The sequence below is a fragment of the Ruegeria denitrificans genome (assembly GCF_001458295.1).
In the GTDB taxonomy this organism is placed as follows: Bacteria; Pseudomonadota; Alphaproteobacteria; order Rhodobacterales; family Rhodobacteraceae; genus Ruegeria; species Ruegeria denitrificans.
Map to the genome: position 1 here is coordinate 113,591 of NZ_CYUD01000004.1, position 56,181 is coordinate 169,771.

A 56,181-nucleotide genomic window follows, 5' to 3' on the forward strand; every position below is an offset into this window, starting at 1 on the left:
GCCCGCAAGATCGTTGAGCGCGCCGCTGACTTCGGCATTCCGGCGCATGACATCGTCGTTGACCCGCTTGTCATGCCCATCGGTGCGATGGCAACTGCCGGTCAGCAGGTGTTTGCTCTGGTTCGTCGCCTGCGCGAGGAACTGGGCGTGAACACAACGTGCGGCGCGTCCAACGTCTCGTTCGGTCTGCCGAACCGTCACGGCATCAACAACGCGTTCCTGCCGATGGCGATGGGTGCTGGTATGACCTCGGCGATCATGAACCCGGTGGCTCTACCGACCACCCAAAAGAAGATTGCTGAGAAGAAAGAACAAGTTGCCGCTGCTGGCATCATCTTGCCCGAAGGTATGGATGATGAAGCCTTCGTTCAGATGTTTGGTCTGGGTTCCACCAAGCCGCGCGCTGGTAAGGAAATGGAGGCCATCCGCGCCGCCAACTTGCTGACGAACAATGACCCGCATGGCGGTGAATGGATTCGATTCAACAAAGCTCCAGAAGAAGCCGGTGCTGCTGGCGCTGCTGGTGGCCGTCGCGGCGGTGGCCGTCGTCGCCGCGCTTCTTGAGCCGGAACCCCAATAAATGATAAGGCCGGGCCTTGTGCCCGGCCTTTTTCGTTCTTGATACCGATCAAAGCCCAAGCTGGGATGATGGATCAGACTGTCTGGAACCGTTGACCAAGGACCAGCGCATTCATGACCAAACATCACCCTCCTAAACTTGCAGATGCGGATCTGAGCCTGAAACTGGGCAAACAGAGCTATTTCAAGAAACTGGCGGAGTTGCAGGCCCAATTGGCCCTGATTCAACAAGCCTTTCTGTTTCATGGAACCAAGGGCGTGTTGGTTTTTGAAGGATGGGACGCGGCAGGCAAGGGCGGCACGATCCGACGGATCAGCCAAGCACTGGACCCGCGCAGTTTCAAGGTGTGGCCAATCGGGGTGCCTCGGAACTACTATCTGAACCGTCACTACCTGTTGCGGTTCTGGGAGAGGTTGCCGCCCCAAGGCGCAATCTCGGCCTTTGACCGCAGCTGGTATGGCAGGGTGCTGGTTGAACGGATCGAGAAGTTCACCCCAGAAGAGCGCTGGCGCGCTGCCTACCGCGAGATTAACGATTTCGAGCGTTTGTTGGTGGATGACGGCACCCGCATCGTGAAGCTATTTTTTCACATCTCACAGGAAGAGCAGATGGCTCGGTTCACCGAACGCCTGCGCAACCCGATGAAGCGGTGGAAACTGACCTATGAGGACTTTCGCAATCGTGAGCGATGGGCCGATGCTGAAGTCGCCGTGGATGAGATGCTGGCCCGCACCTCAACTGAGATTGCGCCGTGGCATGTAGTTCCGGCGAACAACAAGAAACTTGCAAGAATCAGTGCGATGCAGGCGATCGTTGATGCGTTTTCAGAGGATATCGACCTTAACCCGCAGCATCTGGACGAACGAACGCTGGATGCTGCTTGCGAGGTGCTGGATGTGGATCAGTCCCTGATCGACAGCTTGCGCGCCCGGACCGAGTAAACGGCCTCTGAGGCGGAAAGGCGCTTGCGGTCGATCAACCGGCGGTGCTATCCAGAGCCGCGCGGCGGGTATGATGTAATGGTAGCCTGTCAGCTTCCCAAGCTGAACGCGCGGGTTCGATTCCCGCTACCCGCTCCAATCACTTAGATTTTCGTGCCTGAAACAAGTTGATCAAAGCCGGAATTTCGACCGTGTTTGCGGACACATACTGTTGAAACGCCTCGGCGATGGCCGCTTGGATGGCCAAAACGTCCTCGGCATCTCCTTCGAAATGGGTGATCAGGCGGGCCGCTGGGCCGATACGTGTGCACAGGGTCGCGCAATCCTCTATGGTTCCCCGAATGCGCAATGAGACTGGCACCTGTTCGACGCGAATGTCGGTCAGACCAGCTTGCTCTAGCAGGCCGGAGACTCGTTCGTGGTCATGAAAAGCCAGTGGACCGGGGGCATTTCGGTCCATCGGAGGCGGGTTGCCCAGTCGGGCGCAGGCCAAAATATGCGGCGTCTTGAACCACGGGTTCCCGTTTAGTGGACCCCAGGCGGCAAAGGTCATCTGGCCGCCCGGCTTCAACGCCCGCGTCATGTTGGCAAAGGCAGCTACCGTGTCCTCGAAGAACATAACCCCAAAGCGCGAGATCATCGCATCGCGGTCAACCGCAACAAAGGAGTGGGTCTGCACATCGGCATGTTGGAGGTCGATGTTGGCCAGTCCTTTCTCGGCAGCCCGTTGCCCAGCGCGGTCCAGAAACGGCTGCGAGAAATCCGCCGCCAGGACGTGCCCGGTTTCACCCACGATTTCCGCAGCCCTGACTGTGCTTGCGCCAGTGCCGCAGCCGATATCCAGCACACGCATGCCGGGTTGCAGCCCGGCGCGGTCGAAGACCAGGTCAAGGACCGGGGCAAGCAACTCATCCATCTGGTCCTCAAAGGTCAACCATTTGGCACCAGAAGGGGAGTTGCTCCAGAATTCGGCCTGTTCTTCGTTTGCAGCTTGCATGATCGGCTCCTATCGGTGGCGCGACTATGACCGGCGACGGCGACGGCGACCAGACCCTTCCTCGGCCCCGCCGCCGGAGTTGAACGAGGGTGAGGGCAGCGTAACCACTTGCGCCAGTTCCGGGAACGGATCGGTTTTGTGCGGGATGGCGTTTGCGGCGACGAAATGGTCCTGAAACTTGGGTTCAATCGCGGTTTCGACCTTGGTAATTTCGCGCACGACGCGCTCGATTTCGGAGCGTGAACTGATATTGCAAAGTGCAATCCGAGCGCCAGTGCCTGCCGCGTTGCCCGCGCTTGAGACCTTATCCAGCGGTGCGTCAGGGATCATGCCCAGAACCATCGCGTGTTTGGTCGAAATATGCGCACCGAACGCCCCGGCCAGAACAACACGATCCACCCTGTCGACTTCCATGACATCCATCAGAAGGCGTGCACCGGCATACAGCGCGGATTTTGCCAGTTGGATGGCGCGGATATCGCCTTGGGTCACGGTGATACGCGGGCCGCCTTCGGCGCTGGCGTCGTGGATCAGGTAGGCATGGGTGCGGCCTTCGGGCACACAACGCGCGGTGCCGGTTTGCTCGGCCGATCCGATCAGACCGCTTTCATCCAGCAAACCAGCAATACGCATCTCGGCGACGGCCTCGATAATGCCCGAACCGCAGATGCCGGTGATGCCGGTGGTGGAGATATCCAGTTCAAAGCCGTCCTCATCGGACCATTTTTCGGACCCAATCACCCGGAAACGAGGCTCTTTGGTGACGGGATCAATCTCGATCCGTTCAATGGCGCCGGGGGCTGCACGTTGACCGGAACTGATCTGAGCCCCCTCGAACGCCGGGCCGGTGGGTGAGGAACACGCCAGAACGCGGCTGGTGTTACCCAACAGAATCTCGGCGTTGGTGCCGACGTCGACGATCAGCACGAGGTCTTCGGATTTGCCCGGCTCTTCCGACAGGGCAACGGCGGCGCAGTCGGCACCGACATGGCCCGCGATGCAGGGCAGGATATAGACTTGCGCGCGGCGGTTCATATTCGTCAGGTCCATTTCACGCGCGGGCAGGGACATGCTTTCGGATGTGGCCAGCGCAAACGGAGCCTGACCCAACTCGACCGGGTCCAGGCCCAGCAGTAGGTGGTGCATAACGGGGTTGCAGACGAACACGGTTTCGACGATCAGGTCGCCATCAATCCCGGCTTCATCCGCGATCGAGGTGGTCAGGTCATTGATCGCCTCGCGCACTGCTTTGGTCATTTCCTTATCGCCGTCGGGGTTCATCATCGAATATGACACGCGGCTCATCAGGTCTTCGCCAAAGCGGATTTGCGGATTCATCAGGCCCGAGGACGCTTTGACTTCACCGGTTTCCAGATCGGTCAGGTGGGCCGCAATCGTGGTCGAACCAAGGTCGATGGCTAGGCCATACAGCCCGCTTTCATGCAGGCCGGGCCAGATTTCGACGACCTGCGCCACCGAGTCCTTGTGGCCCTTGTGAACGGCAACCGTGACCTCCCATTTGCCTTTGCGCAGCACCGGTTGCAGCTTGGACATCAGCGACAAATCAGCGGTGACCGCGTCGATATGCCATTGCTCACGCAGGGCGCGCTCCAGCCGTTCCAGATCACCGGTGGGTGAGTGCATGTCGGGTTCCTCAACCACCACGAAATACAGCCGGGTTGCCGGGTCCATGGTTATGGCGCGCGCGGTGGCAGCCTTGCGAACGACCTGACGGTGCACCTGGCTTTCCGGCGGAACGTCAATCACGATGTCGCCCTGAACGGTGGCCTGACAGCCCAGACGGCGACCGGTTTTCAGCCCTCGCTTATCGTCATAGCGTTGCTCGACGGCATTCCATTCGCTCAGCGCGTTTTCGGATACGGTCACGCCATGCTTGGGAAACTCACCATAGCTGGGCGTAATCTGGCATTTCGAACAGATCCCACGCCCGCCACAGACTGAATCCAGATCTACGCCCAACTGCCGGGCGGCGGTCAGAACCGGGGTGCCTACGGGGAAATGCCCACGTTTGCCCGAGGGGGTAAAGACAACAAGGGGGTCGGTGGTCATATCTGGCCTGCCTTTTTGTATTCGCGCGTATGCCGGGCAAGATATGAGTTTGTGCGCAAAGGGAAAGGGCAATCCGCGGCAGGTTTTGGGCAAGGAACGTCGTTTTTTACCGCGGCAACGGCCCGCAGGGGAAAACTAGTTTAGGTCAGGGGCTTTTCCTTAGCACAAATCCATGTAATAGGGTCACCGCCAAACGGGCTTTTGCATGAGGTTAGCAGATGCAGATTCGTGAGGCACTCACCTTTGACGACGTACTCTTGGTTCCGGGGGCATCGACGGTGCTGCCTGCGACTGCGGACACGACCACGCGCGTGACGCGTGAGATTACCATGAACATACCGCTGCTCAGCTCGGCCATGGATACGGTAACCGAGGCGCGGATGGCTATTGCCATGGCGCAAGCCGGTGGCATTGGCGTTGTTCATAAAAACCTGACGGTCGAAGAACAGGCCCGCGAAATACGCCGGGTCAAGCGCTTTGAATCGGGCATCGTGTACAACCCCGTTACACTGCGGGTTGATCAAACGTTGGCGGATGCACAAGCACTGGTTGATCGTTACAATTTCACCGGCTTCCCTGTTGTTGATGAATCGGGCCGTGTGGTTGGTATCCTGACGAACCGGGATATGCGGTTCGCCAATTCGGATGACACTCCGGTCAAGGCAATGATGACATCTGACAATTTGGCCATGTTGCAGGAACCGGCTGATCTGGAAGAGGCTAAAAGCCTGATGCGGGCCCGGCGGATCGAAAAGTTGCTGGTGGTTGATGGCGCGGGCAAGCTAACCGGCCTTCTGACCCTGAAAGACACCGAGCAGGCCGTGCTGAACCCAACGGCCTGCAAAGACCCGCTGGGTCGGTTGCGGGTTGCGGCGGCAACCTCGGTAGGGGATGCCGGTTTTGAACGGTCCGAGCAATTGGTGGATTCCGGAGTCGATATCATTGTAGTCGATACTGCCCATGGCCACTCGCAAGGGGTGCTGGACGCGGTGAAACGGGCTAAGATGCTGTCGAACGAAGTTCAGATCATTGCCGGCAACGTCGCAACGAGCGAAGCGACCAAAGCGTTGATTGATGCGGGAGCGGATGCGATCAAGGTCGGTATTGGGCCGGGTTCGATCTGTACAACGCGGATGGTTGCAGGCGTCGGGGTGCCTCAGCTGACTGCAATCATGGACTGTGCCACAGCCGCCGGAGATGTTCCGGTGATTGCTGATGGTGGCATCAAATTCTCGGGCGATTTCGCCAAGGCGATTGCGGCGGGCGCATCCTGTGCGATGGTTGGTTCGATGATTGCCGGCACCGACGAAAGCCCAGGCGAGGTGATCCTGTATCAGGGCCGTTCGTTCAAATCCTATCGCGGTATGGGCAGCCTCGGCGCAATGGCGCGCGGTTCCGCAGATCGTTATTTTCAGAAAGACGCGGCAAACGACAAGCTGGTGCCCGAAGGGATTGAAGGGCAGGTGCCTTACAAAGGGTCGGCCAGCGCAGTGGTGCACCAACTGGTTGGCGGTTTGCGCGCGGCGATGGGGTATACTGGTTGCGCCACTGTCGAAGAGATGCGTAAGAACTGCAATTTCGTCAAAATCACTGGCGCGGGGCTGAAAGAAAGCCATGTGCATGATGTACAGATCACCCGCGAAAGCCCGAACTATCGGGTGATGTAATTGCAGCCGTTGTGTAATGCGGCGCCCGGATCAGGGCGCCGTTTTGCGTTCGTGGCGCGCCTGTCCGGGCCACGCCAACAGTATCGGAAAACGCCATGACCCCGGCCGCTCGAATTCAGGCTTCGATAGAAATTCTTGAACAGATTCTCTCTGGCACACCCGTCGAAAAATCGCTGACCAATTGGGCGCGCCGCAGCCGGTTTGCCGGGTCCAAGGATCGAGCAGCGGTTCGGGATCATGTGTTTGAAGCGTTACGGTGCAAGCGGTCTTTTGCGGCGCTTGGTGGCGCGGAAACCGGACGCGGCTTGATGATCGGAGCGGTGCGTGGGTCGGGCGAAGAATTGGCGGATCTGTTTTCGGGTGCACGCCATGCGCCTGCGGTATTGTCCCAGGATGAGAACGGACGAGAATTCCTAACGGATGCCGAGCGCTATGACATTCCAGAATGGCTTTGGCCAAGATTCCAGTCTTCGCTGGGGGATCAGACTGTTGCGGTCGCACGGGCATTGCAACACCGCGCGCCAGTGCATCTGCGGGTCAATTTGATCAAAACGGACGTACCAGACGCGATTGCCGCGTTGGCGGTGGAAGATATCAAAGCGGTCGCGCATCCGGCCTGCGAAACTGCCCTGGAAGTGGCAGAAGGGGCTCGTAAGATCGCGCAAAGCCGAGCTTACACAGAAGGATTGGTCGAGCTTCAGGATGCCGCCAGCCAGGCCGTTGTGGCCGCCTTGGAATTGCGCCCAGAGATGCGAGTTCTGGATTTTTGCGCGGGTGGCGGTGGCAAATCGCTGGCTCTGGCCGCGCATCAGGGGGTGAAGGTGATTGCCCATGACGTGAACGCATCTCGGATGCGCGATCTGCCAGCGCGAGCGGAACGGGCGGGGGTGCAAGTTCAGATCGTGTCGACGGATGAGCTCCCACAACAGGACCCTTTCGACGTGGTTCTGGCCGACGCTCCATGTTCGGGCAGCGGGTCATGGCGGCGAGCACCGGCAGGTAAGTGGGCACTGACCGAAGACCGGTTACAAGAACTAACGGGGATTCAATCTTGCATATTGGATCAGTTGAAGACTTTGGTCGCGCCGGGCGGAGTTCTGGCTTATGCGACGTGTTCCATGCTGGATGATGAAAACGGTAATATCGTCGATGCATTCCTGCGCGCGAACCCTCAATGGTCCGAGACTTTTCGCAAAACGTGGCTGGTTTCGCACGGTGCTGACGGTTTCTTTACTGCACACTTGACGCGGTAGTGCGTCAAGGCATAGCAACTTTAGGAAGAGTGTCCGCCTTCGCTTAAGCGGACATTAACCTTATTTGGGCTGACTACCCGAAAGCCCATCGACTTGAGTTGTTTATGACTGACATTACAGACGTTTTTTCTGATCCGTCTTCACAGAAAACCCCCTCTGGCTTGCGACTTGTCGCTTTGGTTGTCATGGGCGCGCTGATAAGCCTAACGCCCGTTGTGGGGGTGTTACCCAAGATCTGGAATACCGGTTTCTTTGTGGCCGGTGTATCACTGCTGGCCGCATCGGCTTTGGTGGTGCTGCGAGGTAAGATCGTCGATTACACGGCGCGGCAATCGGTGAAAGCTATGGCCGTGTTTGCCGAGCAGGATCTTTTCCCCTGCGTGATTGCGAATGCTCAGGGTGATATTCTGACCTCCAATCCTGAAGCACGCTCTCACTTTCAGGCTTTTCCCGGCAAACGGTTGGAGCAATGCCTGAAATCCGTGTTCGCGAACCCTCCGGCCATACTGCTGAGGTTGCAATCCTCGGCTGAAATCTATGGTAAAGCGCGCGAAGATGTTGTGACCGTTGGATCGACGATCCCTGTTTCCGTGTTCAATGTCGGCCAAGGTCGGTTTTGCTGGCGATTTCATCTGGAAACGCCTGGGCAGTGGGATGACGTCAACATTCCGGTTCTGACCGAAGGGCGAAACGGCACATTGTTGCGTATGAATGACGCGGCCGCGCACCTGTTGGGGCAGAGACCGGATATGTTGCATGAGGTCTTGACCAGCGAACCGCGAGGGCAGGGCGATATCGTGCAGGTTCAGACGTCAGGCGGCGCTATTCCCGCGGTTGTATGTGAACTCGGTCGGTCAGGCACCGTTCGGAACTTGCTTGTTTTGCCGATGGAAGATGCAGGGCAGGCAAGTAGCGGCGCGTCCTTTGCCGAACTGCCAGTTCCGATCATGCGTCTTGCGCCAGATGGTCGTATTCTCGAGGCCAACCGGCTGGCCGTGAAGCTGATCGGAGACGTTGAGCCCGGTGAAACCAATGTCGATCAAATCATGAAAGGATTGGGGCATCCGATTCTGGATTGGCTGGGCAGAATGGCAGCTCAGGAGCCGACCATGCGATCCGAGTTTCTGCGCCTGACCAGACAGGATAAAGAAATCTTTCTCCAGGTCACCCTAAACCGTGTGGTGAGTAACGGTCAGGTCTGTCTGATAGCGGTTCTGAATGATGCTACCGAACTCAAAACGCTTGAAGCGCAGTTCGTGCAAGGACAAAAAATGCAGGCAGTAGGGCAGTTGGCTGGTGGTGTTGCCCATGATTTCAATAACCTTCTAACCGCCATATCCGGGCATTGCGACCTGTTGTTGTTGCGACACGATCAGAATGACCCGAACTACGGAGATCTTGTGCAGATTAACCAGAATGCCAATCGGGCAGCTGCTTTGGTCAGCCAGCTGTTGGCGTTTTCACGCAAGCAAACATTGCAACCCGAAGTGCTGGACCTGAGGGATACGATCTCGGACCTGATCCATTTGCTGAACCGGTTGGTGGGTGAAAAAGTGCGGCTGATCCTCAGCCATGATCCTGTTCTCAAACCCGTTCGGGCGGATAAACGTCAGCTGGAACAGGTGTTCATGAACCTTGTTGTAAACGCGCGCGATGCGATGCCGGATGGCGGCGAGATTCGGATTGAGACCGAGGTGATCGTGCTGAACCAGCCTTTCACGCGTGACCGTGCAACGGTTCAACCGGGTGAATACGTGACCGTCAAGGTGATCGACAGTGGGACGGGTATACCCGCCGACAAGCTGCAAAAGGTATTTGAACCGTTCTATACAACGAAACGCACCGGCGAAGGCACGGGATTGGGCTTGTCCACTGTGTATGGGATCGTCAAGCAAACCGGCGGTTTCATCTTTGTCGATAGTCTTCCGGGCCATGGTACGGAGTTCATTGTCTATCTTCCGGTCTCTACTGCTCTGCAGGTGGTACAGGAAGAGACGATGCCAGCCGCCGACACTCAAAACACCCGACAGGGTGAAGGCGTGGTGCTGCTGGTCGAGGACGAAGCCCCGGTACGTGCCTTTGCAACCCGCGCGCTGCGGTTGAAGGGCTATACCGTGCTCGAGGCAGACTCAGCCGAGGAGGCGCTGCGCTTGCTCGAGGACGGAGCGTTGAATGTCGATGTTTTCGTTACGGATGTGGTCATGCCAGGAATGGACGGGCCAACCTGGGTATGCCAGGCAATGGAGACGCGTCCGGATGTTCGGGTGATCTTTATGTCCGGCTATACCGAAGGGGCATTCGGCGACTCTGGCCCGAAAATCGCGAATTCGACTTTCCTGCCGAAACCATTCTCATTGAATCAGCTGACCGAAGCGGTGTTTCAACAGATTAACTGACCACATCAATGTGCGGCGTCGTGACAGATGAACTCGGCGTCGTGGCGTTTCCGAAATTTTCGCTCGGTTTCTGGTGACAAGGCAAGCTCACGTTGGGGGGAGACGTTTTCCCGCTGCAGGTTTATCTGCATGTTCAGACGATCCTGAAGGAAGTTCAAAATCTTATCCTGATTTTCATACTTGAAGACATGGCTTGCGCCAAATCCGTTGCTTCGGGTGCGAAAAAATTGGCTTTGACTGCCCACATCCGCGAAATCGGGGCGCGGAGATTTCATATAGGCCTGCACGAACTCGTCAAAGGTCATGTCTCGGGTCGAGTGTGGGTGTCCGATACGATCATCACGGCTGCGGAATCGATACCAACTGCCCAGCCAATCAATCGGTTCGCGCACGACTGCCATGATCTCCATCTCGGTGCCGTACATTTTTCGAAAAATGTTCTGGAAAAAGCGGTCATAGCGCCGAACTGGGGCATGTTTCAGATCTGGCGGGCCGGTCACGATAAAATCGGCGCGGTCGTGCAGGGCTGAGTGGTAGGCCGTGCTTCCGGTTTTGGGAACAGCCAGAAACGCAAGGCGTTCCTTATAGAAAACAAGCATTTATTTGCCCTGTGCCGATCTTTGTTACGAACGCAGATTGGCGTAAACGACTCTTTAACACAATTGCCCAACAGTAAGTATTGTAAGTTTTAGTTGAAATGTTCTCTTTTTGGTCCCATAAGGAACAAGAGGCGAACAAAGCAGCGATTGCCGCCCGTTCAAGGGTGTGACAAAAGGGAAGGTGACAGGACAATGGCGGATCTTCTGACAATGAGCGACAAGAAAAACGCAGACAAGCAAAAGGCGCTCGACAGCGCGCTGGCCCAGATTGAACGCCAGTTTGGCAAGGGCTCGATCATGAAGCTGGGCGAGGATGCCAAGCAGGACATCGACGCAAGCTCAACCGGTTCTTTGGGTCTGGATATCGCGCTGGGTATCGGTGGTTTGCCGATGGGTCGGATCGTTGAAATTTACGGGCCGGAAAGCTCGGGTAAGACAACGCTGACGCTGCACTGCATTGCCGAACAGCAAAAACGCGGCGGGGTATGTGCATTCGTGGATGCGGAACATGCGCTGGACCCGCAATACGCGCGCAAGCTGGGTGTTGATCTGGATGAGTTGCTGATCTCGCAGCCAGACACAGGCGAGCAAGCGCTTGAGATCACCGATACATTGGTACGCTCAGGCGCGGTGAACATGGTCGTTGTCGACTCGGTTGCGGCGCTGACGCCAAAATCCGAGTTGGAAGGCGATATGGGTGATAGCAGTGTCGGCGTTCAGGCGCGTCTGATGAGCCAGGCAATGCGCAAACTGACCGGTTCTATCAGCCGTTCGAACTGCATGGTGATCTTCATCAACCAGATTCGGATGAAGATCGGCGTTATGTTCGGCAGCCCCGAAACCACGACCGGTGGCAATGCACTGAAATTTTACAGCTCGGTCCGTCTGGATATTCGCCGCATCGGTGCGATCAAGGACCGTGATGAGGTTGTTGGCAACCAAACCCGCGTCAAAGTCGTCAAAAACAAGGTGGCGCCGCCGTTCAAGCAAGTGGAATTCGACATCATGTATGGCGAAGGCATCAGCAAAATGGGCGAACTGCTGGATCTGGGCGTCAAGGCCGGCGTGGTCGAAAAGTCCGGTTCGTGGTTCAGTTATGGCGACGAACGGATCGGGCAGGGGCGTGAGAACGCCAAGCAATACCTGCGCGACAACAGCCGTGCCGCGCTTGAGATCGAAGACAAGATTCGCGCGGCGCATGGTCTGGACTTCGACATGCCAGCCGGCGCCACCGAGGATGATGACATCCTCGAGGCTTAAACGGTCGCTGACTGGAACAGCAGAACACCCGGCACCCTAAAGGTGCTGATGATATCAAAAACAGGGCGGTCCATCGGGGCCGCCTTGGTTCGTTCTGCGGGTCCAATGCTGTGGACTATCCGCAGGGACAGGGATAAACCCGTTTTAAGACAATATGATTGCGCGCCGAGAGAGCCTTATGCCTACGTTAAACGATATCCGATCGACCTTTCTGAACTACTTTGACAAACAGGGGCACGAAGTTGTGGCGTCCAGCCCTCTGGTCCCGCGCAACGACCCGACCCTGATGTTCGTGAACTCGGGGATGGTGCAGTTCAAGAACCTGTTTACCGGCGTCGAAACCCGCGACTATCAGCGTGCGACGACCGCGCAGAAATGTGTGCGCGCAGGCGGTAAACACAACGATCTGGACAATGTTGGCTATACCGCGCGGCATCATACTTTCTTTGAAATGCTGGGCAATTTCTCGTTCGGTGATTATTTCAAACCCGAGGCGATCCCGTTTGCCTGGGAACTGATCACCAAGGAGTTCGGCGTCGACAAAAACCGACTGCTGACCACAGTTTATCACACGGATGATGAGGCATTTGAGATTTGGAAAAAGGTTGGCGTGCCCGAAGATCGGATCATCCGCATCGCCACCAATGATAACTTCTGGCAAATGGGCCCGACCGGTCCGTGCGGCCCGTGTACCGAAATTTTCTATGACCACGGCGATCACATTTGGGGCGGCCCTCCGGGTTCGGCCGAGGAAGATGGCGACCGGTTCATCGAAATCTGGAACATCGTTTTCATGCAGAACGAGCAGTTTGAAGATGGCTCGATGGTTGAGCTCGACATGCAGTCGATCGACACGGGCATGGGTCTGGAGCGGATTGGGGCGCTGCTTCAAGGAAGTCATGACAACTACGACACGGACCTGTTCAAGACTTTGATCGAGGCATCGGCGGATGCCACGGGCGTTGATCCCTACGGTGATCAGAACGTACACCACCGGGTAATCGCGGATCACCTGCGCTCGACCTCGTTCCTGATTGCGGATGGCGTGATGCCGTCGAATGACGGGCGTGGATACGTTCTGCGGCGGATCATGCGCCGCGCGATGCGTCACGCGCATCTGCTGGGCGCGAAAGACCCGGTCATGCACCGTCTTGTACCGTCACTGGTGCAACTGATGGGCGCGCAATATACTGAGCTGGGTCAGGCGCAGGCGTTGATTGAAGAGACGCTTCTTTTGGAAGAAACCCGTTTTAAGCAAACGCTGGATCGCGGCCTGAAGCTGCTGGATGATGAGGTCTCTGGCCTATCCGAAGGCGCGGCATTGCCCGGTGATGCGGCGTTTAAGCTTTATGACACTTACGGATTCCCACTGGACCTGACACAAGACGCGCTGCGTGAGAAGGGCCGGACCGTGGACACTGACGGGTTCGATGAAGCCATGGCCGAGCAAAAAGCCAAGGCCCGCGCAGCTTGGGCCGGTTCAGGTGAGTCTGCGGATCAGGCCGTTTGGTTTGATGTGTTGGATTCAGCCGGACCTACGGATTTCCTGGGCTACGATACCGAAAAGGCCGAAGGTCAGGTTGCGGTGCTGATTGTCGACGGTGCTTTGGTGGACAAGATCGAAAAAGGCGGATCGGGATGGGTGGTCGTGAACCAGACGCCATTCTACGGCGAAGCCGGTGGTCAGATTGGTGACACCGGGGAAATTCGGCGTCTTGAGAACCTGCAGGATGTTGCGCATGTTGAAGACACGCGCAAATTTGCCGAAGGTAAGGTGTATGCACATCGGGTAACGGTAAGCCAGGGCGCGTTGTCAAAAGGGGATGCGGTTGAGCTTGAGGTTGATCATGCCCGCCGTACAGCGATCCGGGCCAACCATTCGGCCACGCACTTGTTGCACGAAGCACTGCGCGAAACACTGGGTGATCACGTGGCGCAACGCGGCTCGCTGAATGCCTCAGACCGGCTGCGGTTCGATTTCAGCCATTCCAAGGCACTCAGCCCTGAGCAGATTCAAAGGGTCGAACGTGAGGTGAATGAGTTCATCCGCCAGAACTCAACTGTTGAGACCCGGATCATGACGCCGGACGACGCGCGCGAACTGGGTGCTCAGGCGCTGTTTGGCGAGAAATACGGTGACGAAGTCCGTGTTGTGTCGATGGGTAAGGCTGAGACAGGCAAGGGCCATGATGGTGATACATGGTCGATCGAGCTGTGCGGTGGCACCCATGTGCGTCAGACCGGGGATATCGGCACCTTTGTTGTTTTGGGCGACAGCGCCAGCAGTGCCGGTGTACGCAGGATCGAAGCTCTTACTGGGGATGAGGCATTCCGGCATCTCTCTGCGCAGGATCAGCGGCTGGGCCAAATTGCCACGGAACTGAAGGCACAGCCTGATGATGTGGTCAGCCGGGTCAAATCTCTGCTGGACGAACGCAAGGCATTGCAAAATGAAGTCTCTCAACTGCGCCGTGATCTGGCGATGGCCGGTGGTGCAGGGCAAGGTGGCGGCGCTGAAGCCCGCGACGTGAACGGCGTGCCTTTTTTGGCGCAGGCGCTGAGTGGTGTTTCGGGTAGGGATCTGCCGGCCCTGATCGACGAGCACAAAAGCCGTCTGGGCTCGGGTGCGGTGCTTTTGATTGCAGATGCCGGTGGCAAGGCCGCAGTGGCTGCCGGTGTGACATCAGACTTAACCGACAAAGTATCGGCCGTCGATCTGGTCCGGGCGGCAGTTGTTGAACTGGGCGGCAAAGGCGGCGGCGGACGTCCCGATATGGCGCAGGGCGGTGGCCGCGATGCTTCGAATTCAGAAGCGGCGATCAAAGCCGCAGAACAAGTCTTGGGAGGATAAGATGCCTGCACTCTGGATTGCTCATGTCACCGTGACGGACGAAGAGGCTTATGGCAAATATGCTGAGTTGGCGGGCCCTGCGATTGCCAAACATGGGGGCACTTTTATCGCGCGCGCCGCGCGGTATGTTCAGCTGGAAGGGAAAGAGCGGCCGCGAAACGTAGTGGCCCGTTTTCCGTCGGTCGAGACCGCGGTGGGTTGTTATAATTCGCCCGAATATCAGCGGGCGTTGGATCATGCGCGTGGGGCCAGTGAACGTGAATTGCTGGTCGTTGAGACAACAGAATAGAATCAGATTGCCACAGTTTGGCCAACTTCTGGTTGTGTGAGCGGAAATCGGCCAATAGCAACGTCAGGTAGCTTGATCAACTGCCTGACTTTTTATTTTTTGAAATGTAGCGTTATTTTACAAGTGTTTGCCGCAACTTTCGAACGTGGAGTTTACGTAGCGTAAACCATAGATTGTGGCCAAGCCCTCTCAATTATTGCCTGAAATGGTCAAATTGCGGAACGAATTTCCGCCTCTTTTTGCTTGCAACTTCACCTCTGATTGCACAAACAGCCGCATCACCGATAGTTAAGCTTAACGATCTAAGGTCCTGTTTGTCCGCAATTTTGAGGATGAATTTAGGTCGAGGAGTCGGCATGAAGCTGTTGAGCATTGAACTAGGAGCCATATCTGCACGGTTGACTTCAACAATGGGTCGACTGGTTGTCTTTTCCGTTTTGTCTGTCGGACCAATGATCGGAGGCTCTGCCCTAGAGGCTTCGGAAGGGCGATTTATCAAGGTTGTTGCCGTTTCACCGCCACCATCAGGTGCGCGGCAATTGTGCCGCCAATACGATTGGGCTTGTTCCACCAAAGTGTCTGTTTCCCTGTCAAACAAGAAAGAGATGCAGATCATTCAGCGCGTCAATCGACAGGTAAATACGACAACACGCGCGGTGACGGATCAATCGCAGTACAGGACTGCGGAAAGATGGGCATTGCCCACCTCTCGTGGGGGGGATTGTGAAGACTTCGCTCTGCTCAAGAAGAGAGATTTAATTAGGGCTGGAATCGATCCAAGCAAATTGCTTATTGCGACGGTTTTGGATGCACGGCGTAATTCGCATGCAGTACTGGTCTACCGTTCTGCGGCTGGAGATCTGGTTTTGGATAACCTGACCAATCAGATCAAGCCTTGGTCAGACACACATTATTTGTTCTTGCGAATGCAGAACCCAAGGAAACCCAGCAGTTGGGTTGGCGTGTACGCCCGAAGCTGACGTTGGATAACACCATTCGACACTCTGAGGCTGAGTAAGACGTTGAAGAAAGGGCGACACGGTGGTCGCCCTTTTTACGTTCTTAGAACCAATTGGTTGCTAGTGGCTTTCAGCTTAACGCACTGACCTACTACGCATTATTTAAAGGTGCCGCCGCTGCCAGGTCCACCGGCATTGCCGCCGGAGCCGCCGCCGTTGCTGCCACCGTTACCGGAACCGCCACCGCCGTTGCCACTACCGCCGCCTTGACCATTGTTGCCACCGCCGTTGCCGGTGCCGGGGCCCGAGCCACCGTTATTACCGCCACCGTTTCCGGAGTTTCCGGCGTTCCCGTTACCGTTGCCGGGACCACCGTTATTGTTTCCTCCGTTACCGCTGCCGCCGCTGGTACCGCCGCCATTGTTGCCGCCGTTCCCGGAACCGCCACCGCCGTTGCCACTACCGCCGCCATTGTTGCCACCGTTACCATAGCCGCCCCCGGAGCCGCCGCCGTTGCTGCCACCATTACCGGAACCGCCGCCGCCGTTGCCGCTACCGCCGCCTTGACCATTGTTTCCACCGCCGTTGCCGGTGCCAGGGCCCGAACCGCCGTTGTTGCCGCCACCGTTACCGGAGTTTCCACCGTTTCCATTGCCATTGCCGGGGCCGCCGTTACCGCCGCCGCCGCCATTGCCGCCGCCGCCGCCGCCATTGCCGCCGCCGCCGCCATTGCCGCCGCCACCGCCGCCGCCGTTACCGCCGCCACCGCCGCCGTTACCGCCGCCGTTACCGCCGCCGCCGCCGCCATTGCCGCCGCCACCGCCGCCATTGCCGCCGCCGCCATTGCCGCCGCCGCCGCCATTGCCGCCGCCGCCGCCGCCATTGCCGCCGCCACCGCCGCCATTGCCGCCGCCGCCGCCGCCATTACCGCCGCCGCCGCCGCCGCCGCCGCCGCCATTACCGCCGCCGCCGCCATTGCCGCCGCCACCGCCGCCGCCGCCATTGCCGCCGCCACCGCCGCCGTTACCGCCGCCACCGCCGCCGTTACCGCCGCCGCCATTACCGCCGCCGCCATTACCGCCGCCATTGCCGCCGCCGCCATTGCCGCCGCCACCGCCATTGCCGCCGCCGCCATTGCCGCCGCCACCGCCATTGCCGCCGTCGCCACCGCCATTGCCGCCGTCGCCACCGCCGTTATCGCCAGAACTGCTTGCGTCGTTCGACCCAAACTCGTCGCCTTGACCTGAGCGTGATGACGCTGTTGTTGACGCAGTAGGTACGTCAGTCAGTACCGCCGCGAAAGCTGGGCAGCTATCAAGCGTGCGGGCTAGAATGTCCTCGAAATCCGCTCGACGCTGTATGTAACGCAACATACGGGTATCTACGACCGTGCAATCGCAAAGTGTTTCGGTCGATACGGATTGTCGGGCTGTTTTGATGTTGCATTTTTCCGCCTGGGCTGTGCCGGCGGTGATTAAAGGTAATGTTGCTGAGACAAATACAAAAGATAATAAATGAGATTTCACGCGCATGGCGTTGCTCCTTTAGAACTCGTTACTAACACTGGCGCACTACAATTTGTGCTTCCCATGCGGCCTCAATAATAGTGCCATATTTCAACCATAATTACACCCATTTTGGATCACACTTTCAAGAGGTGTTTAATTTGAATTAACGTTCGAAAAATTTTTCAAGGTCAGAAAATTTAGCGAAAACAATACAAAAGCCCGCCGAAGCGGCGGGCTCTTCACATTTTCTTAATCTACAAGTGTGTGCAAATTTGCCAAAAGTGTGGCATTGTTGCCATTGCAGCAACTATTACTTGGGGTTGTTTATGCAGATTTGGCCATACGCTTGCGTTCGTGCGGGTCCAGGAACCGTTTGCGCAGGCGTACAGCGTTCGGAGTCACCTCGACCAACTCGTCATCATCAATGTAGGCAATCGCCTCTTCCAGCGAGAACTGAACGTGGGGTGTCAGCCGGACGGCATCGTCAGATCCGCTTGCGCGCACATTGGTTAGTTTCTTACCCTTGAGCGGGTTCACTTCCAGATCGTTGTCACGTGAATGCTCGCCGATCACCATACCCTGATAAACGTCGGTTTGAGGCGCAACGAACATGCGGCCACGCTCTTCCAAGTTCCACAGGGCATAGGCGACGGCCTGACCTTTCTCCATCGAAATCAGAACACCTGCGCGGCGACCTGGGATCGGCCCTTTATGCGCGGCCCAGCCGTGGAACACCCGGTTCAGAACGCCGGTACCGCGTGTATCGGTCAGGAATTCGCCATGATATCCGATCAGCCCGCGCGAAGGGACATGCGCGATGATCCGGGTTTTGCCTGCACCAGCAGGGCGCATTTCGGCCAGTTCGCCTTTGCGTGCGCCAGTGATCTTTTCGATCACCGAGCCCGAGTATTCGTCATCCACGTCGATGGTGACTTCTTCGATGGGCTCAAGACGCTGTCCGTCTTCTTCACGGAACAGAACTTGCGGACGCGAAATGCTGAGTTCGAATCCTTCACGACGCATGTTCTCAATCAGAACGCCCATCTGCAATTCGCCACGACCAGCAACCTCGAAAGCTTCACCACCCGGGGTGTCAGTGATGCGGATGGCGACGTTGGATTCGGCCTCTTTCATCAGGCGGTCACGAATGACGCGGGACTGTACTTTTTTGCCGTCGCGACCTGCCAGCGGTGAGTCGTTGATGCCAAAGGTCACGGTGATAGTGGGCGGATCAATGGGCTGTGCCGGCAGGGCCTCTTCAACTTGCGGTGACACCAGCGAGTCCGCCACGGTGGCCTTGCTCATACCGGCAATGGTGACGATGTCTCCGGCTTCGGCCACGTCGATGGGCTGTTGCGCCAGGCCCCGGAAGGCCAGGATTTTCGAAGCCCGGAAGTTTTCGATCAGGGTGCCGTCGCGGGACAGCGCTTTGAGGCTATCGCCCGCCTTGAGCGTGCCGCTTTCCACGCGACCGGTCAGGATGCGGCCGATGAATGGGTCGCTGCCCAGCGTGGTGGCCAGCATGGTGAACGGTTCGTCTTTACGCTCGGCTTGTTGCGGGGCAGGGACGTGTTCGACGACCAGATCGAACAAGGCTGTCAGGTCCTTGCGCGGACCGTCGAGTTCCATATCCGCCCAACCGGAACGGCCCGAGGCGTACATAGCCGGGAAATCCAGCTGATCATCATCAGCGCCAAGGTTGGCGAACAGGTCGAAGCATTCGTCCAGCGCGCGGTCAGGTTCAGCGTCGGGCTTGTCGACCTTGTTCAGAACGACGATCGGGCGCAGGCCCAGCGCTAGAGCTTTGGAAGTCACGAACTTGGTCTGAGGCATCGGACCCTCGGCTGCGTCAACCAGCAGCACAACGCCGTCGACCATGCTGAGAATCCGCTCGACCTCGCCACCGAAATCAGCGTGGCCGGGGGTGTCGACGATATTGATGCGGGTGCCTTTCCACTCGACCGATGTGGCTTTGGCCAGAATGGTGATACCGCGCTCACGTTCCAGATCATTGCTGTCCATGGCGCGCTCGGCCACAGCCTGATTTTCCCGGAACGCACCGGATTGTTTGAGCAGCTCATCCACCAGGGTCGTCTTGCCGTGGTCCACGTGAGCGATGATTGCGATATTGCGCAGGTCCATGAGAGGTCAGCCTTTGAACGGGAAGTTGCCGCGCGCATAGCGCGGTTTGACCGAATAGACCAGCCCTAACCGGCGATCAGTGACCTGCAGTCTTGGAAAACAGGTGAATGATAAGGATACCGGCCAAAATCATCGTAAGGCCCGTCACGGCGGGCCAATCCAGCCGTTGCCCGAAAACAATGAAACCGATGATCGCGATCAAAACGATCCCCAGTCCGGACCAAATGGCATACACGATGCCGACAGGCATGAATTTCAGGGTCAGCCCCAGCAAATAAAAGGCAATGCCATAACCGACAACGACCAGAACAGATGGCCAAAACCGGCTGAACTGCTGGCTGGCCTGCAAGGCTGTGGTGCCAATCGTTTCGGCAATGACCGCTAGCAACAAGATCAGATAAGCTTTGGGCACTGTGGTTTTCTCGACAAATGTTTTGCGAGGTTGAGCACGAAAACGTCGAGGCGAGCAAGCAAAATCTGGAGGTCTTTTTTTGCGTTGATGACGTAGCGGCAGATGTATCAGTCTTTTGAAGAGTATGGATAACCTGACTATTTCCTCAGCATGGATTGTGATAGAAACGTATTGTTTTTTAATGATTTTTAGTTTTCGAGTTAGCTAAACATGACGAAGTTTGCAGGATTGATAGTTTTTGTTTCGGCTTTGATAGTGGCGCTTGGGTGGCTTGCTGACGGGGGGTCCGTCGACAAAAATGCGGCCAAGTTTGTTGAACGGTTAGAAAGTATTCAGGTTTGAGCGCCTGCCGAAACACGGAAAAAAGAGGCCTTTGAGCCTCTTTTTTCTTTTTCTACGATGCGGTTGAGGTCGCAAAAAATGCGTCGAGCTGGGGTTGAAGCCATTCCCACAGGCCGGGTGCGCCACGCTTTATTGGCGTTCCAACGCGCTGTTCGATCTGAGCATACGTGACGTCATAATCCACCCATGACCCGCCTCCTGTTGCAAGGTTGCCGACCGGTGCTTGGAACCGGTCAACAGCCTTGGCGAAGCGGGCGTCCGGGCTATCGGCTGCCTCGAACTCGTGCCACAGGGATAGAAACGCCGCCCTTTGATCACCCGGCAGCAGGCCGAACAGACGTTTTGCGGCGGCTTGTTCCTCGGCTTCCTGAACTGCGTGATCGACTTGACCATGGATCGGGTTATCCCCGGCGTCGATTTCAACGATATCGTGCAGCAAGAGCATTTGCAGAACGCGGTCGATTGAAACATCAGGGGCCGCGTGTTCGGACAATATCCACGCATAGAGCATAATATGCCACGAATGTTCGGCGGAATTTTCGAACCGTTCGTTACTAAGCAAGCGTGAGGCTCGGTAGACGGATTTCAACTTGTCGCTTTCGGCCAGAAAACCAAGACGAGTCGAAAAGGCAGTTTCCGCTGGGACTTTGCCGTCCAGCAGGCTTTGGGCAGCAAGGTAAGCGTTGGGGAACTCGGACTTTAGATAAGCGGCGCGGCCACCGTTCAGGTTTTCCTTAACGATCGCTCTGTGATCGTCGCTTGGCGAAGGTGCGCAGAGAACCTGAAACATCGGCTGGCAGCGATCAAGGCACTTGGCAAATCTAGCATCCGGAGTCTGATCGGCTTCGAACTCTTGCCAAAGTGTCAGGCACGTCTCGGCCTGATCCGCAGGCAACAAACCGAACAACTCGGATGCTGCGGCTTGTTCGGCCCGTTCGACGGCCAGCCAGTCGGTTTGCAGATGGATCGGATGGTCGCCGACGATGATCTCGACCAGATCATGCAGCAACAGCATGCGGATCACACGGTTGATGTTGACACTCGTATCTGCCAATGGCTGCATCACCAGCGCCCACAGCGCGAGTTGCCAGCTGTGTTCGGCCGCGTTTTCGGCGCGAGACTGATTCAGAAGAAAATTGGCGCGATCAACCGATTTCAGGCTGTCCACGCGTTTCAGAAATTCGATTTGCGCGGACAGTCTGGTGCTCATTGTTTTTCGATTGCTTTCAGTTTCGAGCGGTGTTCCGAGAGCCGTTGAATCACGAACTTACGAGCTTTGCGTTCCGCCAGCCGCACGCGAATCTCCGTCAGGAACGCTTCTTCCAAAGTCTGAGAGGACGCCCCCAGTTCTTCGCCCACCTCAACAAAGAAACGGTCGTCCCCGGTTTCGTCCATCACTTTCATTGTGTCCTCGGCCAGTTTGGCGGCAAGGGTGGTGATGGTGTCGGACATTAGCGCGTGTTCTCGGTCAGGCGGCGTTTCACATAGTCGCTGACATCGGTGATCAGCGTGTCCATGTGACGTTCCTGGAAGAAGTGGTCGGCGCCATCAACTTCGTTATGAGTGATGGTGATTCCCTTTTGCTCGTGCAGTTTGTTCACCAACGAGGTGGTGTCTGCCGGCGGTGCTACGCGGTCCGCTGATCCATTGATGATCAGGCCAGAGGACGGGCAGGGTGCCAGGAACGAAAAGTCATACATGTTCGCCGGGGGCGACACGCTGATAAAGCCGGTGATTTCAGGGCGACGCATCAGCAATTGCATACCGATCCACGCACCAAACGAGAAACCTGCAACCCAGCAATGCTTAGAGTTGTTGTTCATCGACTGCAGGTAGTCGAGCGCTGACGCGGCATCGCTCAGCTCTCCAACACCCTGATCATATTCACCCTGACTGCGGCCAACTCCGCGAAAATTAAAGCGCAACACGGTAAAGCCCATATTGTAGAACGCATAATGCAGGTTGTAGACCACCTTGTTGTTCATGGTCCCGCCAAATTGTGGATGCGGATGAAGCACGATGGCGATCGGTGCGTCTTTTTCCTTTTGCGGGTGGTAGCGGCCTTCCAGGCGGCCTTCGGGTCCGGGAAAAATCACCTCGGGCATGTGTGCTTTGGTCCTGTCTTTTTCTTCTTGGTGCCAGGATATACTTGACGGTTATGGTCAGGCACCTTAGAACGGTTCTAATAATGTTGCATTGCACAAGGCGCTGCCCGTCGGAGATACGCACTGGCAGCGGCGGCGTCAATGTTTTCGCGCGGTACCAGCCAAAAGGGGAAGGGAATGAAGCTTTCGACCAAGGGTCGTTATGCAATGGTTGCAATGGCCGATATCGCCCTACAACCGGCCGATAGACTTGTTACGCTGAGTGAAATATCCGAAAGGCAGGATATTTCATTGCCGTATCTCGAACAACTGTTCGTAAAATTGCGCCGCGCTGAATTGGTGTCATCGGTTCGCGGGCCGGGTGGCGGATACCGTTTGTCGCGATCGCCTTCTGAAATCCGAGTGGTCGAGATTCTGTCAGCCGTGGACGAAACGGTGGATGCGTTGCAAAAGGGCGCGGGGGCGTCTGGGGCGTCATCGGGCAGCCGTGCCCAATCGCTGAGTAACCGTTTGTGGGAAGGGCTAAGTGCCCATGTCTATGTTTTCCTGCATCAAACGCGCCTTTCGGATGTAGTAAAAAACGATCTGGCCCCGTGTCCTGCGGTGCCGAGCCTGTTTGCTGTGGTGGATGAATGAGGCGTTGTACTTGGATATTGAATACGAAAAACCTCTTCGCATTCGTAAAAAGATGAATCTATGAGTCGTGTTTACCTGGATCATAACGCAACGACCACTTTGCGCCCCGAAGCCCGAGAAGCAATGATCGCGGCAATGGAAGTGTGCGGCAACCCATCCTCGGTGCATGCCGAAGGACGTGCTGCCAAAGCTCTGGTCGAGCGAGCGCGGGCGCAAATCGCGTCGGCCTTCGGTGCTGATGGAGCGGATATTGTGTTCACTTCAGGTTCGACCGAAGGGGCGGCGCTGACGTTAGGAGGGCGGAAGCTACATGGATCCGCCGTTGAGCATGATGCAGTAAGAGCTTGGATTGATGAGGATTTGGCGACCGATGCGTCTGGCAGGGTTCATATAGTTGATCCTGCGAATTCAACTCTGCAGTTGGCGAATTCGGAAACCGGGATCGTTCAAACGCTGCCTTCCGGGCTTGCAGTAACCGATGCGACGCAGGCATTTGGCAAGTTACCGGTGGCGTTCAACTGGCTGGACACGCAGATGGCGCTGATCTCGGCCCATAAACTGGGTGGTCCAAAAGGTGTTGGCGCTATTGTCATGAAACGCGGCACGGATTTGCCTGCCCAGATCAAAGGCGGCGGCCAAGAAATGGGCCGCAGGTCTGGTACGGAAAATGTCATTGGAATCGCGGGGTTCGGTGCCGCAGCCGAAGCGGCGGCCCGGGACCTTGCCAATGGCGTTTGGGAGCAAGTGAAAGAAATTAGAAATATTCTAGAAAATGCTCTTGAGGCCGGGTCTAAATTTACTATTTTTGTCGGGAAGGATCAGGACCGACTGCCCAACACGCTGTGCTTTGCCACCCCGGGATGGAAAGGTGAAACACAGGTTATGCAGATGGACCTGGCGGGGTTTGCCATAAGCGCGGGTTCTGCCTGTTCCAGTGGCAAGGTGCGCGCCAGCGCGGTCCTCACGGCAATGGGGTATGATGAAGTCACGGCGGCCAGCGCGATACGCGTTTCGCTGGGACCTTTGACGAAAAAAGAAGATGTGCTGCGTTTCGCCGAAATGTGGCTTGAAAAAGAGAAAAAGCATCGCGCGCGTGCCGCGTGATCTGACGGAGTGAAGGAAATGGCCGCTTTGGACCAGACCCAGGTAAAAGAAGGCGTCGATCAGGAGACCGTGGATGCGGTGCGCGAGGCTGGCACCTATAAGTACGGCTGGGAAACTGATATCGAGATGGAGTACGCACCCAAGGGTGTGAACCCGGATATCGTCCGACTGATCTCTGAGAAAAACGAAGAGCCCGAATGGATGACCGAATGGCGTCTGGCGGCTTTCGAACGCTGGACCAAAAAGGAAGAGCCGACCTGGGCGATGGTGCATTATCCGCCAATCGACTTTCAGGACCAGTATTACTATGCCCGTCCCAAGTCGATGGAGGAAAAGCCGAAGTCACTAGACGAGGTCGACCCCAAGTTGCTGGCCACCTACGAAAAACTGGGTATCCCGCTGAAAGAACAGATGATTCTGGCCGGTGTCGAAGGGGCCGAGAATATGCCCGCCGAAGGCCGCAAGGTCGCTGTGGACGCGGTGTTTGACTCTGTCTCTGTTGGCACGACGTTCCAGGCTGAGTTGAAAGAGGCCGGCGTGATTTTCTGTTCGATTTCCGAGGCGATCAAAGAACACCCCGAACTGGTCAAAAAGTATTTGGGAACCGTGGTTCCGGTATCGGACAACTTCTACGCCACGTTGAACTCGGCCGTGTTCTCGGACGGTTCGTTCGTTTACATCCCACCGGGCGTCCGGTGCCCGATGGAACTGAGCACCTATTTCCGCATCAATGCGGAGAACACCGGTCAGTTCGAGCGCACGCTGATCATCGCTGACAAAGGATCGTATGTCTCCTATCTGGAAGGTTGTACCGCGCCTCAGCGTGATACGGCGCAGCTGCACGCGGCTGTGGTCGAGATCATTGTCGAGGAAGATGCTGAGGTAAAATACTCGACCGTTCAGAACTGGTACCCCGGGGATGAGAACGGCAAGGGCGGTATCTACAACTTTGTGACCAAGCGCGCCGATTGTCGGGGTGACCGGTCCAAGGTGATGTGGACGCAGGTTGAAACCGGCTCGGCCGTGACGTGGAAATACCCGTCCTGCATCCTGCGCGGCAATGAAAGCCAGGGTGAGTTTTATTCGATCGCGATTGCCAACAATTATCAGCAGGCCGACACCGGTACCAAGATGGTTCATCTGGGCAAGAACACCAAGTCGCGCATCGTGTCCAAAGGCATCAGCGCTGGCAAGGCGCAAAACACTTATCGCGGGCTGGTTTCGATGCATCCCAAAGCCAAGGATTCGCGCAACTATACGCAGTGCGACAGTTTGCTGATTGGTGACAAATGTGGCGCGCATACCGTGCCTTACATCGAAGTCCGCAACAACTCCTCACGTGTGGAACACGAAGCGACGACGTCCAAGGTGGATGACGATCAGCTGTTCTACTGCCGTCAGCGCGGAATGGACGAGGAAGAGGCCGTGGCCCTTGTGGTCAATGGGTTCTGCAAGGACGTGCTGCAAGCTCTGCCGATGGAGTTCGCGATGGAAGCGCAGCAGCTTGTTGCGATCTCACTAGAGGGCTCCGTCGGCTGATGACCCACCTTCGGAAAGATGATGTGATGACCTGGCTTGGGTATGCGCTGCCGGTTTTGGGTGGTCTGATTGGCGTCGCCTACGTGAACATCAACCATATGGAATTCATCAACCCGGTCTGGGCTGTCGGCGGTGGAGCAATCCTGGGATGGATTGCTGCGCGGCTTATCCGCAAAGCGCTGGGATAGAAAATTATCGGGGATTTAATGCCCCTTGCGATACGCAAAAGGAAAAATCATGCTGGAAATCAAGAACCTGCACGTACAGCTTGAAGACGAAGACAAGCAAATCCTCAAGGGTGTGGACCTGACGGTCGAGCCGGGCAAGGTCCACGCGATCATGGGTCCCAATGGCTCGGGCAAGTCGACGCTCAGCTATGTGTTGTCCGGGCGGGACGGCTATGAAGTTACCGAAGGCACGGCCACTCTGGAAGGAGAGGACTTGCTGGACATGGAGCCCGAAGAGCGCGCCGCTGCCGGTGTCTTTCTGGCGTTCCAGTATCCGGTCGAAATTCCAGGCGTTGGCAACATGACATTCCTGCGCACTGCCGTGAATGCACAGCGTAAGGCGCGCGGGCAAGAGGAGCTGTCGGCTGCAGACTTCCTGAAAGAGGTGCGTGCCAAGGCCAAGACGCTGAAAATCGACGCGGATATGCTCAAGCGTCCGGTCAATGTCGGGTTTTCGGGCGGTGAGAAAAAGCGCAACGAAATCCTACAGATGGCGATGCTGGAGCCCAAGATGTGCATCATGGATGAGACCGACTCGGGCCTTGACGTGGATGCGATGAAACTGGTGTCCGAAGGCGTGAACGCGCTGCGCGATGAAGGCCGGAGCTTTCTGGTCATCACTCACTATCAGCGCCTGCTGGACCACATCAAACCGGATGTCGTTCACATCATGGCCAATGGTCGTATCGTGAAAACTGGCGGGCCCGAGCTGGCGCTTGAAGTAGAACATAACGGCTATGCCGACATTCTGGCCGAGGTGAACTGATGGCTTTGCCGCAAGCAAAACAGACAGCAACCGAAGACCGTCTGGCAGTGTTGACCATGCCGGATGCCGGATGCACCCGCAAAGCGCGTGAGGCTGCCCTTTCCCGTCTGCGCGAGATGGGACTGCCGAGTCGTCGCGACGAATATTGGAAATATACCCGACCCGATACGCTAACAACGGCACAGGCGCCTCATGCGGCATTGTTCGTGTCAGACGAGCAGATGATGTTTCATGAATTCGATCGCCTGAAGATCGTGTTCATCGACGGCGTTTTCAGCCCGGAAGAGTCGGATGAACTGTCGCTCGAAGGTGTCAGTATCGATCGGCTGGAGGATATCTGTTGCAAAGATATTCATTGGGCCAAAGAGTTATACGGCGTTCTTGAAGAAGCCGGGCAGACACCTGTGCAGCGACCTCTGGCGACGCTCAACACCGCATTTGCAACGGATGGCGTTGCGATTCACGTCAAAGGCAAGCCTTCGAAACCGATCAGCCTGATCTATCGTCACGCTTCGGAAACGTCGGACGCGATTCTGCATCACGTGATCCGCGTCGAAAGCGGGGCCGAGGTGACAATCCTCGAAAATGGCCCGGCGGCATCGCGGTTCAACAAATGCATGGAAATCGACATCGCCGATGGCGGCAAGCTGCATCATATCCGCGCGCAGGGCCGTGATCACCAGCGCCGTGCGGCAACCCATATGTTCACGCGTTTGGGCCGTGAATCAGTGTACAAATCCTTCACTCTGACGGTGAACGGCGTTCTGACCCGGAACGAACAGGTTATCGAGCTGACCGGAGACGATGCGATTGCTCATGTGGCTGGCGCTTGTGTCGGCGACGGGGACTTCCATCACGACGATACGGTGTTCGTGACCCACGATGCAGTGAACTGCGAAAGCCGCCAGGTTTTCAAAAAGGTTCTGCGCAACGGTGCAACCGGCGTGTTCCAAGGCAAAATCCTTGTGAAGGAAGGCGCGCAGAAGACAGATGGTTATCAGATCAGCCAGTCATTGTTGTTGGATGAGGACAGCCAATTCCTCGCCAAGCCCGAACTTGAGATCTATGCGGATGACGTGGCCTGTTCGCACGGCTCGACCTCGGGCGCGATTGATGAGACGGCTTTGTTCTATTTGCGGTCGCGTGGCGTTCCGGTCAAGGAAGCAACCAACATGCTGACGCTGGCCTTTTTGGCCGAAGCAGTGGTCGAGATCGAAGACAGCGAAGTCGCCGAAAAGATCGTGAATCGTCTGGAAGATTGGCTGGCACGGCGCAGCTGATGCCTGTCACATCGGATATCGTGGCTACATATCGGGGGCCGGGGCGCGTGGTGCGCCGGCTTCTGGACTTAGGGCAGCGGGAAGACAGAGCGCTGATATTCGTCATGGGATTTTGTGTGGTGGCCTTCATTGCACAGCTTCCAAGTCTGGCGCGCCGGGCTCATTTTGAGGGCGTTGAACTGAATGCACTGATGGGTGCAAGTTTGTTCGGAACGGTCTTTATTCTGCCTCTGTTCTTTTATCTGCTGGCATTTGTTTCTTATGGAGCGGCGCGGCTGGTTGGAGGGCGCGGCACGTCATACGGCGCGCGATTGGCTTTGTTTTGGGCGCTTTTGTCATCAACTCCGGTGTTGTTGTTGCACGGGCTTGTTGCAGGATTCATCGGGTCCGGCCCAGCTTTGACGATTGTTGGAGCTGTCTGGTTTATTATTTTCCTCTGGTTCTGGATAGCAGGTCTGAGACAATCGCAAAGGCACGAGGAATGAAGACCACGACCCTTGGCAATCTTGCTGTTCTAACCCTAACCAACCCCGCAGAAGCTGCCCGGCAATTGCTGGCTTTTCGCATCGGGCGCGAGGTTCTGTGGCTGGCGTTCTTTCTGGCCGTAGTTCTGAACGGGCTTGTGCAGTTCGGGTTCGAACATATGTTGCCCACTCCAGACGGTCTGAGCCTTCCCGAGCGTGAGCCGATTTTCATGAGCTTGATCCGATCGTCCGTCTATATGTTGTTCAGCATTGTGGCATTCTTGGCCGTCGGACGTTTGCTGGGCGGTCAGGGGACATTTGTCGAGATCATGACGCTGACAGTCTGGTTGCAGTACCTACAAACTGCGGCAAGTGTCGCCGCCCTGATTTTGGCGATTATCGCACCGATGCTGATGGTGCTGTTTTTGTTCGTAATAGCGCTGGTGAGCCTTTACGTCACGCTTCATTTCCTCAATGAAGCGCATAAGTTCGGGACGCTTTGGAAGTCCTTCGGGGTCATCGTGTTGTCTGCTTTGGTAGCGGCACCTTTTGTCCTCGCTCTCACTCCCAACGCCCCGGTATAGGAAAAGAAGATGATGTACGACGTAGAAAAAATCCGCGCGGACTTTCCAATACTGTCTCGCGAGGTGAACGGTAAGCCTCTGACATATCTTGATAATGGAGCTTCGGCACAGAAACCCCAGGTTGTGATTGATGCTGTAACGCGGGCCTATGCCGAGGAATATGCAAACGTACATCGCGGTCTGCACTACCTGTCCAATCTGGCGACTGAGAAATATGAATCTGTTCGCGGAACCATCGCCCGCTTCCTTGGTGCGGCGGATGAGGATGAAATCGTCCTGAACTCGGGCACGACCGAAGGGATAAACCTGGTGGCTTATGGGTGGGCGATGCCACGACTGCAGGCCGGGGATGAGATCGTCCTGAGCGTCATGGAACACCACGCCAACATCGTACCCTGGCATTTCCTACGTGAACGTCAGGGGGTGATCCTGAAATGGGTCGATGTGGATGCAGATGGCGGGTTGAATCCGCAGGCCGTGATCGACGCCATTGGTCCCAAGACCAAGCTGGTCGCGGTTACTCAGTGCTCGAACGTACTGGGGACTGCGGTGGACGTGAAAGCCATCACCCAAGGGGCTCATGCCAAAGGCGTTCCCGTCTTGGTCGATGGCAGCCAGGGTGCCGTACATATGCCGGTCAACGTATCTGACATCGGCTGTGACTTCTATGCGATCACCGGACACAAGTTGTATGGACCGTCCGGATCCGGCGCGATCTATATCAAATCCGAACGCATGGCCGAGATGCGCCCCTTTATCGGTGGCGGCGACATGATCAAAGAAGTCAGCAAGGATCAGGTGATCTACAACGACCCGCCCATGAAGTTCGAAGCCGGAACACCTGGCATCGTCCAGACCATCGGGCTGGGCGTCGCGCTGGACTACATGATGGATCTGGGTATGGAGAACATCGCCACCCATGAAGGTGCGCTGCGTGACTATGCGATGCAGCGGCTGACCGGGTTGAACTGGCTTCAGGTACAAGGCACGCGCGCGGACAAGGCCGCCATTTTCAGCTTTACGTTGGATGGGGCAGGGCATGCGCATGACGTGTCGACGATCCTCGACAAGAAAGGCGTTGCTGTACGCGCGGGTCATCATTGCGCCGGTCCGCTGATGGATTTCTACGGCGTCACCGCAACCTGCCGCGCCAGCTTCGGCCTGTATAACACCAAAGATGAGGTCGACACACTGATCGATGCGCTTGAATTGGCGCATGATTTGTTTGCGTGAAACCTGTCTGATCTGGGTAGATTTTCAGTTGCACCCGGATCGGAACAAGGATAGCTAACGGCCAAGGCACCTGTAGCTCAGCTGGATAGAGCGCTGCCCTCCGAAGGCAGAGGCCAGAGGTTCGAATCCTCTCAGGTGCGCCATTATTCTTTCTCAGAAAAGTACTTCAGCCTGGTTCATTGGCATTTTGATCTTATGGAAGAAATCGTATTTTGACAGGATGTCTCGCCAAAGGTGAGAGGTGTTTAAGTGATGACTTAGGCCAAAGGATTATGCGGATGGTAAAAAAAAAGAGCGCCCAAAGGCGCTCGTTGCTTTACGGTCTGAGGGTGGTTTAACCGCCCCAGCTGCGGACTTCACCGCAATCCATGTGGACGAAGTTTGAGCGCGAGTATTTTCCAACTCCACCAGCCCGGCAGGACATGGCGGCCTTGGCCATCTGTGATACCGAACGAGACGACAGTCGCAGGTCAGCTGCCTGACCTTTCATATGCAGTGAGTTCTTGGCAACCCGACGGGAACGGGAACGAAGCATCGCATTGGTTTGCGGGGAACGATAGCCGGAAAGCAGCATATAGGGTTCATTGACATCCAGCAGGTTATGCGAGGCGGCCATAATGTCGATGGTGCGCAGGTCCATATCTTTGGCCTGATCAGTCCGCCAGTCACGCATGAAGTGGTTCACTTCTTTGACCGCATCCTTGATGTATTTTCCATCGACCCAATATATCATATCAATCCGTTCGCCCGTGCGACCGGAATACATACGAATACGACGAATATCACCGCCGCCCCGAAGGAAACCTGCTGCATTGGAATAGGTCGGTGCTGCCACAACTGCCGTAGCTGCAAATGCGCCCAGAAGGGCACGCCGGGTTATACCCGAAGTACTGCTCATCGTCATTTCAGTTTCGTCCCGTACTGTTCCTGCCTGCACACGATGTTACGCGCGCGTTCTTAATTTTTTCCCATCCCAGATGCGGGATTTATGACACAGACGCAAAAGTCAGCCAAGAAGTCTTTCAAATTCACCTTTTCAAGGGGGAATTTTCGGCAGTTTTTTGCGCAGGTGATGCGAATTTGTATAATATTGAGACATTTGGTGGCGCATTTTCGCCGGGCGATGCAAACACGCATCACGCATCAAAAGATGCGCCAGGTTGATACGTTTGTGAATAGACAACGCGCCGAGGGCGCAATCATAGTTGATCGGCGCGCAGTTTTGCGGCGTAGAATTAAGAATAGTCAAGGCCATCTCATGTTCTCAGGTTTTCAGACGCGTACCGGTATTTTTGCCACTGCATTTTTTCTGGCTTCGGCTTCGTTAGTGAATGCAGACACCCGGCCAGCGACGGCGTTTCAGATGGCGATGGCCGAGTTTGCGCCTTCGGGATCTGATATCGCCGAATTTTATCGCGAGCGCGGCTTTGACCCGATATGGGTGGGCGAAACAGCACAACACACGGCGCGTCGCGCACGTTTGATCCGTGCTTTGTCGTCAACCGATATGCATGGATTGCCGCAGGGATCTGACAGCGCTCAATCGCTTGTGGAACAGATGAAAGACGCGCAGACAACGCGTGATCTGGGTGCCGTTGAAATCAAGCTCAGCCGGGCATTCGTGGAATATGCACGCAATGTTCAGTCCGGTGCCCTGCGCCCGTCCCAGATTGACGACGGGTTGGTTCGGAAGGTTGAAAGGGCATCGGCAAAACAGCACCTGGAAGGGCTGATTTCTGCAGAAAGCGACTCGTATTTTGATCAACTGGCCCCACAGACGACCCAATACCGGGCCCTGATGAAGCAGAAGCTGGTGCTGCAAAACCTCATTCGCCAAGGGGGGTGGGGCGCGACAGTTCCGGTGGCTAAGCTGGAATTTGGCGATACCGGACCTGACGTAATTAAGCTTCGGAACCGTCTGATTTATATGAATTATATGCGGCCAACGGCAAGTCCGAAATTTGATGCGACCTTGTTGGCTGCGGTCCAGGCATTCCAGGCAGATCACGGGCTTGCGCCAGATGGCGTTGCGGGACAGGGCACGATAACCGAGTTGAACCGCAGCGCTTCAGATCGTCTCAAAGCCGTGTATGTTGCACTAGAGCGCGAGCGTTGGTTGCCCCGCGAACGTGGCGAGCGGCACATTCTGGTGAATCAGGCCGATTTTTCCGCCAAGATCGTGGATGATGGCCTGGTCACGTTTGAAACCCGTGCGGTGATCGGCAAGAACACACATGACCGGCGCAGCCCCGAATTCTCGGACGAGATGGAGCATATGGTCATCAACCCCAGTTGGTATGTGCCACGCTCGATTATCACCAAGGAATACCTACCCAAGCTGCAATCAAATCCCAACGCTGTTGGTCATATCCAGATCACCGACCGTAGCGGTCGGCAGGTCAATCGCGGGGCGGTGGATTTCACCCAGTTCAACGCCCGGAACTTCCCGTTCGCGATGCGCCAACCGCCTAGCAAAAGCAACGCGCTGGGGTTGGTGAAGTTCATGTTCCCCAACAAGTACAACATCTATCTGCATGATACACCTCAGAAAAGTCTGTTCGCGCGTGAGGTTCGGGCGTTCTCACACGGGTGTATTCGCCTGGCGGACCCGTTTGATTTCGCTTATGCGCTGTTGTCCAAGCAAGAGGAAAATCCCAAGGCATTTTTCCAGCGCGTTCTGGCCACCGGCAAGGAAACCACGGTGCAGCTTGAGACGCACGTTCCGGTTCACCTGATCTATCGCACGGCCTATATCGGCCCGAAGGGGCAGGTACAGTACCGCCGCGATGTCTATGACCGCGATCGGAAAATCTGGGAGGCCCTGCAGAAAGCAGGGGTGGCCCTGCCGGACGTTCAGGGGTAATCAGCAGGGCAAGTCCTTAAACCGGGAAGCCCGATATGCACTATTCTATCCAGCAAATCGCCGATGCCCTCGGGGCAGACTGTCAGGGCGATACCGGCCTGATCGTTGAACGCGCGGCTGAGCCGGGCGATGCGGCGGCGACTGATCTGGCGATGGCGATGTCTCCGAAATATGCCGAGACGCTGAGCGGAGGCGCTGCGCGAGTGGCCGTGCTGTGGGAAGGTGCCGATTGGCAGGCACTGGGGCTAGAGGCTGCCATTTTTGTGCCGCGTCCGCGCATGGCGATGGCCGGAATTACCGCTATGCTGGATCGTGGGCAGGGCGTTGCGCCGGGCATTCACCCCTCGGCCGTGATCGACTCAACCGCAGAAATCGCCGAGGATGCAGCCATCGGCCCGCTTGCCGTCATCGGTGCGCGGGTTCGTATCGGCAAAGGCGCGGTTATCGGGCCGCACTGCGTGATCGGGATGGATGTGGTTCTGGGTGAAAACGCCACCCTGCGTGAAATGGTCAGCATTGGCGCTCGGGCGCAGATCGGCGATCGTTTCCTTGCCCAACCCGGCGCACGGATCGGGAGCGACGGGTTCAGCTTTGTCACTCCTGAGGTTTCAGATGTTGAGAACGTCCGCAAAACCATGGGTGACAAGGGCGATGCACGGGCTCAAAGTTGGCTGCGTATCCACTCGCTGGGCGCAGTTGAGATCGGAGATGACGTCGAAGTCGGTGCCAATTGCACAGTCGACAACGGGACAATCCGGAATACCTGCATCGGTAGTGGGTCCAAGTTGGATAATCTGGTGCATGTGGGTCACAACACACGCGTCGGGCAGGATTGTTTGCTTTGTGGGCAATCTGGCGTGTCCGGCTCGGTCGAGATTGGCAATAACGTGGTGCTGGGCGGCCAGACCGGCGTGGTCGACAACATCTATATCGGTGACGGCGTGATAGCGGCGGGCGGTACTAAAATCCTGTCCAATGTTCCTGCGGGGCGGGTACTCATGGGATATCCGGGTATCAAAATGGAAACCCATACCGACATCTATAAGGTACAACGTCGTTTGCCCCGCATGGCGCGTGACGTTGAGGCGTTGAAAAAGGCTGTTTTCAAACAGCCCCCGAGCGATTAAATCATCCGCAACGGGATAATCAGAGGACCGACATGAGCATCACCGACCGCGTCATCGCAATCATTGCTGAGCAGGCCGTGCTGGAGCCTTCGGACGTCACGCCCGAAAGTACGCTTGAGGATCTGGGTATCGACAGCCTGGGTCTGGTCGAGAGCATTTTCGCCATCGAGGAAGAGTTCGACATCTCGGTCCCGTTCAATGCAAATGAACCGCAAGCCAGCGATTTTGACATCTCCAACGTAGCAGCGATCATTTCAGGGATCGAAAAGCTAGTGTCGGAAAAGGTCTGACATAGCCACATGAAACGCGTTGTCATTACCGGGGCCGGGACGATCAATTCGCTGGGTCATTCTGTTCCCGATACGCTCGAGGCTATGCGCGAAGGGCGTTGTGGTATCGCGGAACTTGAATTCCGTGATGTTGAGCGGCTTTCCATCAAAATCGGTGGCCAGGTGCGCGGTTTCGAAACCGAAGGACGGTTTAATCGCCAACAGATGAGCCTTTACGATCGTTTCACGCAATTCACGCTGATGGCTGCGAAAGAGGCGATTGTTCAATCCGGGATCGAGTTCCATGGCGATCTTGCCGCCCGGTCCGGTGTCGTTCTGGGCACTGCGGGTGGCGGCGTATCGACCTGGGATGACAATTATCGTTCGGTCTATGAGGACGGTAAAAACCGGGTTCACCCGTTTGTCGTTCCAAAACTGATGAACAACGCCGCGGCCAGTCACGTGTCGATGGATCACAATCTAAAAGGTCCGAGTTTCACTGTCTCGACAGCTTGCGCCTCATCCAATCACGCGATGGCCTTGGCCTTTCAGATGGTCCGCAGCGGTGCGGCACCTGTGATGGTTACCGGTGGGTCAGAATCCATGTTGTGCTTTGGAGGGGTCAAAGCCTGGGAAGGTTTGCGTGTGATGTCCAAGGACGCTTGCCGCCCGTTCAGCGCCAATCGTAATGGAATGGTGCAGGGCGAAGGGGCCGGTATTTTCGTCTTTGAAGAATATGAACATGCACGCGCACGTGGTGCTGATATCCTGTGCGAGGTGGTTGGCTTTGCCATGTCCTCGGACGCATCAGATATCGTGATGCCCAGCAAACAGGGTGCGGCACGCGCAATGTCGGGCGCATTGGCGGATGCTAAACTGAACGCGGATCAGGTCGGGTATATCAATGCCCATGGAACGGGCACGGCAGCGAACGACAAAACCGAATGTGCGGCGGTGGCCGATGTGTTCGGTCCGCATGCGGATGACCTGATGATTTCCTCTACGAAATCCATGCACGGGCACCTGATAGGTGGCACAGGCGCGGTTGAGCTGCTGGCCTGCATTATGGCTTTGCGCGACGGGGTGATTGCCCCAACTATTGGGTATGAAGAGCCAGATCCGGAATGTGCCTTGGACGTGGTTCCAAATGAGGCACGTGAAGCGAAAGTTGATGTCGCGCTTAGCAACGCTTTTGCTTTCGGAGGATTGAACGCGGTTCTGGCATTGAAGCGCGCCTAATAATCTGGAGCCCGTCCAGAAAAACGCCGCCCTTGAAGTTGGGCGGCGTTATTTTGTAGGAAATTAGTTTTGAATGACTTGCAATTGATCAAACCCAGCGGTGAACCCTGCCAGCGATATTTCCAATTGCAGCGCTTGCGTGGGTGCCAGAATCGAAACCATCGACAAGGTTCCCTTCGTCCCGCTCTTCATTGCGTCAACATCCTGTTGCGTAAAGCCTACTTGCGCGAGACACCCAATGGGATTGCAGTGGTGATAATTGTACCGTTTCCCCGGAGCGCCGTCGATTGACAGGGCGATCTGAGCTTGAAGAACTACTTCGAGGGGCACAACGATGGTCGCACCAGCCGCCGCCTGGGCAGCCTCGGGCAGTTTTTCTATAGTGATTTCTGCAATGGGCTGACCTTGGTCGCCGGTCAAAATCTGACGCATCGCACACGGATCATTTTCGGTTTCCGTTTTGATGCACATTATCGCCCAGTCGCCAGACTCTTCTTTGACGTATTGTTCACCAACTCGAGGTCCGGCTTCCCCCAAATCCAGGTCAGGGGTCACTTGAGTTTGTGGTGTCTCTGCATCCTGCGCTGCCTCTTGTGCAAAAGCGGCACCGCAGCAAAGCGCGGCAACAGTAAGGCTAAGTGATAGAGTGTTCTTGATCATGAATGCCTCGGCAATGAGATTGAGCTTTTTTATCGGTTTACCACCCCAGAAACATGGTGTCAGGCATTAAGCTATTGAAACAGGCGGATGTGATCGTTTTTTTGCCGATTTTCGGTGTATCGTGCCGGTCAAACACAAATGAGAAAGGGAGCCGGTGGAGCGGCTCCCTTTCCAAAATTTTCTCCCCGTCGGACTGGCCGACTTAGTTATGCGCAGACGTTACGAGAGGAGGTGGCATGCGTCAACTGAAAACCTGAATTTTTAATGGAAGAACCAGCAATGTTTAAAAAAAACCGCGCCCGAAGGCGCGGTCAGTCGACAGGGAGGAAGATTGCTGCCCCTCATCTTTGACAGCAAGGGCAGCAAATAGACTATCGCAGTCAAAGGTTAACTTTGTATGGTGGGCGCAGATCGGTGGAAATTAAGGCCTTACTTACATGGACAAAAACATCTTTCTGGGCGGCGCGGGTGAAGATTACAGCCAGCCCCAATCCCTGACGCTGAAATACGCCAACCGCCACGGGTTGATCGCCGGGGCGACGGGCACGGGAAAAACGGTTACGCTGCAAATTCTGGCCGAAGGTTTCTCGGCGGCCGGTGTTCCGGTGTTTTTAACTGACGTCAAAGGGGATTTGTCCGGGCTGGCCAAGGCAGGTAGCGAAGATCACAAGCTGCACCAAGCGTTTCAGGACCGCGCCACGCGCATCGGATTTCAGAACTATTCCTATGCCGCGTGCCCGGTGACGTTCTGGGACCTGTTCGGCGAACAGGGTCATCCGGTTCGAACCACCGTTACCGAAATGGGCCCGTTGCTTCTGTCCCGTCTCATGGACCTGAGCGAGGCGCAAGAAGGTATCCTGAACATCGCCTTCCGCGTGGCGGATGAAGAAGGAATGCCGCTGCTGGATCTAAAGGACCTGCAGGCGTTGCTGGTCTGGATCGGTGAGAACCGGGCGCAATTGTCCCTGCGTTATGGTAACGTCTCGACCTCTTCGATTGGAGCGATTCAACGGCGGTTGTTGGTGTTAGAAAATCAGGGTGGAACCAACTTGTTTGGAGAACCCGCACTGGAACTGTCTGATCTAATGCGCACCGACGCGAACGGGCAGGGGGTGGTGAATATCCTGGCCTCGGACAAGCTGATGGGATCACCGCGCCTCTATGCGACCTTCCTGCTATGGCTGCTGAGTGAACTGTTCGAGGAATTGCCCGAGGTCGGTGATCCCGACAAACCCAAGCTGGTATTCTTCTTTGATGAGGCGCATTTGCTGTTCGACGATGCGCCCAAGGTTTTGGTCGACAAAGTGGAACAGGTCGCGCGGTTGATCCGATCCAAGGGCGTCGGTGTCTATTTCATTTCGCAAAACCCGGCAGATATTCCCGAGGATATTCTGGGTCAGCTCGGCAATCGTGTACAGCACGCCCTACGCGCATTTACGGCCAGGGATCGCAAGAATCTGCGTCTGGCGGCAGAAACCTATCGCGAAAACCCGGCCTTCGACACCGAAACCGCAATCCGTGAGGTCGGTGTCGGTGAGGCGGTCACGTCAATGTTGCAGAAAAAAGGTGTGCCGGGCATTGTTGAACGGACGCTGATCCGACCGCCGGGAACTCAGCTTGGGCCAATCACTGAATCCGAACGTCAGGCGGTTGTCGCCGCGTCACCTATGCAAGCCAAATATGGCACATTGAGGGATCGGAAATCGGCTTTTGAAATCCTGCAGACACGTGCAGAACAAGCCGCGCAGGCTGCTGCCAAAGCGGAAGAGCAAGAGGAAACGCAAACTTTAGCTGAACGCGAATTTGCAACGGCTCGGCGGTATTCCGGCAGCCGGGTCGTGCGATCATCTTCACGTGTTTCGCGAAAGAAGGATACCTTTGCAACAGCCATGAGTGAGGCCGTCATAAAAGAGCTTAAGGGCACCACCGGCCGCCGCATTGTCCGCGGCATTCTGGGCGGTTTGTTTAAGGGCAGATAGTTATTAGGCACCACGCCGCAACGGGCAGAGCGGTGCCGTTAGAATTATTGCAGACGACGCTGTCCTTCCTGGCGGCAATAGCCGTCAGCCTCGGCCACCGACATTTTTGTAGCCGGGTAATCAATGGCACGGTCCCAAGTAACGCGGTCATGACGGTACAGCTGACAGGTCACTTCACCCTTGGCAGTTTGAACCTTTACGGGCTCAGTCTCCAGATCTTCAGGTGAAGGGATACAAGCGGCCAGGCTGACGACCAGCGGCAACAGAAGGATTTTGGGGATAATCGAAGTTTTCATGTGTCGTCTTCTTACTCTCGAGAGGTGACCTGTAGTATCAGCGTCAACTGACTAATTAACCGTGAAGGCGATCTGGCGCAGGTCCGGAATGTGCCCAACGATAATTCGGTCTATTAAGGTTCTGTTCATGAATCAAGAAACCGCGCCGTTTTTCCGACGCGGTTTCAAATAATCCCCTGAATGTGACTTATTTCTCGGGGATCAGGCCTCTTGGACTGAATCTGAGAACAATCAGCAAGATCAGCCCCATGGTCAGCAGACGCATATGGGCGGCGCTTTCGATCAGATGTGCCTTAAGCGCGCTGCCATCGGGCAAACCGGCAGTGATCAGGCTCATCAGCCACAACCCGATTGGCTCGACCTGAACCCATAGGAACCAGATGAGAAACGCGCCAAGAACTGCGCCGAAATTGTTGCCTGAACCGCCGACGATCACCATCACCCAGACCAGAAAGGTGAATCGCAGCGGCTGATATGCACTGGGCGTGAGCTGACCGTCCAGTGTGGTCATCATCGCACCGGCAATGCCGCAGATGGCCGAACCCAGCACAAAAATCTGCAAGTGACGGCGTGTCACGTCTTTGCCCATCGCCTCGGCCGCGACTTCGTTGTCACGAATGGCACGCATCATGCGGCCCCATGGGCTGTTCAATGCTTTTTGCGCCATCCACAGCAATACTAGAAGAACGATCAGGAACAGCAGTGAATAGCCAAGTTTGACCGCCAGCGTCGAGGCCGTGACCGTATCCAGACCCAACCATTCGGCGCGTGCGACAAAGCTGGGATCATTTTGCAGATCAACTTCGTATCCGACGACCGGAGCGGGGCGCGGGATGCCATAGACGTTCTTGACGCCCCGGGCCAGCCAGTCCTCGTTTTTCAGGATCGCGATGATGATCTCGGCAATACCCAGCGTTGCAATCGCCAGATAATCCGATCGTAAACCCAGAGCGGTTTTTCCAATCAACCAAGCAGCGCCTGCCGCCAACAGGCCTCCGGCGGGCCAGGCCAGCAGGACGGGCAGGTTCAGGCCACCGAGGTTGCCTGCTACAGCCGGTTCAATAGCCTCGACCGCCGCAGTATTGGGATCGAGAACAGCGCGGTAGATGAAGAAACCGACGATCAGAATGGCGATAATGGACAGGGTTCGAACCCGGCCCTTCGGCATCTTCTGCGCCACCAGAACAGTGGCCACAACGGTTGCAGCACCGAGCAACAGAGCCAGAACGATGCCGAACCCTCCGGCGGACCAAGCCCCGGGTGTGGTCGGGGTCGAGACCAGCACAACGGCAAGCCCGCCCAACGCAACAAAGCCCATGACGCCAACGTTGAACAGACCGGCAAACCCCCATTGAAGGTTTACCCCAAGCGCCATGATAGCCGAGATCAGCCCCATGTTCAGGATCAGAATCGCAGCGTTCCAGCTTTGGGTGAAACCGGTCAGCAGGATCAGACCGCCGACGACAGCGAAAAGCAGCGTGTTTTTGACAGGCTCGGTCATACCGCTTTCCCCTTAAACAGACCCGTAGGTTTGAACAGAAGTACGATCAGCAAGATGACGAAGCTGACGGCGAATTTGTAATCGGTGGACAGGAATTGCACCAATCCCGAAGGTTCCAGGTTCTCCGGCGCCAGATAGGTCAGCACTTTTTTCCAGGCATAGGTGATCGTGACCTCGGAAAAGGCGATGATGAAACCACCTGCGATGGCACCGACAGGGCTACCCAGCCCGCCTACGATGGCCGAGGCAAAAATCGGCAGAAGCAGTTGGAAGTAAACGAAAGGTTTGAAGCTTTTGTCCAACCCGTACAGAACCCCGGCTGTGGTCGCCAGCGCCGCGACTATGATCCAGGTGATCATTACGACGCGTTCAGGGTTGATGCCGGATAATAGGGCCAGATCTTCGTTATCCGAATAAGCGCGCATCGACTTGCCGGTGCGGGTCTTGTTGAGGAACCAGAACAAAAGCACCACGGCGACCACCGCCATGATGACGGTAATGCCTTGAGATGTTTTGATCGCCAGCCCTTCGTTCAGGCCGGTCATGGCTTTGAATTCCCGTGCGGAAATCAGGAACCGTTCGCCGTCTGAGAACCTCTGATCGTCTGGGCCGATGATGAACCGCACGAGGCCGTTCATAATGAACATCACACCCATCGAGACGATCACCAGAATGACCGGTTTTGCTTTTTGTTCCCGATAGAAGCGATAGACCATCCGGTCGGTGACCAGCACCAGAACAATACAGCCCAGAATGGCAAAGGGCAGAGCGAGCAGAGCGGTCGGCAGCGGCCCGAAACTGACCCCGGCGGCCTGCAGGCCCCATGTGACCAGCACGGCAATCATCGCACCAAAGGCCATCGTGTCGCCATGGGCAAAGTTCGAGAACCGCAGGATGCCATAGATCAGAGTCACCCCCAACGCACCCAGCGCCAACTGGCTGCCATAGGCGATTGCGGGAACAAGGACGAAGTTGGAGAGCGCCACAAGGGCGTTGAGGAAGTCCATTAAAACTCCTGCTCGCAATCGCCTTCAAATACACGGCGTGCATTGAAGGTCTCTGAATATTCGACATATCGCTGCGGAACGACAGCGAGAGTAGCCGTCAGCTTTGATGGTGGTGTTCGTGCCAAGAATATGATCGAGCGGCTATTTTCATCTTCTTGAGATGCAATCATCAACGAGTTTTCAGACGTGACCACGTACTCTGTTCCGTTCGAAAGGCGTACTTCGGAAGTCGCTTCACCAGCCGCGGCGGTGCCATCAATGATGAATTCCCCGAAATTACTTCGAATCTGGTTGGGTGGACTGCCGATGAACTCGATATTGAGCGGCGAGCCCACGCATTCCCCTTCGTTTTCACAGACTTCACTTAGAAAGCATGTTTCGGCTTCAGCAGCACTGCAAATAGAGGCCAAGATCAATATTTTGGATATCCTCACGCTACCCCCCCAAGAAACTCTTGCGAACTTCGGGATCGGCCAACAGTTCCTTGCCCGTGCCGCTGTACGCATTCCGCCCTTGAACCAGCACATATCCCTTGTCGGCAATCTCCAGAGCCTGACGAGCGTTCTGTTCGACCATCAGGATCGGCAGGCCAGTACGGGATACCTCGATGATCCGGTCGAACAGCTCATCCATCACGATGGGCGAGACACCGGCGGTGGGTTCGTCCAGCATCAGCACCTTCGGCTGGGTCATCAGCGCGCGGCCCACGGCGACCTGTTGGCGCTGGCCACCCGAAAGCTCTCCGGCGGCTTGATTGCGCTTGTCGCGTAGGATTGGGAAGAGGTCATAGACCTGCTCCATCGTTTGGCTGATATCGTCGCGGCGGATGAAGGCACCCATTTCAAGGTTTTCTTCCACCGTCATCGACGTAAAAATATTTGACGTTTGCGGAACGAACCCCATGCCCTTGATCACGCGGTCTTGGGGTGAGAGCTTGGTGATGTCCTCTCCGTCCAGCCGTACCGCGCCTGCGCGAACGTCCAGCATTCCAAACACGGCTTTCATCGCGGTGGATTTGCCAGCGCCGTTGGGGCCGACGATCACCGCAATCTCACCCTTGTCCACGGCAATGGTGCAGTCGTGCAGGATGTCCGGGCCTTTGCCGTAACCACCGGTCATGGTGTCACCGATCAGGAAAGGGCCGCCGCTGACCTTGTGGGTTTCCCCGCTGGTCGGGTGCGCAGGGGTCATCGTGCCGATGCCTTGGGTGTTGGCAATCGTGGCGTCCTTGTTGCCGTGATCGTCCTGATAGGGGTTGTCGCCCGAGCCAGCGGTCATGTCTGGGCCTCCAGCTTGTCTTTGTTCTTCAGACCGGTGCCCAGATAAGCCTCGATCACGTGTTCATTGGCTTTGATCTGTTCCAAGGTACCTTCGGCCAGAACCTTGCCCTCGGCCATGCAGATGACCGGGTTGCAGATTTTGCCGATGAAATCCATGTCATGCTCGATGACGACAAAGGTATAGCCGCGTTCCTTGTTCAAGCGCAGGATGGTATCGGCAATGGTCATCAACAGGGTGCGGTTCACGCCCGCGCCGACCTCGTCCAGAAACACGATCTTAGCGTCGACCATCATGGTGCGGCCAAGTTCCAGCAGTTTCTTTTGTCCGCCCGAGACCTGGCCCGCCTTGTGGTCAGCCAGGTGTTCGATGGTCAGAAACTCCAACACTTCATCTGCCTTGGCGCGCAAGGCGCGTTCTTCGTCAGCTATACGTTTGCGGCCGAACCAGGTATTCCACAGCGATTCACCCGACTGCGCGCCGGGCACCATCATCAGGTTTTCGCGGCAGGTCATCGACGAGAATTCGTGCGCGATCTGGAAAGTGCGCAGCAGGCCCTTGTGAAAAAGCTCATGTGGGGGCAGGCCGGTGATATCCTCACCATCCATGAAGACCTTGCCGCTGGTTGGCGGCAGCACGCCCGCGATCACGTTGAACAAAGTTGTCTTGCCTGCTCCGTTCGGTCCGATCAGGCCGGTGATCGAGCCTTTTTGGATTTCCAGCGAAGCACCGTCCACCGCGTGGAACCCGCTAAAATGCTTATGCACGTCCTCAACGACGATCATGGTTTTCCTTTGCCTTATCCCCAAAAACAGAGGTGCAGCTTTTTGTCACTGAAACAGCCCGGACACAAGGCCCGGGCTGCTTGGTATTGTCCTGTCAGATGAGGAATTAACGGTAGTTGACCGTCTTCATCTCACCATCAATGACTTCGATTTCACGGTATGCACCGGCGCTTTCACCGGGGCCGATCAGTTCAACGCCTGAGGCACCGACATAGTCGATCTCTTCACCCGCCGCGAGCAGTTCCAGACCCTTGGCCAACTCGCCCGGATAGATCTTTTCGCCCGGCTCGTTGGCGACGTCCATGATCTTGCCGCCGTAATCTGCTGGGTTGCTGGAACCTGCGGCCTGCATGGCCAGCATGAACAGCGCCGCTGCATCATAAGATTCAGGTACGAAGATTGACGAACCGTCAAAACCTGCGCCTTCGGCCATTCCAAAGAACGAATCCGCAGCTTCGCTTTTCGAACCCGGCGCCTGACCGTAGGAACCGTTCAGATCTGGACCAACGTTTTCGGGCAGCGAGTCACCGATCATGCCACCCGGCAGACCAAATGTGTCGAACGCACCACTGTCCAGCGAGGACTGGATGATACCCAGACCGCCCTGATCCAGATAGCCAGCTACTACCAGAATGTCGCCACCGGCCGAGGCCAATGCGCCAACTTCGGCCGAATAATCGGCCTTGCCGTCTTCGTGCGCGGCCACGATGGTCACTTCACCACCCAGCGCCTCGAACGAGGATTTGATCGCTTCGGACAGGCCCTTGCCGTAGTCGTTGTTGGTATATGTAAGGGCAATTGAACTGACGCCACGCTCTTGCAGAATGTCTGCCATGATTTCACCTTCGCGCGCATCCGATGGGGATGTGCGGAAGAACAGGCCATTATCTTCCATCACGGACAGGCCCGGTGAGGTGGCCGACGGAGAAATCATGACCATGCCGTTCGGTACGGCAACGTTTTGCAGAATAGCACCGGTGACGCCCGAGCAATCGCCGCCGACAAGGCCGTTGATACCTTCGGCAACCAAACGTTCCGCGTTTGCTGTGGCAAGCGCGTTATCAGCGCAACCCGTGTCAGCACGAACGGGGGTTACGGTAGAGCCGTCCAGAAGCTTGCCGGAATCCGAGACCTCTTTCATTGCCAGCTCGGCGCCGGATGCCATCGCAGGCGAAAGCGATTCAATCGGGCCGGTGAAACCGAACATAATGCCCAGTTTAACGTCTTCAGCCATAGCGGTGCCGGCCAACAGTGCGGTTGCTGCAGTTGCAGTAAGCAGCTTTTTCATGTGGTTACTCCCTAATTGGAACGTGTTCGTTCTGGGCACGACCCTAGGCAAGCTGCCCGGAAAAGAAAAGTCCTCACGCAAATGTGCAGTTGCCACTTATAGTTCGGGTTGTTTTGTTGGGTTTAACCGATGTTTGGCGGCTGGCTGCTGCAGATGGAGAGCTGAATGTTGAGAGTTTTCGCGATTCTGTTTCTTGTCTTTAAGGCCGCTCTGGTCAGTGCTGATTTTTTGCAGACGTCATCCGGCCCTGTGCAGATTGCGCCGATGGTCGAAGGGCTGGACGCCCCTTGGGCAATCGGCATTTTGCCGGACAAGGGGTTTCTGGTCACCGAACGTGAGGGCGCGCTGCTTTATGTTGCGGATGGAAAAGCCATTGCCGTCAAAGGTGTGCCCGACGTTTTGGCCAAAGGGCAGGGCGGTTTGCTGGACGTGACGGTCGCCCGCGATTTTAATCAAACGCGTGAGATTTTCCTGACCTTCTCCAAACCGCAAAAAGGCGGTGCCGGTACGGCTCTTGCGGTGGGCCGATTGTCTGAACGCGGTGATCGGTTGACCAACCTGCGGGTGATCTTCGAGGCCGTTCCGGGCGGGTCATCGGGGCGCCACTACGGATCACGCGTGGTGGAAGCTAAAGACGGAACTTTGTTGGTCACGATCGGTGACAGGGGGGAACGCCCCAAGGCGCAAGACAGGTCTAACCATAATGGTACGGTGATCCGCGTGAACCGTGACGGCTCGGTTCCTGGTGACAATCCCTTTGTTCAGGAAAGCGGTGCGCGTCCCGAGATCTGGTCCTACGGCCATCGCAATCCGCAAGGGGCCGGTTTGGACGCAAGGGGTCGTCTTTGGATTTCGGAACACGGGGCTAAAGGTGGGGATGAGGTCAATCTGGTTCAGCGGGGATCGAACTACGGTTGGCCGGTCATTTCCTATGGTGTTCATTACTCCGGCGACAAAATTGGTGAAGGCACCGCGAAACCGGGGATGGAGCAGCCAGAGTATTACTGGGACCCGTCCATCGCCCCATCCGGGCTGATGGTCTATTCCGGCAAGCTGTGGCCGGACTGGAAAGGGGATATCTTTGTTGGGTCGCTCAAGTTCGATTACATCGCGCGGATGGCGGGATCGCCGCTGCGCGAGGTCGAACAGATCAAAGGCCCCGAAACGATCCGCGTGCGCGACATCGTCGAAGCCCATGACGGGTCAATCTGGTATATTTCCGTGGGTGACGGGGCCGTTTATCGTTTGACCCCCGCATAATTCAGACCGACAATCGGTCGCCCTGCGCACCCCGCTCGCGATACGGCGTGGTGTTGTAATGCGCCCGGTAGCATTTCGAGAAATGGCTGGGCGAGGCAAACCCGCAAGCCAAAGCCACGTTGATGACGCTCATGTCCGTTTGCATCAGCAGGTTACGTGCCTTGTGCAGGCGAAGCTCCATATAGTAGCGCTTGGGCGAGCGGCTTAGGTAGCGACGGAACAAGCGTTCAAGCTGTCTCGTCGACATGCCGACATCTTTGGCCAGAATCGAAGGTGAGATTGGCTCTTCGATGTTTTTTTCCATCATCAGAATGACTTGGCTCAGCTTCGGATGACGCACGCCGATCCGGGTTGGGGTCGACAGGCGTTGGGTATCCTGATCGGTGCGGATCGACGAATATATCATCTGATCCGCCACTGCGTTTGCCAAATCCTCGCCGAAATCATCAGCAATCATTTTCAACAGCAGGTCGATGGAAGATGTGCCACCCGCCGTGGTCATCCGGTTACCGTCGACAATAAAGACGGATTTGGTCAGGTCGACCTCGTCAAATTCCTCGACAAAACTGTCCGAGTTTTCCCAGTGAATGGTCGCGCGCTTGCCGTCCAGCAGACCGGCTTTGGCCAAAGTATAGGCTGCGGTGCACAAACCACCGATGCGTAGGCCCCGCCGTGCCTCGCGGCGTACCCAGCTCAATACTTTTTTGGTGGTTGCGGCTTGAACGTCCACACCACCGCAAATCAGCACGATATCGTCGCGCTGCAACTCAACCAGATCCGAGTCCAACGCAAATGTGGTTCCGGCGGAGCAGCTAACCGTATCACCGCCTTCACCCATCAATTTCCATCTATAAAGCGGTTTGTCCGCCATACGGTTAGCGATCCGCAGACTGTCCAGCGCCGAGGCAAACGACAGCAGGGAAAAATTGTCCAAAAGGACAAATACAAAATTCCGGGATGTGGTCCCAGTGTCTTCCACCGTGACAACTTGGCGTTGCTCTTGCATGGCGAGGTGTCCTTGATTCGGCGTCCGGCGACTTTATGTCCGACGTCAGATTTGGCAGCCACCATGACCAAAGCTTGTTTGCTGCGTCAAGAGGGCCAAATCGTATATGGTCAGTCTTCAATGCATTTTGTATAGAGACGACCTGAATACTTCAGCGGAGATCAAGCTATGACTGAATGGCAAAAAGCGAACTGGCGCAACAAGCCCCGGGTTCAGATGCCAGACTATACCGACGCGGCCGCGCTGGCCAAAGTCGAGGCGCAGCTTTCACAGTATCCCCCGCTGGTCTTTGCGGGCGAAGCACGGCGTCTGAAGCAACATTTGGGTGCCGCTGGTCGCGGTGAGGCCTTCCTGTTGCAGGGCGGAGATTGTGCGGAAAGCTTTGAACAATTCAGCGCGGATGCGATCCGTGACACGTTCAAGGTTATGCTGCAGATGGCAATGGTTCTGACCTATGGTGCTAAGGTGCCCGTGGTCAAAGTGGGCCGCATGGCCGGCCAATTCGCCAAGCCGCGCAGCGCCCCGACCGAGGTGGTGGATGGCGTTGAGCTGCCCAGCTACCGTGGTGACATCATTAACGAGCTGGCCTTTACGCCCGAAGCGCGGATTCCGAATCCGGGTAAAATGCTGCAGGCCTACACACAGGCGGCCGCGACCCTGAACTTGCTGCGAGCGTTCTCGACCGGTGGATTCGCCGATATGAGCATGGTGCATTCCTGGACCCTGGGCTTCACCGATGAACAGGACGTACAGAAATATTCCGAAATCGCCGACCGCATTCAGGACACCATCGACTTCATGGGCGCGGCAGGGATAACTGCGGACACCACGCATGAGTTCTCAACCGTCGAGTTCTACACAAGCCATGAAAGCCTGCTGCTGGAATACGAAGAGGCACTGACCCGTCTGGATTCGACATCCGGAAACTGGCTGGCTGGGTCGGGCCACATGATCTGGATCGGCGACCGAACGCGTCAGCCGGACGGCGCGCATGTGGAATTCTGTCGCGGCGTCCTGAACCCGATTGGCCTGAAGTGTGGTCCGACGACCACGGCAGACGACCTCAAGGTTCTGATGTCCAAACTGAACCCCGAAAACGAAGAAGGTCGCCTGACCCTGATCGCCCGTTTCGGCGCGGGCAAAGCAGGCGAGCACCTGCCGCGTCTGGTCAAGGCCGTCAAGGAAGAGGGCGCCAAGGTCACCTGGGTCTGCGATCCGATGCACGGCAACACGATCAAATCGGCGACTGGGTACAAAACTCGTCCGTTCGACTCGGTCCTGCGTGAGGTTCGCGATTTCTTTGGTGTGCATCAGGCTGAGGGCACCATCCCCGGCGGCGTTCATTTTGAGATGACCGGTCTGGACGTGACTGAATGCACCGGCGGCGTACGTGCCGTGACCGAAGAGGATCTCTCGGATCGCTACCACACTGCGTGCGACCCCCGACTGAACGCGACGCAATCGCTGGAATTGGCCTTCCTGGTTGCCGAAGAGCTGACCAACCTGCGCCGCGATCGTGCTAAGCGCGAAGCCAGCTAATTTTGGTGTTATTAAGAACAAAAGGCGGGCTGTAATGGCCCGCCTTTTTTGTCAGTCGTCCCTGGACGCAACCAAGCGTAAATGTGATCCGGGCCGTTTGAATTCTTCCTGCTTCTCCGCGAATCCAGTCGAAATTTGTTGTTTTGGCTGCTGAGGTAACTGAACGTCGGACACCGTCCGTACCATGGAGTCGGGTATGGTAAACCTCCGTGGTGTCGCGCCGATCACGCCATCAGAAATCATCACACCCAGCACACGGCTAATATCGCCAAGATCGCTTTTCAAGGGCAACAGGATCATGCGCGCCTGTAGCTGAGTGCGACCAAGTCTGCCGGAGGAAGCCAGACCAAGTTCGGCAACTGCCGGTCGGGCAAAGACCTGCTCCAATACGTCTGAAACCTGGCCGCGGGCACTGGGTTCAAAAAACGCGGTCAACGGCATGCCACGCACCTCCATGCCTGCCAGGTTGTTCAGGTGGCTGCCAGCCAGTCGGAACCGTGCCAGACCGGGTGCGATCCGCTCAAGGATGAAGGTGTATTCCAGAATGTTCTCAAGCCCGCGAGGATCAATTTGCGCACGTTTGGGGACACCGTCGCCGGTTAACAGCGCGGTCCAATACGCCTCGACCTGTCGGATGGGCGAGAGGCTGCGCCCGCTGTCAAAACGATCCATTGCGACGATCTTTCCAGAGTTCGACCCGAACCTGTTCCCGAAAAACGTTTTCATTTCCATCACCCTAGCGTCAATCGACCGTAATTTGTCTAAAATGTCAGATATCGGAGCCGTTCCGGTCCGACCGTCTCTTACCAAGGCCAAATTGACACGGGTTGAGTCAATTTTGGAGGAATTCTTTAATGAATGGTTAACTTCTGGGCGAAGACCGAAAACCAGCAAACTCTTGCCCTGCACCCGTCGATAGCTTTAGGTGCGGCAAGCGAGCAGACAAGGACAGCCAACATGATCAGATCCATGACCGGATTCGCCGCAGGCAAAGGGACGTTTGGACCTCATAGCTGGACATGGGAACTGCGCAGTGTGAACGGTAAGGGGCTGGACATGCGTCTGCGTATGCCCGAGTGGCTGACCGGGCTTGAAACCGCCTTGCGCGCCCAACTGTCCAAATCGCTGAGCCGTGGCAATGTCACCTTGTCTCTGCGATTAAGCCGCGAAGAAACAGCCCCTGATCTGGTTCTGAACGAAGCCGCCATGGGCGCGGCGCTGGCGGCACTTGCCCGCACAGAACAGAAGGCTGCGGACAAGGGTGTCGCGCTGGCTCCTTCAACTGCGGCAGAGCTGATTGCGCAGAAGGGAATGTTAGAGGCGGGCAGTGATGTGGATGACCCGGAACCGCTGGTCAAGGAATTGACGTCAGAGTTTGCTGACCTGTTGGCAGCCTTTGTCGACATGCGTCAGGCCGAAGGTAAGGCGCTTGCTGACATTCTGAACGGACAGCTTGCTCAGGTCGCTGATCTGACCGCACAGGCAGCCGAGCTAGCGGAACAGCGCAAGGAAAAGACCGCCGAAGCGCTGCGGGAAAATCTGGCCCGAGTGCTGGAGAATGCGCAGGGGGCTGACCCGGACCGGGTGGCGCAGGAATTGGCGCTGATCGCGGTCAAATCCGATATCACCGAAGAGATTGACCGCCTGAAAGCACATGTAAACGCAGCACGCGATTTGCTATCGCAGGATGGGGCCGTGGGGCGCAAGCTGGATTTTCTGATGCAGGAGTTCAACCGCGAGGCCAACACATTGTGTTCGAAAGCGCAAAGCGCCGAGCTGACCTCGGTAGGGCTTGAGTTGAAGGCCTTAATAGACCAGATGCGCGAGCAGGTGCAAAATGTTGAATGATTATGGGAACAACTGACATGGCAGATCGCCGCGGCCTTCTTATCATCCTGTCTTCGCCATCGGGTGCGGGGAAATCCACCTTGGCCCGCAGGCTTATGGCCTGGGATGAAGGTCTGGAGTTCTCGGTTTCGGCCACCACCCGCGCACCACGTCCGGGTGAGGAGCATGGGCGGGAATACTATTTCCTGTCGGAAGATGATTTCCGGCAGCAGGTTGCCGAAGGCCAGATGCTGGAACACGCGCATGTTTTCGGGAATTTCTACGGCTCTCCAGCAGGCCCGGTGCGGGAGTCGATCAATGGGGGTCGGGACGTTCTGTTCGATGTGGATTGGCAGGGTGAGGTGCAGATCCGCAATTCGGATCTAGGTAAGCACGCACTGTCGATTTTTATCCTGCCGCCCTCGATATCCGAATTGCGCCGCCGTCTGGAAACGCGCGGTCAGGACAGCGAAGACGTGATCGCCAAGCGGATGCTCAAAAGCTGGGACGAAATCAGCCACTGGGGCTACTACGACTATGTGCTGGTGAACGATGATCTGGACGCAACCGAGGACAAGCTGAAAACCATCGTCAGCGCCGAGCGCATGCGCCGCATCCAACAGCCCAGCCTGCAAAACCACGTACGCAGCTTGCAGAACGAATTTGAGGGATTGTCATGACCATCTACGCCCTAGGCGAACACACCCCTCAAATCCACACCGACACCTGGGTGGCCCCAGATGCAAGTCTGATTGGAAAGGTGGTGTTAGAAGAGGGGTCCTCGGTTTGGTTCGGCTGTACCATCCGCGCCGATCATGAAGAGATTCGTGTGGGCGAGGGCAGCAATGTACAGGAAGATTGTATCATGCATATCGACGCCGGTTACCCTCTGACCATCGGCAAAAACTGTACGATTGGCCACAAGGTGATGTTGCACGGATGTACGATCGGGGAAAATACGCTGATCGGTATGGGGGCCATCGTGTTGAACGGGGCGAAGATCGGTAAGAACTGTCTGATCGGGGCAGGGGCCTTGATCACCGAAGGCAAGGAAATTCCTGACAACTCATTGGTTATGGGAACGCCCGGCAAAGTCGTGCGGCAACTGGATGAGGCGGCAGCGCAGAAAATCACGCTCAGCGCGCTGCACTACCAGGAAAACATGCGCAGGTTCCGTGACGAGTTGAAGTCTGTGTCTTAACGCGCCGGGAAAGGTCCGAAGAATGTCAGACGACCTGCTTGCCGAATTTGTCTCGGCCATACCGATGCCGGCTTTGATGGTCGATCAGACCGAGCGGATCATCGCCGCCAACGATGATGCCAAAACCCTGCTGACGCAGAATATTGTCGGCCGGCATTTTGCAACGATCCTGCGGCAGCCGGGGGTAATTGATGCAATAGAACAGTGCCTGCACTCGAAGGGCCCGGCAAAGGCGCGGCACCTGTCCAACGATGGTGCGCAGGACACTACGCTTGAGGTCGAGTGCCGGTATATGAACGGTGTCGGAGCGGTGTCAGGAGGCGCCATGCTGGCAATTTTCCAAGACGTCACGCATGTCGAGCAGGCCAGTCAGATGCGACGGGACTTCGTTGCGAATGTTAGCCATGAATTGCGCACACCGTTGACAGCGTTGATGGGGTTCATTGAAACGTTGCGTGGTCCGGCGCGTGAGGATGCGGTCGCTCGTGACCGGTTTCTTGGAATAATGGCCGACGAAGCAAACCGCATGAACCGGTTGGTTGGCGATCTTCTGTCGCTGAACCGCGTAGAAAGCGAAGAGCGCGTACGTCCCAAGGATCAGCTTGAGTTAACGGGTCTGTTGCAATCGACAATGAACTCTCTGCGCCCATTGGCCGAGAGTGCCAAGGTAGAGGTGACCATGAACGCGCCGGAAGGGCCCGTATCGCTGATCGGGGATAGCGACCAGTTGCGTCAGGTCTTCACCAACCTGATCGAGAATGCCATCAAATACGGCGGCAGTGGAGGCAGAGTCGACATACGGGTAGAATCATCCGAACGAGATTCCGTCATGCGCGGCCCTGCTGTCCGGGTTCTGATCAGCGACACAGGTCCCGGCATAGATGCACAACATCTGCCGCGCCTGACCGAGAGATTCTACCGCGCTGACAGTCACAGATCGCGGCAGTTGGGTGGAACCGGGCTGGGTCTTGCGATTGTGAAGCATATAATCAACCGCCATCGCGGGCGTTTGCGGGTGGAAAGTGAAGTTGGAAAGGGCTCGACCTTTATTGTGATATTGCCGCGATAACTTCGTTTTTTCGGCTGCTTACCTTTGTCATGTAACTGGCGCATGGCAGCTTTGCGCTTTGTCAGCCCGATTTCAAACCGACTGTCATAAAGCTGTTACATACCTGTCACAAAAGGCTTACGCGCGACTTTTAGAGGTTGGCGCAAGATCATCATGGGGATGATCACAAACTGATATGATCAAGGAGACTGAAATGTCCTTTGTAAAACTGTCGGCTTCGGCGCTTGCCATCGCGGCCGTATCTGCCACCGCAGCTGCCGCACGTGACCAGGTTCAGGTTGCCGGTTCTTCGACCGTGCTGCCTTATGCTTCGATCGTTGCAGAAGCCTTCGGTGAAAACTTCGACTTCCCGACACCAGTTGTCGAGTCGGGCGGTTCTTCAGCGGGGCTCAAGCGGTTCTGTGAAGGTGTTGGTGAAAACACCATCGACGTGGCAAACGCGTCGCGCCAGATCCGCGAAAAGGAAATTCAGGCCTGCGCCGATAACGGTGTGACTGACATCATCGAAGTTCAGATCGGCTATGACGGAATCGTCTTCGCCTCGGACATCAACGGCAATTCGTTCGAGTTCACGCCGGAAGACTGGTACAAAGCCCTGTCCGCGCAGATCGTTGTTGACGGTGAGCTGGTCGACAACCCGAACAAAACCTGGGCCGACGTGAACCCTGATTTCCCTGCGCAACCAATTGCAGCCTTCATTCCGGGCACCAAGCACGGAACTCGTGAAGTGTTCGAAGACAAGGTAATCCTGGCCGGGTGTGAACATCTGGGCGACTTCGACGTTTACAAAGCGGCCAACGGCGACGACAAGAAAGCGGCTGAGAAAGCCTGTATCGCCCTACGCACCGACGGCGTTTCGGTCGACATCGACGGCGACTATACCGAGACTCTGGCCCGCATCGACAGCAACAAGGACGGCATCGGCGTCTTTGGTCTGGCTTTTTACGAGAACAACACTGATAAGCTGCAGGTCGCGACCATGTCGGACGTTGTTCCGTCCACCGAATCTATCGCTTCGGGCGAATATCCGGTGTCGCGCCCGCTGTTCTTCTACGTGAAGAAGGCGCATATCGGCGTGGTCCCCGGCCTGAAAGAGTACGCCGAGTTCTTCGTCGCGGACGAGATCGCAGGCCCCGATGGCCCGCTGGCCGAGTATGGCCTGGTCTCTGACCCGGAACTGGTCAAGGTTCAGGATACCGTTGCGAACGAAGACGTTCTGGGCGGTGGTTCCTAATCTCTCTTGAAACCCGAACCGGGGCGTTTCATTCGCGCCCCGGTTCTTTTGACTCCACTCACTGCCATCCCCACGGAGTTCACATGGCGTTATCCTGGCTGTTGCTTATCCTGCTCGCGCTGGCAGTGATCGGATATTTCTCGGGCCGTTCCCGTGCCCTGGCAAGCGCGGGGGGGAACGCTAGAGAACTGCACTCTCTGCCGTCTTATTATGGTTATAACGTCGCCTTGACGACGCTGCTTCCAGCATTGGGCGTGCTGATAGTCTGGCTTCTGATGCAACCGATGATCATAGATAACACGGTGTCCGGGCTGGTTCCTGATCAGGCCATCCCCGAAGGATCAGATCGCGGCCTTGTCATGAGCGAGGTTCGCCGGGTAGCCAATGGCTTGGACGGTGCAGTGGCCTCGGAGGCGATGACCGAAGCTCAGGCGCAGAATCCGGATGCGGATATCGAAGCTCTGACAGCGGCGCTGAAAGACGCGGGGCAGGTCCTGACGCAGGACATCACCCAGCCAATCCTGATGGCTGCACAAAAATACCGTAGCATGACCAGCAACGGTTCGGTGGCGATGCAAGTCGTTGTGCTGGCGCTGGCTTTGTTGGGGGCGGCTTTTGCCTATGTCCGCACGCATAAGGAATTCCGCGCCCGTAATGTGGTCGAGCAAGGCATTCTGGCCCTGCTGCTGTTGGCCGCGTCGATAGCTATTCTGACCACCGTTGGCATCGTCCTATCGATGTTTTTCGAGACGCTGAACTTTTTCCAACTGCATTCGTGGAAAGACTTTTTCTTCGGCAGCACCTGGGCCCCGAACTTTCGCGGTGGCAGTGAGCTTTCGATCCTGCCGCTGTTGTGGGGTACGCTTTATATCTCCGTGATCGCGCTGCTGGTTGCGGTGCCGATTGGCCTGTTCGCAGCGGTTTACCTGTCGGAATACGCCTCGACCGTGACCCGGTCGGTTGCGAAACCGCTGCTGGAGATTCTCGCCGGTATTCCAACCATCGTATATGGCCTGTTCGCCTTGTTGACGGTGGGACCGGCATTGGTGTCCATGTTCGGGAATGGCGGCGCGCTTGGTGTGGGGTGGATGGCCAGCTCCAACGCTGTTCTGACTGCCGGTCTGGTGATGGGCATCATGCTGATCCCGTTTGTCTCATCGCTGTCAGATGACATCATCAACGCGGTGCCACAGTCAATACGCGATGGCTCATTGGGGCTAGGTGCGACCAAGTCGGAAACCGTACGCCAAGTGGTCCTGCCTGCTGCGTTGCCGGGCATCGTGGGGGCGATTCTGCTGGCCGCTAGCCGTGCCGTCGGGGAGACAATGATCGTGGTGATGGCCGCCGGTGCAATCGCCAAATTCTCGGGCAACCCGTTCGAGGCGATGACCACCATCACCACCCGGATCGTCAGCCAGTTGACCGGCGATACCGACTTTGCCAGCCCCGAGACTCTGGTGGCCTTCGCTCTGGGTCTGACACTGTTTATCATCACGCTGGGGCTGAACATCTTCGCCCTCTACATCGTACGCAAATACCGGGAGCAGTACGAATGACCGATATATCCCAAATGCCTGACGCTGCTCCGACTGCGAAACCCAAGAGCGGTTCGCTGTTTGAAAAGGACGCGCGGACCAAGCGGCGCAATGCGGCTGAAAGCCGGTTCAAGATGTACGGTATCGCCGCCATCGGTATCGGGCTGTTGATGCTGGTCGTGCTGGTCACGAACATTGTGACCGCCGGAACCGGAGCCTTCCAGCAGACTTATCTTGAACTGAATGTCGAGCTGAAGGCCGACAAGCTGGACAAGAAGGGCAACGGCAATATCGAGGACATCAAGAAGGTGTCGACCTTCGGCTATGCGCCCCTTATTGCGTCGGCTTTGGAAAATGAAGTTGTGCAGTTGGGTATCCAGACCGATCTGAAACCCAAGGAAATGGGCAAGATCCTGTCCAAGGCGGCCCAAGCCGAGCTGCGCAATTACGTCATCGCCAATCCTGATGAGATCGGCAAAGCGGTCAGCTTCCGCTTTTTGACCAACAGCCGCGTTGATGGCTACATGAAGGGCCGTGTGACGCGCGAATCCATCGCCAACGACAAGAGCGTCTCGGTTGAACAACTTGATTTCGTTGACCAGTTGCGGGATGCGGGCGTGCTGTACAAAGCCTTCAACTTAGATTTTATCTTCGGCTCGGACGCGTCTGATCAACGGCCCGAGGCTGCGGGGATTGGTGTGTCCATGTTGGGCTCGCTGTTCATGATGTTCGTCGTGTTGGCACTGGCCCTTCCGATCGGCGTTGCGGCCTCGATCTATCTTGAGGAATTCGCACCGCAGAACCGGCTGACGGATATCATTGAGGTGAACATCTCGAACCTGGCTGCCGTGCCGTCCATCGTGTTCGGTATTCTGGGTCTGGCCGTGTTCATCAACTATATGCACCTGCCAACATCGGCGCCTTTGGTCGGTGGTCTGGTTCTGACGCTGATGACACTGCCGACGATTATCATCTCGACACGTGCGTCACTGAAGGCGGTGCCGCCGTCGATCC

The 56,181-nt window shown here is 56.5% G+C and carries 53 protein-coding genes and 2 tRNA genes (2 of these 55 only partly in view); 34 read left to right on the forward strand and 21 right to left on the reverse strand.

Translation table 11 applies throughout. From position 1 onward, the window contains the following. From RUE5091_RS07185 to RUE5091_RS07195, 3 genes are all read left to right on the forward strand, one after another. A protein-coding gene (locus RUE5091_RS07185) for a methyltetrahydrofolate cobalamin methyltransferase (protein ID WP_058281222.1) crosses the window boundary here: on the forward strand, window positions 1–564 show its 3' portion. The gene continues 501 nt to the left of window position 1, outside the view; only the last 564 of its 1,065 coding nucleotides appear in the window; its start codon lies off the left edge, out of view; it ends in the stop codon at window positions 562–564. 129 nt (window positions 565–693) lie between these two features. Next, the gene (locus RUE5091_RS07190; protein WP_058281223.1) at window positions 694–1,521 is read left to right on the forward strand and encodes a polyphosphate kinase 2 family protein; all 828 of its coding nucleotides are present in this window, start codon (window positions 694–696) and stop codon (window positions 1,519–1,521) included. 64 nt (window positions 1,522–1,585) lie between these two features. Next, window positions 1,586–1,659: transfer RNA gene (locus RUE5091_RS07195), tRNA-Gly, on the forward strand. 1 nt (window position 1,660) lies between these two features. On the opposite strand, the gene RUE5091_RS07200 is transcribed toward RUE5091_RS07195, so the two are convergent. Together RUE5091_RS07200 and RUE5091_RS07205 are read right to left on the reverse strand one after the other, a co-directional pair. Then, window positions 1,661–2,518, reverse strand: a complete 858-nt coding sequence (locus RUE5091_RS07200; RefSeq protein WP_058281224.1) for a class I SAM-dependent methyltransferase — start codon at window positions 2,516–2,518, stop codon at window positions 1,661–1,663. Between the two features lie 24 nt (window positions 2,519–2,542). Further along, complete coding sequence (locus tag RUE5091_RS07205) at window positions 2,543–4,588, reverse strand: ASKHA domain-containing protein (RefSeq protein WP_058281225.1); 2,046 nt, start codon at window positions 4,586–4,588, stop codon at window positions 2,543–2,545. A gap of 218 nt (window positions 4,589–4,806) precedes the next feature. Here RUE5091_RS07205 and guaB point away from each other — a divergent pair, with 218 nt between their 5' ends. The 3 genes from guaB to RUE5091_RS07220 all read left to right on the forward strand — a co-directional run bounded on the left by guaB (window position 4,807) and on the right by RUE5091_RS07220 (window position 9,904). Next, window positions 4,807–6,255 carry an IMP dehydrogenase gene (guaB, locus tag RUE5091_RS07210; protein ID WP_058281226.1) on the forward strand — a complete coding sequence of 483 codons (1,449 nt, stop codon included), beginning with the start codon at window positions 4,807–4,809 and terminating at the stop codon, window positions 6,253–6,255. Window positions 6,256–6,350: 95 nt separating this feature from the next. Further along, window positions 6,351–7,508 carry an RsmB/NOP family class I SAM-dependent RNA methyltransferase gene (locus tag RUE5091_RS07215; protein WP_058281227.1) on the forward strand — a complete coding sequence of 386 codons (1,158 nt, stop codon included), beginning with the start codon at window positions 6,351–6,353 and terminating at the stop codon, window positions 7,506–7,508. A 104-nt stretch (window positions 7,509–7,612) separates the two neighbouring features. Next, on the forward strand, window positions 7,613–9,904 hold the full coding sequence (locus RUE5091_RS07220) for a hybrid sensor histidine kinase/response regulator (RefSeq protein ID WP_058281228.1): 2,292 nt from the start codon (window positions 7,613–7,615) through the stop codon (window positions 9,902–9,904). 5 nt (window positions 9,905–9,909) lie between these two features. Here RUE5091_RS07220 and RUE5091_RS07225 read toward each other — a convergent pair whose 3' ends face one another. Then, window positions 9,910–10,503: a sulfotransferase family 2 domain-containing protein gene (locus RUE5091_RS07225; RefSeq protein WP_058281229.1), complete on the reverse strand. Its 594-nt coding sequence runs from the start codon at window positions 10,501–10,503 to the stop codon at window positions 9,910–9,912. 192 nt (window positions 10,504–10,695) lie between these two features. Between RUE5091_RS07225 and recA the strand changes: the two genes are divergently transcribed. The 4 genes from recA to RUE5091_RS07245 all read left to right on the forward strand — a co-directional run bounded on the left by recA (window position 10,696) and on the right by RUE5091_RS07245 (window position 15,883). Further along, the gene (gene recA, locus RUE5091_RS07230) at window positions 10,696–11,763 is read left to right on the forward strand and encodes a recombinase RecA (protein ID WP_058281230.1); all 1,068 of its coding nucleotides are present in this window, start codon (window positions 10,696–10,698) and stop codon (window positions 11,761–11,763) included. A 178-nt stretch (window positions 11,764–11,941) separates the two neighbouring features. Then, a complete protein-coding gene (alaS, locus tag RUE5091_RS07235) occupies window positions 11,942–14,614 on the forward strand; it encodes an alanine--tRNA ligase (RefSeq protein WP_058281231.1) in 2,673 nt (890 codons plus the stop codon). Between the two features lies 1 nt (window position 14,615). After that, window positions 14,616–14,903, forward strand: coding sequence for a DUF1330 domain-containing protein (locus RUE5091_RS07240; RefSeq protein ID WP_058281232.1), 288 nt, complete (start codon window positions 14,616–14,618; stop codon window positions 14,901–14,903). Between the two features lie 356 nt (window positions 14,904–15,259). Next, window positions 15,260–15,883 (forward strand): transglutaminase-like cysteine peptidase, encoded by a 624-nt coding sequence (locus RUE5091_RS07245; RefSeq protein ID WP_058281233.1) that lies wholly within the window; start codon window positions 15,260–15,262, stop codon window positions 15,881–15,883. Between the two features lie 137 nt (window positions 15,884–16,020). Here RUE5091_RS07245 and RUE5091_RS23410 read toward each other — a convergent pair whose 3' ends face one another. The 6 genes from RUE5091_RS23410 to RUE5091_RS07275 form a co-directional block, all read right to left on the reverse strand. Then, the gene (locus RUE5091_RS23410) at window positions 16,021–17,235 is read right to left on the reverse strand and encodes a hypothetical protein (RefSeq protein WP_207383721.1); all 1,215 of its coding nucleotides are present in this window, start codon (window positions 17,233–17,235) and stop codon (window positions 16,021–16,023) included. Window positions 17,236–17,694: 459 nt separating this feature from the next. After that, the gene (typA, locus tag RUE5091_RS07255; protein ID WP_058281235.1) at window positions 17,695–19,512 is read right to left on the reverse strand and encodes a translational GTPase TypA; all 1,818 of its coding nucleotides are present in this window, start codon (window positions 19,510–19,512) and stop codon (window positions 17,695–17,697) included. Between the two features lie 76 nt (window positions 19,513–19,588). After that, complete coding sequence (locus RUE5091_RS07260; RefSeq protein WP_058281236.1) at window positions 19,589–19,924, reverse strand: DMT family transporter; 336 nt, start codon at window positions 19,922–19,924, stop codon at window positions 19,589–19,591. Between the two features lie 394 nt (window positions 19,925–20,318). Continuing rightward, window positions 20,319–21,476 (reverse strand): HD domain-containing protein, encoded by a 1,158-nt coding sequence (locus RUE5091_RS07265; RefSeq protein WP_058281237.1) that lies wholly within the window; start codon window positions 21,474–21,476, stop codon window positions 20,319–20,321. Beyond that, the gene (locus RUE5091_RS07270) at window positions 21,473–21,718 is read right to left on the reverse strand and encodes a hypothetical protein (protein WP_058281238.1); all 246 of its coding nucleotides are present in this window, start codon (window positions 21,716–21,718) and stop codon (window positions 21,473–21,475) included. The genes RUE5091_RS07265 and RUE5091_RS07270 overlap by 4 nt, the downstream gene beginning before the upstream one ends. Next, complete coding sequence (locus tag RUE5091_RS07275; protein ID WP_058281239.1) at window positions 21,718–22,371, reverse strand: alpha/beta hydrolase; 654 nt, start codon at window positions 22,369–22,371, stop codon at window positions 21,718–21,720. The genes RUE5091_RS07270 and RUE5091_RS07275 overlap by 1 nt, the downstream gene beginning before the upstream one ends. A 177-nt stretch (window positions 22,372–22,548) precedes the next feature. Between RUE5091_RS07275 and iscR the strand changes: the two genes are divergently transcribed. The 10 genes from iscR to RUE5091_RS07325 all read left to right on the forward strand — a co-directional run bounded on the left by iscR (window position 22,549) and on the right by RUE5091_RS07325 (window position 30,347). Continuing rightward, window positions 22,549–23,007, forward strand: a complete 459-nt coding sequence (gene iscR / locus RUE5091_RS07280; protein ID WP_058281240.1) for a Fe-S cluster assembly transcriptional regulator IscR — start codon at window positions 22,549–22,551, stop codon at window positions 23,005–23,007. Between the two features lie 60 nt (window positions 23,008–23,067). Next, complete coding sequence (locus RUE5091_RS07285; protein ID WP_058281241.1) at window positions 23,068–24,111, forward strand: cysteine desulfurase family protein; 1,044 nt, start codon at window positions 23,068–23,070, stop codon at window positions 24,109–24,111. A gap of 18 nt (window positions 24,112–24,129) precedes the next feature. Beyond that, on the forward strand, window positions 24,130–25,650 hold the full coding sequence (gene sufB, locus RUE5091_RS07290) for a Fe-S cluster assembly protein SufB (RefSeq protein ID WP_058281242.1): 1,521 nt from the start codon (window positions 24,130–24,132) through the stop codon (window positions 25,648–25,650). A gap of 26 nt (window positions 25,651–25,676) precedes the next feature. Then, entirely contained in the window at window positions 25,677–25,838 is a 162-nt protein-coding gene (locus RUE5091_RS07295) for a hypothetical protein (RefSeq protein ID WP_243470728.1), read from the forward strand. A gap of 49 nt (window positions 25,839–25,887) precedes the next feature. Beyond that, window positions 25,888–26,643: a Fe-S cluster assembly ATPase SufC gene (sufC, locus tag RUE5091_RS07300; protein WP_058281244.1), complete on the forward strand. Its 756-nt coding sequence runs from the start codon at window positions 25,888–25,890 to the stop codon at window positions 26,641–26,643. After that, complete coding sequence (sufD, locus tag RUE5091_RS07305) at window positions 26,643–27,923, forward strand: Fe-S cluster assembly protein SufD (protein WP_058281245.1); 1,281 nt, start codon at window positions 26,643–26,645, stop codon at window positions 27,921–27,923. The genes sufC and sufD overlap by 1 nt, the downstream gene beginning before the upstream one ends. Further along, window positions 27,923–28,408, forward strand: coding sequence for a YIP1 family protein (locus RUE5091_RS07310; RefSeq protein WP_058281246.1), 486 nt, complete (start codon window positions 27,923–27,925; stop codon window positions 28,406–28,408). The genes sufD and RUE5091_RS07310 overlap by 1 nt, the downstream gene beginning before the upstream one ends. After that, on the forward strand, window positions 28,405–28,971 hold the full coding sequence (locus tag RUE5091_RS07315) for a YIP1 family protein (RefSeq protein ID WP_058281247.1): 567 nt from the start codon (window positions 28,405–28,407) through the stop codon (window positions 28,969–28,971). The genes RUE5091_RS07310 and RUE5091_RS07315 overlap by 4 nt, the downstream gene beginning before the upstream one ends. Before the next feature lie 12 nt (window positions 28,972–28,983). Then, complete coding sequence (locus tag RUE5091_RS07320; protein WP_058281458.1) at window positions 28,984–30,204, forward strand: cysteine desulfurase; 1,221 nt, start codon at window positions 28,984–28,986, stop codon at window positions 30,202–30,204. 66 nt (window positions 30,205–30,270) lie between these two features. Then, a tRNA-Arg gene (locus tag RUE5091_RS07325) sits at window positions 30,271–30,347 on the forward strand. A 191-nt stretch (window positions 30,348–30,538) separates the two neighbouring features. Here the strand turns inward: RUE5091_RS07325 and mepK are convergent. After that, the gene (gene mepK, locus RUE5091_RS07330; RefSeq protein WP_058281248.1) at window positions 30,539–31,108 is read right to left on the reverse strand and encodes a peptidoglycan L,D-endopeptidase MepK; all 570 of its coding nucleotides are present in this window, start codon (window positions 31,106–31,108) and stop codon (window positions 30,539–30,541) included. A 132-nt stretch (window positions 31,109–31,240) separates the two neighbouring features. After that, the gene (locus tag RUE5091_RS07335; protein ID WP_131726284.1) at window positions 31,241–31,453 is read right to left on the reverse strand and encodes a hypothetical protein; all 213 of its coding nucleotides are present in this window, start codon (window positions 31,451–31,453) and stop codon (window positions 31,241–31,243) included. A 9-nt stretch (window positions 31,454–31,462) separates the two neighbouring features. Here RUE5091_RS07335 and RUE5091_RS07340 point away from each other — a divergent pair, with 9 nt between their 5' ends. The 4 genes from RUE5091_RS07340 to RUE5091_RS07355 are packed head-to-tail and all read left to right on the forward strand — an operon-like array spanning window position 31,463 to window position 35,702. After that, a complete protein-coding gene (locus RUE5091_RS07340) occupies window positions 31,463–33,067 on the forward strand; it encodes a L,D-transpeptidase family protein (protein WP_058281250.1) in 1,605 nt (534 codons plus the stop codon). 35 nt (window positions 33,068–33,102) lie between these two features. Beyond that, the gene (gene lpxD / locus RUE5091_RS07345; RefSeq protein WP_058281251.1) at window positions 33,103–34,194 is read left to right on the forward strand and encodes a UDP-3-O-(3-hydroxymyristoyl)glucosamine N-acyltransferase; all 1,092 of its coding nucleotides are present in this window, start codon (window positions 33,103–33,105) and stop codon (window positions 34,192–34,194) included. 32 nt (window positions 34,195–34,226) lie between these two features. Further along, window positions 34,227–34,484: an acyl carrier protein gene (locus RUE5091_RS07350; RefSeq protein ID WP_058281252.1), complete on the forward strand. Its 258-nt coding sequence runs from the start codon at window positions 34,227–34,229 to the stop codon at window positions 34,482–34,484. Window positions 34,485–34,493: 9 nt separating this feature from the next. Next, entirely contained in the window at window positions 34,494–35,702 is a 1,209-nt protein-coding gene (locus tag RUE5091_RS07355; RefSeq protein ID WP_058281253.1) for a beta-ketoacyl-[acyl-carrier-protein] synthase family protein, read from the forward strand. A gap of 63 nt (window positions 35,703–35,765) precedes the next feature. Here RUE5091_RS07355 and RUE5091_RS07360 read toward each other — a convergent pair whose 3' ends face one another. After that, complete coding sequence (locus tag RUE5091_RS07360) at window positions 35,766–36,362, reverse strand: invasion associated locus B family protein (protein ID WP_058281254.1); 597 nt, start codon at window positions 36,360–36,362, stop codon at window positions 35,766–35,768. Window positions 36,363–36,799: 437 nt separating this feature from the next. Between RUE5091_RS07360 and RUE5091_RS07365 the strand changes: the two genes are divergently transcribed. Next, a complete protein-coding gene (locus RUE5091_RS07365; protein WP_058281255.1) occupies window positions 36,800–38,341 on the forward strand; it encodes a helicase HerA-like domain-containing protein in 1,542 nt (513 codons plus the stop codon). A gap of 44 nt (window positions 38,342–38,385) precedes the next feature. Here the strand turns inward: RUE5091_RS07365 and RUE5091_RS07370 are convergent, their stop codons facing one another. From RUE5091_RS07370 to RUE5091_RS07400, 7 genes are all read right to left on the reverse strand, one after another. Beyond that, window positions 38,386–38,637 (reverse strand): hypothetical protein, encoded by a 252-nt coding sequence (locus RUE5091_RS07370; RefSeq protein WP_058281256.1) that lies wholly within the window; start codon window positions 38,635–38,637, stop codon window positions 38,386–38,388. 187 nt (window positions 38,638–38,824) lie between these two features. Continuing rightward, window positions 38,825–40,138 (reverse strand): branched-chain amino acid ABC transporter permease, encoded by a 1,314-nt coding sequence (locus RUE5091_RS07375; protein ID WP_058281257.1) that lies wholly within the window; start codon window positions 40,136–40,138, stop codon window positions 38,825–38,827. Further along, a complete protein-coding gene (locus RUE5091_RS07380; protein WP_058281258.1) occupies window positions 40,135–41,145 on the reverse strand; it encodes a branched-chain amino acid ABC transporter permease in 1,011 nt (336 codons plus the stop codon). The genes RUE5091_RS07375 and RUE5091_RS07380 overlap by 4 nt, the downstream gene beginning before the upstream one ends. After that, complete coding sequence (locus RUE5091_RS07385) at window positions 41,145–41,579, reverse strand: hypothetical protein (RefSeq protein ID WP_131726285.1); 435 nt, start codon at window positions 41,577–41,579, stop codon at window positions 41,145–41,147. Before RUE5091_RS07385 ends, RUE5091_RS07380 begins: the two co-directional genes overlap by 1 nt. Before the next feature lies 1 nt (window position 41,580). Continuing rightward, window positions 41,581–42,423, reverse strand: a complete 843-nt coding sequence (locus RUE5091_RS07390; protein ID WP_082643580.1) for an ABC transporter ATP-binding protein — start codon at window positions 42,421–42,423, stop codon at window positions 41,581–41,583. Further along, the gene (locus RUE5091_RS07395; protein WP_058281260.1) at window positions 42,420–43,208 is read right to left on the reverse strand and encodes an ABC transporter ATP-binding protein; all 789 of its coding nucleotides are present in this window, start codon (window positions 43,206–43,208) and stop codon (window positions 42,420–42,422) included. Before RUE5091_RS07395 ends, RUE5091_RS07390 begins: the two co-directional genes overlap by 4 nt. A gap of 106 nt (window positions 43,209–43,314) precedes the next feature. Next, window positions 43,315–44,496: an ABC transporter substrate-binding protein gene (locus RUE5091_RS07400; RefSeq protein ID WP_058281261.1), complete on the reverse strand. Its 1,182-nt coding sequence runs from the start codon at window positions 44,494–44,496 to the stop codon at window positions 43,315–43,317. Between the two features lie 165 nt (window positions 44,497–44,661). Between RUE5091_RS07400 and RUE5091_RS07405 the strand changes: the two genes are divergently transcribed. After that, on the forward strand, window positions 44,662–45,756 hold the full coding sequence (locus tag RUE5091_RS07405; protein ID WP_058281262.1) for a PQQ-dependent sugar dehydrogenase: 1,095 nt from the start codon (window positions 44,662–44,664) through the stop codon (window positions 45,754–45,756). 1 nt (window position 45,757) lies between these two features. Here the strand turns inward: RUE5091_RS07405 and RUE5091_RS07410 are convergent, their stop codons facing one another. Further along, window positions 45,758–46,762, reverse strand: coding sequence for a GlxA family transcriptional regulator (locus tag RUE5091_RS07410; protein ID WP_058281263.1), 1,005 nt, complete (start codon window positions 46,760–46,762; stop codon window positions 45,758–45,760). Between the two features lie 168 nt (window positions 46,763–46,930). Between RUE5091_RS07410 and RUE5091_RS07415 the strand changes: the two genes are divergently transcribed. Then, window positions 46,931–48,301 (forward strand): class II 3-deoxy-7-phosphoheptulonate synthase, encoded by a 1,371-nt coding sequence (locus RUE5091_RS07415; RefSeq protein WP_058281264.1) that lies wholly within the window; start codon window positions 46,931–46,933, stop codon window positions 48,299–48,301. A gap of 51 nt (window positions 48,302–48,352) precedes the next feature. Here the strand turns inward: RUE5091_RS07415 and RUE5091_RS07420 are convergent, their stop codons facing one another. Further along, window positions 48,353–49,027, reverse strand: coding sequence for a PAS domain-containing protein (locus RUE5091_RS07420; RefSeq protein ID WP_058281460.1), 675 nt, complete (start codon window positions 49,025–49,027; stop codon window positions 48,353–48,355). 231 nt (window positions 49,028–49,258) lie between these two features. On the opposite strand from RUE5091_RS07420, the gene RUE5091_RS07425 reads away from it, so the two are divergent. From RUE5091_RS07425 to pstA, 7 genes are all read left to right on the forward strand, one after another. Further along, window positions 49,259–50,149 (forward strand): YicC/YloC family endoribonuclease, encoded by an 891-nt coding sequence (locus RUE5091_RS07425; protein ID WP_058281461.1) that lies wholly within the window; start codon window positions 49,259–49,261, stop codon window positions 50,147–50,149. 17 nt (window positions 50,150–50,166) lie between these two features. Continuing rightward, window positions 50,167–50,808 carry a guanylate kinase gene (gmk, locus tag RUE5091_RS07430; RefSeq protein ID WP_058281462.1) on the forward strand — a complete coding sequence of 214 codons (642 nt, stop codon included), beginning with the start codon at window positions 50,167–50,169 and terminating at the stop codon, window positions 50,806–50,808. After that, window positions 50,805–51,329: a gamma carbonic anhydrase family protein gene (locus RUE5091_RS07435; RefSeq protein ID WP_058281265.1), complete on the forward strand. Its 525-nt coding sequence runs from the start codon at window positions 50,805–50,807 to the stop codon at window positions 51,327–51,329. Before gmk ends, RUE5091_RS07435 begins: the two co-directional genes overlap by 4 nt. A 22-nt stretch (window positions 51,330–51,351) precedes the next feature. After that, the gene (locus RUE5091_RS07440) at window positions 51,352–52,398 is read left to right on the forward strand and encodes a sensor histidine kinase (protein WP_058281266.1); all 1,047 of its coding nucleotides are present in this window, start codon (window positions 51,352–51,354) and stop codon (window positions 52,396–52,398) included. 193 nt (window positions 52,399–52,591) lie between these two features. Next, window positions 52,592–53,632, forward strand: a complete 1,041-nt coding sequence (locus tag RUE5091_RS07445; RefSeq protein WP_058281463.1) for a substrate-binding domain-containing protein — start codon at window positions 52,592–52,594, stop codon at window positions 53,630–53,632. An 83-nt stretch (window positions 53,633–53,715) separates the two neighbouring features. Beyond that, window positions 53,716–55,188, forward strand: a complete 1,473-nt coding sequence (gene pstC, locus RUE5091_RS07450; RefSeq protein ID WP_058281267.1) for a phosphate ABC transporter permease subunit PstC — start codon at window positions 53,716–53,718, stop codon at window positions 55,186–55,188. Next, on the forward strand, window positions 55,185–56,181 hold the 5' portion of the coding sequence (pstA, locus tag RUE5091_RS07455; protein WP_112297150.1) for a phosphate ABC transporter permease PstA. Its footprint extends 365 nt past the window's final position; 997 of the gene's 1,362 nt are visible here — the first part of the coding sequence; the start codon lies at window positions 55,185–55,187; its stop codon lies beyond the right edge, outside the window. Before pstC ends, pstA begins: the two co-directional genes overlap by 4 nt.

What these genes read in the sequence shown, in the direction of transcription:
- RUE5091_RS07370 (WP_058281256.1), bottom strand. Translation starts at nt 38,637, where the DNA reads ATGAAAACTTCGATTATCCCCAAAATCCTTCTGTTGCCGCTGGTCGTC.
- RUE5091_RS07215 (WP_058281227.1), top strand. Translation starts at nt 6,351, where the DNA reads ATGACCCCGGCCGCTCGAATTCAGGCTTCGATAGAAATTCTTGAACAG.
- RUE5091_RS07390 (WP_082643580.1), bottom strand. Translation starts at nt 42,423, where the DNA reads ATGACCGCTGGCTCGGGCGACAACCCCTATCAGGACGATCACGGCAAC.
- RUE5091_RS07190 (WP_058281223.1), top strand. Translation starts at nt 694, where the DNA reads ATGACCAAACATCACCCTCCTAAACTTGCAGATGCGGATCTGAGCCTG.
- RUE5091_RS07440 (WP_058281266.1), top strand. Translation starts at nt 51,352, where the DNA reads ATGTCAGACGACCTGCTTGCCGAATTTGTCTCGGCCATACCGATGCCG.
- sufC (WP_058281244.1), top strand. Translation starts at nt 25,888, where the DNA reads ATGCTGGAAATCAAGAACCTGCACGTACAGCTTGAAGACGAAGACAAG.
- RUE5091_RS07435 (WP_058281265.1), top strand. Translation starts at nt 50,805, where the DNA reads ATGACCATCTACGCCCTAGGCGAACACACCCCTCAAATCCACACCGAC.
- RUE5091_RS07365 (WP_058281255.1), top strand. Translation starts at nt 36,800, where the DNA reads ATGGACAAAAACATCTTTCTGGGCGGCGCGGGTGAAGATTACAGCCAG.
- RUE5091_RS07350 (WP_058281252.1), top strand. Translation starts at nt 34,227, where the DNA reads ATGAGCATCACCGACCGCGTCATCGCAATCATTGCTGAGCAGGCCGTG.
- RUE5091_RS07200 (WP_058281224.1), bottom strand. Translation starts at nt 2,518, where the DNA reads ATGCAAGCTGCAAACGAAGAACAGGCCGAATTCTGGAGCAACTCCCCT.
- gmk (WP_058281462.1), top strand. Translation starts at nt 50,167, where the DNA reads ATGGCAGATCGCCGCGGCCTTCTTATCATCCTGTCTTCGCCATCGGGT.
- RUE5091_RS07220 (WP_058281228.1), top strand. Translation starts at nt 7,613, where the DNA reads ATGACTGACATTACAGACGTTTTTTCTGATCCGTCTTCACAGAAAACC.
- pstC (WP_058281267.1), top strand. Translation starts at nt 53,716, where the DNA reads ATGGCGTTATCCTGGCTGTTGCTTATCCTGCTCGCGCTGGCAGTGATC.
- lpxD (WP_058281251.1), top strand. Translation starts at nt 33,103, where the DNA reads ATGCACTATTCTATCCAGCAAATCGCCGATGCCCTCGGGGCAGACTGT.
- mepK (WP_058281248.1), bottom strand. Translation starts at nt 31,108, where the DNA reads ATGACGATGAGCAGTACTTCGGGTATAACCCGGCGTGCCCTTCTGGGC.
- RUE5091_RS07315 (WP_058281247.1), top strand. Translation starts at nt 28,405, where the DNA reads ATGAAGACCACGACCCTTGGCAATCTTGCTGTTCTAACCCTAACCAAC.
- RUE5091_RS07375 (WP_058281257.1), bottom strand. Translation starts at nt 40,138, where the DNA reads ATGACCGAGCCTGTCAAAAACACGCTGCTTTTCGCTGTCGTCGGCGGT.
- RUE5091_RS07245 (WP_058281233.1), top strand. Translation starts at nt 15,260, where the DNA reads ATGAAGCTGTTGAGCATTGAACTAGGAGCCATATCTGCACGGTTGACT.
- RUE5091_RS07295 (WP_243470728.1), top strand. Translation starts at nt 25,677, where the DNA reads ATGACCTGGCTTGGGTATGCGCTGCCGGTTTTGGGTGGTCTGATTGGC.
- RUE5091_RS07380 (WP_058281258.1), bottom strand. Translation starts at nt 41,145, where the DNA reads ATGGACTTCCTCAACGCCCTTGTGGCGCTCTCCAACTTCGTCCTTGTT.
- RUE5091_RS07410 (WP_058281263.1), bottom strand. Translation starts at nt 46,762, where the DNA reads ATGCAAGAGCAACGCCAAGTTGTCACGGTGGAAGACACTGGGACCACA.
- RUE5091_RS07285 (WP_058281241.1), top strand. Translation starts at nt 23,068, where the DNA reads ATGAGTCGTGTTTACCTGGATCATAACGCAACGACCACTTTGCGCCCC.
- RUE5091_RS07240 (WP_058281232.1), top strand. Translation starts at nt 14,616, where the DNA reads ATGCCTGCACTCTGGATTGCTCATGTCACCGTGACGGACGAAGAGGCT.
- iscR (WP_058281240.1), top strand. Translation starts at nt 22,549, where the DNA reads ATGAAGCTTTCGACCAAGGGTCGTTATGCAATGGTTGCAATGGCCGAT.
- typA (WP_058281235.1), bottom strand. Translation starts at nt 19,512, where the DNA reads ATGGACCTGCGCAATATCGCAATCATCGCTCACGTGGACCACGGCAAG.
- RUE5091_RS07340 (WP_058281250.1), top strand. Translation starts at nt 31,463, where the DNA reads ATGTTCTCAGGTTTTCAGACGCGTACCGGTATTTTTGCCACTGCATTT.
- alaS (WP_058281231.1), top strand. Translation starts at nt 11,942, where the DNA reads ATGCCTACGTTAAACGATATCCGATCGACCTTTCTGAACTACTTTGAC.
- RUE5091_RS07265 (WP_058281237.1), bottom strand. Translation starts at nt 21,476, where the DNA reads ATGAGCACCAGACTGTCCGCGCAAATCGAATTTCTGAAACGCGTGGAC.
- RUE5091_RS07205 (WP_058281225.1), bottom strand. Translation starts at nt 4,588, where the DNA reads ATGACCACCGACCCCCTTGTTGTCTTTACCCCCTCGGGCAAACGTGGG.
- RUE5091_RS07395 (WP_058281260.1), bottom strand. Translation starts at nt 43,208, where the DNA reads ATGATCGTCGTTGAGGACGTGCATAAGCATTTTAGCGGGTTCCACGCG.
- RUE5091_RS07275 (WP_058281239.1), bottom strand. Translation starts at nt 22,371, where the DNA reads ATGCCCGAGGTGATTTTTCCCGGACCCGAAGGCCGCCTGGAAGGCCGC.
- RUE5091_RS07445 (WP_058281463.1), top strand. Translation starts at nt 52,592, where the DNA reads ATGTCCTTTGTAAAACTGTCGGCTTCGGCGCTTGCCATCGCGGCCGTA.
- RUE5091_RS23410 (WP_207383721.1), bottom strand. Translation starts at nt 17,235, where the DNA reads ATGTTGCGTTACATACAGCGTCGAGCGGATTTCGAGGACATTCTAGCC.
- guaB (WP_058281226.1), top strand. Translation starts at nt 4,807, where the DNA reads ATGCAGATTCGTGAGGCACTCACCTTTGACGACGTACTCTTGGTTCCG.
- RUE5091_RS07270 (WP_058281238.1), bottom strand. Translation starts at nt 21,718, where the DNA reads ATGTCCGACACCATCACCACCCTTGCCGCCAAACTGGCCGAGGACACA.
- RUE5091_RS07310 (WP_058281246.1), top strand. Translation starts at nt 27,923, where the DNA reads ATGCCTGTCACATCGGATATCGTGGCTACATATCGGGGGCCGGGGCGC.
- sufD (WP_058281245.1), top strand. Translation starts at nt 26,643, where the DNA reads ATGGCTTTGCCGCAAGCAAAACAGACAGCAACCGAAGACCGTCTGGCA.
- RUE5091_RS07425 (WP_058281461.1), top strand. Translation starts at nt 49,259, where the DNA reads ATGATCAGATCCATGACCGGATTCGCCGCAGGCAAAGGGACGTTTGGA.
- RUE5091_RS07320 (WP_058281458.1), top strand. Translation starts at nt 28,984, where the DNA reads ATGTACGACGTAGAAAAAATCCGCGCGGACTTTCCAATACTGTCTCGC.
- RUE5091_RS07420 (WP_058281460.1), bottom strand. Translation starts at nt 49,027, where the DNA reads ATGAAAACGTTTTTCGGGAACAGGTTCGGGTCGAACTCTGGAAAGATC.
- recA (WP_058281230.1), top strand. Translation starts at nt 10,696, where the DNA reads ATGGCGGATCTTCTGACAATGAGCGACAAGAAAAACGCAGACAAGCAA.
- RUE5091_RS07415 (WP_058281264.1), top strand. Translation starts at nt 46,931, where the DNA reads ATGACTGAATGGCAAAAAGCGAACTGGCGCAACAAGCCCCGGGTTCAG.
- RUE5091_RS07400 (WP_058281261.1), bottom strand. Translation starts at nt 44,496, where the DNA reads ATGAAAAAGCTGCTTACTGCAACTGCAGCAACCGCACTGTTGGCCGGC.
- RUE5091_RS07355 (WP_058281253.1), top strand. Translation starts at nt 34,494, where the DNA reads ATGAAACGCGTTGTCATTACCGGGGCCGGGACGATCAATTCGCTGGGT.
- sufB (WP_058281242.1), top strand. Translation starts at nt 24,130, where the DNA reads ATGGCCGCTTTGGACCAGACCCAGGTAAAAGAAGGCGTCGATCAGGAG.
- RUE5091_RS07405 (WP_058281262.1), top strand. Translation starts at nt 44,662, where the DNA reads ATGTTGAGAGTTTTCGCGATTCTGTTTCTTGTCTTTAAGGCCGCTCTG.
- RUE5091_RS07360 (WP_058281254.1), bottom strand. Translation starts at nt 36,362, where the DNA reads ATGATCAAGAACACTCTATCACTTAGCCTTACTGTTGCCGCGCTTTGC.
- RUE5091_RS07225 (WP_058281229.1), bottom strand. Translation starts at nt 10,503, where the DNA reads ATGCTTGTTTTCTATAAGGAACGCCTTGCGTTTCTGGCTGTTCCCAAA.